We start from the raw sequence: 55,609 nt of genomic DNA on the forward strand, positions 1-55,609 counted from the left end.
GACGCCGAATACGACGCCTTGTGCGAATTGGGAGATATGTGGAATGGCGCAAACACCTGAGGCCGCGCTTGAACTGCCAATCGGCGTTGCGGCCGAGATCGACCGCCAGCGGCGCGAGGCCTTTGCCTGGGGCCGACAGGACTGCGCCCTTGGCTTGGTCAGCGGATCGGTGCGGGCCATCACGGGTGTCGATCTGGCGGTCGGTTATCGCGGCAAGTATCGCGGCCCCGCAGCGGCGCTGCGCATCCTGCGCGATGAGGGTTGCGAGACGCTGGCCGATTTCGCCGCGACCAAGCTGCCCGAGATCGGCCCGGCCATGGCCCGGATCGGAGATGTGGGCGTGATCGAGGCCGATGGCCCGCTGGGTCAGGCGTTTTGCATTGTCGATGCCACCGGCCTGATCGTGATGACAGAAGCCGGGCACGGGCGCAGGCCGCGTGCCGACATGATCCGCGCATTCCGGGTCGGAGAATAGCCTTGAAGAAAATCGCGATTATCGCCGCCGCGCTCGCGCTGGTGGCCGGTCCCGCTCATGCCGGGCCTGTGGCCGCTGCTGTCGCATGGGTAGGCAAAGTCCTCGCCGCGAACACGCTTATGGGCATCGCGGCCAGAATGGTCGTCAGCGCGGGCCTGTCCCTGCTGTCGCAGGCGCTAATGAAAAAGCCGTCGCAGCCCGGATCGGACGTCCAGTTCGACATCAAGCTGGGCGACGAACACCCGCTGACCTTCGTGGTCGGCGACTATGTGACGGCCGGCAAGCGCAAGTACCTCGGCTCATGGGGCACGAATACCCGGTTTATCACCGAGGTGATCGAGGTGTCGGCCCTGCCGCAGGGTTTGTCGGGCCTTTGGGTGGATGATGAGCCGGGCGTATTCGTCACGGGGCGGCGGGGCTATGTCCCGGCCTCGGCCAGCCCGTCCAACATCGGCAATATCACCGAAGGCGCGACCGTGCCGGGCGGCGCGCTCGACCTGGGCACGCCGCTGGACAACTACCGCGACAATGCCGACAGCACCGAACCCCGGATCTGGGTCAAGTGGATCAATGGGACGCAAACCGCCGCCGATCCGCTGCTGACATGGGCATTCGGCGGCGACCCGGATTACCCGTGGACCGCCGCCATGATCGGCACGGGGAAAAGCTATGCCATCGTCACGACGCAGTATGACCATGACACCCTGCTCAACTATCCCACCTATCTGTTCCAGCCTGCGCCGCTGGCGGTCTATGACCCGCGTCTCGACAGCACCAATGGCGGCAGCGGTCCGCAACGCTGGAACAACCCGGCAACATGGCAGCCAAGCCGCAACCCGGCCGTCATCGCCTATAACATCGCCCGCGGCATCTACTATGGCGGCGAATGGGTGTTCGGCGGCCGGAACCTGCCCGCGTGGCGGTTGCCGGTGGCGGAATGGATCGCTGCGGCGAACGAGTGCGATGCATCCGAACCGCTGGCCGGTGGCGGCTCCGAGCCGGCCTATCGTTGTGGTGCGGAAATCAGCGTGGACATGGCTGCGGCCGATGTGCTCGAAGAAATCGGCCGCGCCGGCAACATGCGGTTTGCCGAGGTCGGCGGCCAGTTGAAGCCCGTTGTCGGGCTGCCCGGTGCGGCGGTCTATTCCTTTACCGACGACGAGATCATCATCACCGAGGGGCAGAGCTTCCGGCCGTTTGTGCCGGTGTCGGAAACCTTCAACGCGATCAGCGCCACCTATCCCGAGCCGGCCGAGAAATGGGCGACCAAGGACAGCCCGGAATATATCGACACCGATGCTACGGCGGACGATGGCGACCGCTACCTGCCGACCTCGATCAGCTACCCGGCCGCCCCCTTTGCGCAGCAGGTGCAGCGGCTGCAACGGTCGATGCTGCAGGATTACCGCCGCATGCGTCGGCACCAGTTCCACCTGCCGCCGGAAGCCTATTCGCTGGAACCGGGCGTGGACATGGTGTCGTGGACCAGCCAGCGCAACGGCTACATCTCCAAGCTGTTCGTGGTGGAATCGGTCGCCAAGACGCCGGGCATGAATGTGCTGGTCAGTCTGCGCGAGGTCGATCCGAGCGATTACGACTGGTCGTCAGATTTCGAAATGCCCGTCGTCATCACCCCGCCCAAGGGACCGTCGCCCTATGTCCAGAATGTGCCCGGGCTGACGTTCACTGCGGCCAGCATCCGTGACGGCGCCGGGCAGCCGCGCCGGCCCGCCATCCTTGCCGCGTGCAGCAGCGACCAGACCGGCGTCACGGATATCCAGATACAGGCCCGCGTTGCGGGCGAAGATATCACCATCGACACGATCCGCCCCTATGTGGCGCCACATAGCTGGTACCTGCGGGACGTGCTGCCCGACACGCTCTATCAGTGCCGCGCGCGGCTCATGTCGCGGCTCACGCCGAAATCGCCGTGGTCCACATGGCACGACGTGGCGACGCTGGATATCACCCTGACCATCGAGGACATGGCCGACGATATCCTTGAGGAAATGAAGGATGTCGCGCGCCGGGCTGGCGTGACGCCGGTGGAAAGCCTGCCGGCCAGCGGTGAGCCGAACCAGATCGTCATGCTGGTGCCTGACGGCGTCCTGTATCGCTGGGACGAGGATGCCGGGGAGTGGACGACCGCGATCTATGCGGGCATCCCTGACGGTGCGATTGATCCTGCAAAGTTTGCTCAGGGCATCGAGCCGGTCACCATCATAACCGATCCACCACTGCCGACCACCAAGTCCACGGAACTGATTTTCTACGTTCCCGAGGGCAAACAATATCGCTGGAACGGTACTGCCTACATATCCTCGATTCCTGTCGTTGATCTCGACGGCCAGTTGATTGGCGATCAGCTTGAGGATAGCGCCGTTACGCCCGCTAAGCTTGCGGTCATTCCGGGTCATAACCTTGTAACCGATCCTAAAATGTTGATCCAAGCAGAATGGTTTTTGCAGAATTCCGTTGCTGCTTGGACGTATTCGCCCGGTAAGTGGTCACTCAATCTTGCTGCAATTGTGTCCACCCCTAACTTGCGCAACAGGGTTGGCGGCGTTCCTATTGGTGCCGGGCTGCGCTATCGTTCGTCGTTCACTGTCACAAATACAACCGCAACACAGTGCAACGTGCGGACGGGGTTCTTTTGGTACGATGAAAACGGCGCGTACATAAACGCAACTTGGGGAGCATATCAGGTTGTAAACGGCTCAACGCCGGTTGTGATCAGCGCCGACCTGAACGCATTAACCGGCGCTAAGTTTGCTGCGGCTGCCATTCAGTTCAACACATCCGGGGCGGCGAACGATGGTATCGTTGAGGTTTCGCAACCTGAAATGATACACATCAATTCGTCCGACACGATTGCCGATAGTGCCATTACCACTGCTAAGATCGTCAACGATGCGATTAATGCCGCCAAGATTGCCAATAATGCCGTCGAAGCGGCGAAGATCGCGGCGGGCGCGGTAACCGAAACGAAGATTTCGGACAACGCGATCACCACTCCGAAAGTTGTCGCGGGCGCAATTGAGACGAGCAAAATCGCGGCGGGCGCGGTCGCGGCGGATAAGATCGCGGCCAATGCCGTCGAGGCAGCCAAGATCGCGGCGGGGGCAGTCACAACGGCCAAGCTGGATGCGCTGGCGGTCACCGCCGAGAAGGTTGCGGCCGGCGCAATCGAAACCAACAAGCTGGCCGCCAACTCTGTAACCGCAGCCAAGATACTGGCCGGCGCAATCGAGACGGCCAAGCTCGCGGCCAATGCTGTCACGGCTGACAAGATCCTTGCTGGTGCGATCACCACCATCAAGCTCGATGCCCTCGCCGTCACGGCCGACAAGCTGGCCGTGAACGCGGTGACGGCCGACAAGATCGCGGCCAATGCCATTACGGTGGGCAAGATCGCGGCGGGCGCGGTCGGCGCCGATCAGATTGCCGCCAACGCCATCGCGGCGCGTCATCTGATGGTGGCCGACTTCACCAACTTGGTACCCAACGCGGACATCTCCGACGCGCCGTCCTGGACTATCCCGGCTGCCTGGAGTCGCGGAAACTCAGGCCCGTACGTGCGCTCGGGGTATTGGCTGTATATTGACGTTGCGACGGGGGAAACCGGGAACAGCCCGACGGTTATTTCGCAGCGGTTCTCGGTTGAGGTCGGAAGCGAGTATCTGGGGCGCTTCCAAGCCCGGACAAATGGTCCGACGCAAACTGGGCATGTCAACGTCAACGTCCAGTGGTTTGATAATTCCGATACGTCACTCGGTTTTGGGTCGATCCACAACGCTTCTGTAACGAATATCGTGACCGATTACTCGGCAATTTTAACGCCCCCCGCAAATGCGGTGCGCGCCGAATTCCGCATGACGGTAAACCGGACAAATAGCGATGGACGGATTTACATAGCATCGCCGGAAATTCGCCGTCGGAATGGCGGGGAACTGATCGTTGAAGGGGCGATTACCACTAACAAGCTCGCTGCGGGTTCAGTGACTGCCGACGCAATCGCTGCCGGGGCCATCGTGGCATCTGCTATTGCCACGGGCGCAGTGACGGCTGCTAAAATCGCTGCGAGCGCGATCACAACCATCAAGCTTGCGGCTGGTGCTGTCACCGCCGATAAAATCACCGTCGCAAACCTGTCGGCTCTTGGTATCACGGTCGGGTCGGCTGACATAGCAACCGCCGCCATCACCAGTGCAAAGATCGCTGACTTGTCGGTCGGGACGATCAAGATCGCAAACAACGCAATTTCGACCTATCGCCAAGCGTATACCGCCGGAAACATTACAATCGGGGCAAACCAAAGTGGTGTGATCCAAACGCTCACGGTCACGCCGGGGCGTTCCGGTCCATTGAAAATTGACTTTCAGTTTTTGCGGGCCGGTGCCGCAACCGGGTTCGACGTCCGGTTGGTTAAAAACGGCAATGTAATGATATCGGATGACCTCGCGCCGGGGCGGTTAATTAGCAATCGCTACGTTTTAAGTTTTGTCGATGTAGCCGCTGCAGCGGGCGTTTCCGCGACATATACGGTTGAGGTTGTGGTTGCTGCTGGTGGCGGCAACTTTATAGCAAGTCAAAGGTTCCTTGGTGCGCTGGATATTATAAAATGATTTGGCGCCCGCTCATAATCTGCTAACTTAATCCACAAGGAAGGAAACCGACCAATGCAATACAGAATTACCAACAAGAAGAACCAAACAGCCACGCTCGAAGCGGATCGTTATGAAATCGATGGGTCAGGAACCCGGTTTTATGGCGAGAACGACGAAGTTATCGCGTCGTTCTACGATGGGGAAATTATCTCCGTTGCGCCGGCCGCGCTGCAATTCGATTCGGGCGATGAATCGTAAAGCGCGGCGTCGTGCCGCTAGCATCTCAAAGAGGAAACCCAAGATTATGAACGCAGTAGCATTGCGCGCCGCGCTGGAAGAGTCGAAAGCGGAAAACGAGTATCTGCGCCAAAGAAACCTGAACCTGCGGATCGCGATTGAAAACCTGTCGCAGCAGGTGGCGGATCTGACGCCGAACGAGGAAGCCGCAGAAGGCGAAGCCGAGGCGGCCCCCGCTCAGTAAGGCTGCCGGAAGGCCGATGCAGACAGCCCGCCTCGCGCGGGCTTTTTTCATGACCAAACGGAGAGACGATGACAGACCCGGATTACCGGCGCGATCTGGCGCGCATTGAAACCAAGCTGGATCGCGTGGAGACGGCCATTGTCAGCCTTGCTCGCATGGAAGAGCGGATGGTTACACTGTTCAACCGCATGGACCGATATGATGGTGAACTACGTGACGTCCTTAAGCGCGTGGCCGAGATTGAGCGGCTGACTATCGGGCGTGGCCATTTCTTTCGGTGGCTGGACCGCGGGGGGGCGGCGCTGGTGGCCCTAATTGTCGCCTATGTCTTCAATCAGTGGGTGGGGAAGGGCTGAGCTCAATGCCCAACTCCTTCGCCAACCCCTCCAGCGCCGCCACCGTCGGGTCGTAGGCCCCTTTGGCCTTCGGAAACCTGGCCTTCCGTGCGCGATAGAACCGCAGCCACTTCGGCAGTTCTTCCAGTGGATAGGTGGCTGACCAGATTTCGCCGGTCAGCGTGAAGGTCGTGTCGTCATGAGTGGTTTTCATGGCGGCGTTTTGCGGCACCCAGCCATGGGCTGCAAGACCGCCCGGATGATGACGGCCCCCAGAGTGTGCGTGATGTTCGGGAACTGGGGGCCGGCCTGCCCAATAGGATCCGGTGTCGGCAGACTTGGGTAATATAGGTGATGCCGCGTAAGCGTCAATTTTCCCTACCGCTTTGCGGTGTTCAGTTGGCGAACGCATCAATCAGGTTGAGGACAGCCAGCACCTTTCGGGTCTCGCTGTCGACACGATAGATCCGGTCGTCATCGCGGTAGTAATTCCAACCATGGCGAGCTTCCAGATCGTAGCGACGGGGGTCTCGCACGACGATATAGTCTTTCGTGCGAAGGATGTCTCCCACCCGGTTCCCATAGCGGGCCACGTGCTTGCGCGCTTGCCCCGGCGGGACACATGGCGGGTTCTTTTTGGCAAGCCCCGGTGGGCAGTCGGCGATATATCTCGCTTGTGGTCGAGGCTTGCGGTGATCGCCCCTGTGTTCATCGTGGCGTGCTTGGTGACCCTTTCCATTCCCTCTACCGGGATCGGAGAATGCAGGCGCCGCGCCAAGGGTGCCTGCAATGACAGCGATTGCTGCCAGTGTGGGTGCGAGCTTCATGTCTATGCTCCTTAAGATCGTCGCAGATGGATACGCCGATCCGACGACCAAGTTGCATCACGATTGATTGCTAGGCGGGCTGTTGCCATTTCATGATCGGTTTTCGGCTGGCCTCTGCTTGCACCTTGATGATCTCCGCGAGTGCGCGCGCATCGCGGGTACCGACCCCCGTAGGCCCTGACGAAATGTAGGAACGCCTCCAAACATAACCGCATCCGCCCCGCCTTCGTGCGGGGTTTTTTCATGGAGAAACGTATGTACCCAGCAGGGTTCAAGGGCCGCGCCAAGCGGCTCACTGTTATTGATATTGCCCGCGTCGGGCGGCTGATCGGCACCGGAGAGGATGAAATCCGAGCCGTCATCGAGGTCGAAACTTCCGGCGGCGGATTCGACAACAAAGGTCGGCCGAAGATGCTGTTCGAGCCGCATGTGTTCTGGCGTGAGCTGGGCCCCGGCCAAAAGCGCACCACAGCCGAGGCAACAGGTCTCGCCTATCAAAGGTGGGGTAGCGCGCCGTATCCCAAGGACAGCTATCCGCGCCTGGCATTGGCCATGAAGATCGATGCCGCAGCCGCGCTGCGCTCGGCGAGCTGGGGCTTGGGTCAGGTCCTGGGCTTCAACCACAAGGCTGCGGGCTATGCCTCGGCCGGCGATATGGTCGAGGCATTCTGCGACAGCGAGACCGCGCATCTGGAGGCGATGATCAGTTTCATCATCTCCGAAGACCTCGATGACGAATTGCGCCGGCATGATTGGTCAGCTTTCGCCCGTGGCTACAACGGTGCCGGTTACGCCACTCATGGCTACCACACCAAGCTCGCGGCCGCTTTCAAGCGCTGGCAGGCGATCCCAGACGCGCTGGCACCGGCCTGCCCGAAGATCGGTCTTGGTTCGCGCAACGATGCGGTGCGCCACGCGCAGGCTCGTCTGACCGCGCTTGGGTTCGACACCAAGGGCACGGACGGGATTTTCGGCGCGAACACCCGTGCCGCCACCATCGCTTTCCAGAAATCCGCCGGCCTCGCACCGGACGGCATTATCGGCCCGATCAGCTGGGCCGCGCTTCTCAAGGAGAACTGATTTATGCAAGCCATCATCGACGCGGCAATGCCGCACTTTCTTGAACTGCTCGGCCTGGCGCTGACCGGTATCATCGGCTGGGCCGCGTCCAAGGCCCGCCAGAAATGGGGCATCGAGATCGAGGCGCGCTATCGCGAGGCGCTGCATTCGGCGCTGATGACGGGTGCGCTGCTGGCGGTCAAGCACGAGCTGACGGGGCGGGCGGCTATCGATCTGATCCTGCGCTACATCAGGCATAGCGTGCCCGACGCGATCATGGGCCTGGACGCCCGGCCGGATGTTCTGACCGATCTTGCCAAGGCCAAGCTGGAACAGGCGGCCGCCGAGAAGGCAAGGGACGTGACCAGTGTTGCGGTGGATAAGCTGGCCGAGGCGCTGCGCAAGGCCGGCGCACCAGCCTAAACGATAAAAGCCGGGCTAGTGCCCGGCTCTTTAGATCATACGCTGACCTGATAATCATCAACTAGACAACCAATATTTGTTAACCAACAGAACAATACTTGTTAACTGGCAGATCAACTAATGTGCGACAGATCAGCGCGGTAGATGTCTATTTGGTTAGGTCCACAGTGGGTGACAGCAAGGGTGCTCAAGCCCTGATGCAGCCTCCTGAGCTTACACGGTTACGACATTGCCGCTCTGGTTTGGTGTGATCAGCTTGGACAGATCAAAACCTTGGGTTCGTGCAGCCGTCAGGTACATTTCTTTTATCTCATCCGGCAGATGATGATTCCGGGCTAGCAGCCACAGATTTTTACGATCCGGTGTGCCGACAAGCGAAACCGAATAATCGTCCGCGAGGGCAAGAATCCAGTAGTCACCTTTGGTGAACGGTATCCAGCGAAGGTATTCGGGCAGGAACGTGACCGTTAGCTTAGCGTTGGATTGGTCAGTCGGTATGGCTTGGCCAAGCGCCCGTACCGGCTTCCCGTCCTCGTCGATGCAGCGGTTATCTACTTGGATCGAGCCATCATCATCCAGGCTGTAAGTCGCTGTGATGTCTTCTGCTCCCTCGTCTTCCCATCTGAGGGGAAGGCGGCAGATCTCGAACCATGTTCCAAGATATCTGTCGAGATCGACATGCGGGATAGTGATGACTTCGCTGGCGGGGTTCATCAGGCATTCCTTTTGGGGTTTTGCACCTTCGAAACCCATTCTGCGCAGATTTGTTCCGCCCAGCCCTGCTCCGGTTCACCCTCGGAGCGGGGCCTTTTTGCGTTTAAGGCGTCGAGTTATGCGGGCTACCATGTCCAGGCTGACGATTCGGAGGCCAGCCCTTGTGCAATCAGTATGTCCCGCCCGCGAACTTCGATGAATTCCGCCAGATCTACGACTATGAAGCCGAGAACCTGACCGGCAACGAACCGTGGTTTGATGAGGCTTTCCCAGACCGGACACTACCGATCGTGCGCCGGGACGAGGCGGGGATGCAGTTGGTCAAGGCGCGCTGGGGCATGCCGTCGCCCCCGAAGTATCTGAGCAAGTCCGGCCGGGATAGCGGCGTCACCAACATCCGCAACGCCGGCAGCCCGCACTGGCGCCGCTGGCTGGGGCCGGAGCATCGCTGCTTGGTCCCGGTCAAGCGGTTCGCAGAACCGGGGCCGGACGGTCGCCCGGTCTGGTTCGAAAGTGCGGACGGCCGTCCCATGATGTTCGCCGGGATCTGTGTCGACGGCTGGGTCAGCATCCGCAAGGTCCGCGACGGCGAGACTGAGGATGATCTGTTCGGCTTTCTCACGACCGAACCCAATGCCGAGGTGGGTGCGATCCACCCCAAGGCCATGCCGGTGATCCTTCGCACGCGCGAGGAATGGGACGCATGGCTGACACTGCCTTGGCATGAGGTGCGACACATGCAGCAGCCGCTACCGGACGGGGCGCTAAAGCAAACCGGTTGAAGATGCGAGCCGGCTACAGAATGCGGATGTCATCGCGACTTATCTAATTGGTGGCGTGAAACGTTGATGCTTTATCGTTTCGTTAATCCTGATATAGGTAATAGCCTGTTCACGAAATGCCTTATGCTGGAGACGAATTCCGTACAGCTCATACCGCTCCGGCCAAATGTGCTTCGCAACGCAAAGAATTTGATCCGCCGCGCGAACAACATTCACAGTGGCTAAGTGACGTGCAGCGCCGTCTCCAAGATGAGAAAAGTAGACAGTACCGTTCTCTTCGCCCGGCTTGAAATCCATTGTTGTCATCAATTCGATAGCATCCGAGTTCGGATGCCCCCCGGTATCGATCATCTCATCGTATAAGCTAATAATAGCCTCGAAGAGCCTTTTATCGCGCATTTGCATCGCGGCTCTGGCTGCGCCAAAGCCGTTCCTACGGAAATTATCGCGGCTCTTCGGGTTGGTGCCCCTTTCAGACCATATTTTCAACCAGCCGCTATCATGCATAAAGAGGTGCGCGTATAGCATCGACTCTAGCGAAAGTCGGAGGAGCGAAGGTATCTGCGATGCATTTCCAGCCTTCGATAAAACTGCCGCTGTCCGCCAAGTACTAAAAGCAAAATTAACTAACCCAACGGACCGGTAGCCCTTCGCATGATCTAGATTTCCTATAAACAGTGAAAGGGTCGCGTCAGCAGAGGCAACTGCGAGAACCGTCGGCCCCCTTTCTAGGTTGTCGCGGATCATTTGAGTATAGCTGTCGAGATCAATAATATTTGCCATTCGATACCGATAACATTTCAAACGTAGGCCCACTAGCAGTAGCTGGATATGCAGTGGTTCTACCACGTTACCCAAAATCGCGCTCTTCGTCCCGCATTATCCGCGCTCGAAAAACCCCGGATGCGGCCGATTGACGCCGAACCGAATGGTGCCCTGTCCGAACCGCTGGTTGATGAAATCGGCCGCAGCCGAGGCGCGCTCGCCTTGCGTGCGCTCGGCCGGGGCCACCGGCAGCAGTAAGTCTCCGGTGCGCGAGGTCAGATAGTCGACGTCGCCCAGGTGCACGCCGATGGCCGCCAAGCGGCCGCCCCGGATTTCGGGCCAAGCCCGGCGCCATAGAGCCCGATTGATCCGCATGAACTCCAGCGTGTCCTGCGTCGGAGCGCAGCGTATCGAACGCGCCCAAGGAAAGCGTCCCATGGGCGAAAGGTGAAGGGCAAAGCTGCCCGCGACCCGGCCGTCGCGCCTGAGCCGGGCCGCCGCCTTTTCGATTAGCCAGCGCGACACCAGATAGGCTTCGGCCGGCGCGCGGAACTCGGGCGCCAGCACCTTCGAATTTCCGAAGCCGCCGCGCTGGGTCTTGACCAGCGGGATCGGCTCGCCTTGCAGCGCCCTGACGAAACGCTCCCCCTCGACCGATCTCCAGATCGCCCGCGCATGCCGCGGATCGAGGCGGCAGAGCGACACTATGTCACGCACGCCGGCACGCTCCAGACGCTCGCGCATCGAGCGCGAGATGCCCGGCAGATCGTCCAGCGCCAGATGGGCGATCCGGTCGGGCATGTTGCCCCGGTCGAGGTGCTGGCAGCCGTTCGGCTTTTCCAGCTTGCCGGCGATCTTGGCCAGCAGGTGATTGGGCCCCATCCCGGCGCTAAACCGCAGGCATTCTCCCACTTCCTGCGCCACCGCGTCCTTGAGCCGTGCGACCAAGGCCCGGGCGCTGTCGATCTCGGTTTCCTCGCCGGACAGCACAATCTGGAATTCGTCCACCGACCGGATGCGCTCCAGCTCAGCATGGCGATCCAGCACGGCCGCGACGCGCAGGTTGAACCGCACATAGAGCCGGTGCCGCGAGGGCAGGAACACGATGCCGGGGCATAGCTGCCGAGCCTCTGGGACGCTGGTACCGGTCTTTACGCCGAAGGCCTTGGCCTCATAGCTGGCCGCGACACAACACCCCTTTTCATTCTCCATGGCGGTGATCGCCACCGGCCGGCCCCGAATCGAGGGGTTCAACTGTTGCTCGACAGACGCGAAGAAGCTGTTCATGTCGATGTATAGCGTGCGTAGCGGTCCCATTACCCCAGATCCTGCGGATGTTCATCGGCCCTCTGATGTTCTATAAATGTTCTTGTTCGGCAAGAGGGCGAAATGGACAGGAAGCAACAGCTCAGCAACGTCAGCTTCGGGGGTGCGTGGTCAGAGCAGATCGCCGATGACGAGGCGCTTGCGCTGGCCATGGCCCGCCTAGACGGGGCGGTGATCGATACGCTGGTCGAGGATCTGCGCGGGGATGGTGAGCTGGAGGCCGCCTTTACCCGCGCCGCCGCCGCGCACCCGAAAGGCTATATGCTCCTGAGGGCGTGGACGCGCGCGCTTGCCATGCCGAACGCCGGCCTGCGGTCCGCCGAGTTGAAGCGAATCGCTGCTGCCTTGCGGGCTGGCATTGGCGTGAGGCTTCCGAAACCGTGACAGATGCTGCGAAGTTCGGGAGATCGACCAGGGCCGATGGAGAGGTCAGATTAAAAATTCATACCATTCAAGAAGACCATAAGTTCTCGGGTTTTCTCCACGGCGTCACCGCAAAAACGGAGGAAAACTTTTTCTCGGTCTCTGTCCCGTCGGCTCAAATCGAAATCCTTGGTAAGCCGGACCACATGGCGGGAAAGAATTTCTTCATGGATCAATAAGTCAGCCTTTGAGCTATGCAGCTGAAGGCGGAGGACGCGTAACCAGCCTGCATCTATGTGTCGCCATACACTTACCTGCGTTGTGCCGACTCTCAATGCTAGTTTGGGATGATTTTCGAGTATCAGTTCCAACCCTCGCGCTGCTTCTAATACAGCGGGGCCACCCGTTACCAACTTGACGATATTGTCCCTATGTGCCGGTTCCATCATTTTGCCATCTCGCCGGTTGACTTCCATATTTTCGATGCATTGCAAGAATTGTCTAGGGCGGATCATCAGAGATTGAGAACGCCGCTGAAATTCTGGCCAGTTCGCGAGAGCAGGGGCTACATACGCGAGAACACCTATGAGTTTCTCCGCAACCAAACAATGCGGGTTGGAGCGCCCAGAGTGCCCCCACATGGTTTCCCCTTGGGGGCACCCCTACACTTACCGAATTGTTAAATAAGGTAAATTTAGGGGGTTTGGTAGGCCCGGAGGGACTCGAACCCCCAACCAAGGCGTTATGAGCGCCCTGCTCTGACCATTGAGCTACAGGCCCCGAACGGCGCCACCATTGGCCGAGCCGGCTCGTTTCGTCAAGGACAAGATCGCCCTTGGCCGGGAAAGTTGCGGGGGCGCGGCCGTCATAAGCCCTATGATCTGCACGGCTGCCATGTGGATTGGCAACCGCGCAGCCTTCCTGGACAGAGGCTACGCAAAGCTCCCCAAGACCCGACCGGCACGGGAACCAAGCGCTTCGGTGTCGCGTTCTCTTGGCTCAATAGCCAAGAGGATTTCCCCCCATGTCCGACCTGCTTGTCATTGCCTTCGACGACGAGGCCACCGGCTTCGAACTGCGCACCGAATTGGTCAAGATGCAGAAGGAGTATCTGATCCAGCTTGAGGATGCCGTAGTCGTCACCCGCCCCACGGCCGACAATATCCAGTTGCATCAGGCCGTAAACCTGACGACCGCGGGTGCGCTTGGCGGCGGGTTCTGGGGTACGTTGGTGGGGCTGATCTTCCTCAATCCGCTGATCGGGGCCGCAGTGGGTGCCGGCGCAGGCGCCATTGCCGGCAGGTTTTCGGATATCGGCATCAACGACGATTTCATGCGCGAACTTGGCCAGTCCATTCCGCCGGGCGGTTCGGCCGTATGCATCCTTGTCCGCAAGATGACCGCCGACAAGGTGCTCGCACGGGTGGAAAGCTTCCGCATCCGGGGGCGTGTGCTGCAAACATCGCTGCCCGAGGCCGAGGAAGAGCGGCTGCGTCAGGCTTTTGCCGGCGGAGAGTTGGGCTCGGCGCTTGGCATGCCGCAGGTGGATCAACCCGCATCTGGCACCGCTTCGGCGGAAATTTCCGCATCTACAGTTACATCCGCGCCCTCAACGCAGGCCTGACGCTTGACGCAGGGGGCATGGGCGTGACAGGACGCGCCCATGCCCCGCCGCATGGACACACTCGACGAACCCGAGGCGCCGATGCCACGCCGCCGCCGCAGCATGCGCTGGCGGCCGCTGCTGCGACCGCTGCTGTGGCTGTGGTCCTGGCTTCGCTGGATCGGGTTGCGAATTCTGGCGCTGATGTTCGTGCTGGTCTTTCTGTTTTCCTTTATCAACCCGCCGACAACCTGGACCATCATTCAGGGCCAGCGCGAATTCCCCGGCCGGCCGGCGCATGAATGGGTCAAGCTGGACCAGATAGCGCCCAATGCGGTGCGCGCCGTGGTCGCGGCCGAGGACGCCAATTTCTGCAACCACTGGGGTTTCGACATGGTCGAGATCCGCCGGGTCATCGCCTCGGGCTCGGCGCGCGGGGCCTCGACCATCACGCAGCAGACGGCGAAGAACGTCTTTCTGTGGCAGGGTCGCAGTTGGCCACGCAAGGTGATGGAGACCGTCTATACCCCGATGATCGAGGCGCTGTGGTCCAAGCGGCGCATCGTCGAGGTCTATCTGAACATCGCCGAGTTCGGCCGGGGCGTCTTTGGCATCAAGGCGGCGTCGGAATATTACTTCAAGACCACGCCCGACAAGCTGACCCTGCGGAAGGCTGCTGCGCTGGCCTCGATCCTGCCCGCGCCGCGCACGCGCAACCCGCAGACCGATTCGGCCCGGACCCGCTCGATCATCAGCGGGGCCGAGACGATCCGGGCGGATGGCCGCGACTCCTGCCTCAGGCTCGGGCGCTGATCCGCCCTGCCCCGCCATGGCGGTTGAAACCGCGGCGCGGCGGGCGTATCAACCATAAGCCCGAGAACGAACCGGTTTTCCCCTTATGAATACTCCCTCGCCCAGCTCCACGATTCGCCTTTACCACGTCGCCCTGTCGCCCTTTTGCCGCAAGGTCCGGCTGGTGCTGGCCGAAAAGCGGATCGAGGTCGAACTGGTCGAAGATCGCTTCTGGGAGCCCGGCTCGGAAATCATGCGGCGCAATCCGGCGGGGAAACTGCCGGTGCTGCGCATGGACGGACGGCTTTTGGCCGAAAGTCAGGCGATCTGCGAATATCTGGACGAGATCCAGCCGCAACCCGCGCTGATGCCGGCGTTGCCGGCCGAGCGTTACGAGGTGCGCCGCCTTTGCGCCTGGTTCGACGACAAGTTCAACGCCGAGGTGACAAGGCCGGTGATGAACGAGCGGGTGTGGAAAAAGGTCATGCGCCTTGGCTATCCGGATTCGCGCACGGTCAAAAGCGGGCTGTCGGCGATCCGCTATCATCTCGATTATATGAAAAGCCTGCTGGAACATCGCCGGTGGCTTGCGGGCGACGTGATGACGCTGGCCGATTTCACGGCCGCCGCACATCTGTCCTGCCTCGATTATATCTCGGACGTGGACTGGACCTATTCGACCGAGGTTCAGGAATGGTACGCCAAGATCAAGTCGCGCCCCGCCTTCCGCAGCCTTCTTGCCGATCACCTGCCGGGCGTGCATCCGGCGCCGCATTATGCGCTGCTCGACTTCTAGATTGTCCGATCCGGCGGAAATCCGGTCGCGACTGGAACAGCAGGCAGGGGCCGAGGGATTCTCGGCCCTTGGCATCTGCGCCCTCGACGCCAACCCGCAACTGCCCGAGCGGCTGGCCCAGTTTCTGGAAAAGGGCCGGCACGGCCAGATGGGCTGGATGGCCGAGCGGACGCATTGGCGCGCCTCGCCCGCAGATCTGTGGCCCGAGGCGCGCTCGGTCATCATGCTGGCCGAGCTTTACACCCCCGAGCATGACCCGACCGAGATCATCCGCCACAAGGATCGCGGCGCAGTCAGCGTCTACGCGCAGGGCAAGGACTACCACGATCTGGTCAAGAAACGGCTCAAGCGGCTTGGCGGCTGGCTGGTCGGGCTGACAGGTTGCGAGATCAAGGTCTTTGTCGATACCGCCCCGGTGATGGAGAAACCGCTGGCTCAGGCGGCAGGGCTGGGCTGGCAGGGCAAGCATACCAACCTGCTGTCGCGCGAACTGGGAAGCTGGTTTTTCCTGGGCGCGATATTCACGACGCTGGACCTGCCCAAGGATGGGGCCGAACGCTCGCATTGCGGATCGTGCCGGGCCTGCCTAGACGCCTGCCCGACCGGGGCTTTCCCCGCGCCCTATCAGTTGGATGCGCGACGGTGCATTTCCTATCTGACCATCGAACACAAGGGCCCGGTCGATCCCGAGTTGCGGCCGATGCTAGGCAACCGCATCTATGGCTGCGACGATTGCCTTGCCGCCTGCCCGTGGAACAAATTCGCGCAGTCGGCGACCGAAATGCGCTATCACGGGCCGCATGGTGGCCCGGCGCTGGCAGAGTTGGCGGTCCTGGACGATGCCGCATTCCGCGAGCGTTTTTCAGGCAGCCCGATCAAGCGCATCGGACGCGACCGCATGGTGCGCAATGTGCTTTACGCAATCGGCAATTCGGGGCTTGCACATCTGCGCCCGGTCGCCGAATCCTTGGCGGATGACCCCGACCCTGCGGTCGCCGATGCGGCACGCTGGGCATGCGAGCGATTGCGATGATCCACACCCCACCAAGCCCGCTGCGCGGCATCTTGCTAAAATGCCTCAGCGTGCTGGTGTTCACCATCATGGCTTCGATCGTCAAGGCAACCGCCGACGGGGGGCTTGGCGTGCCGCCGGGGCAACAGGTGTTTTTCCGTTCGCTGTTCGCCATTCCGGTCATTCTGGTCTGGCTGGCGTTTCGGCACGAACTGGGTATCGGCCTGCGGACTTTTCGGCCCATGGGGCATTTCTATCGCGGCATCATCGGCACCGCCGCCATGGGGCTGGGTTTCTGGGCGCTGGCCTTGCTGCCTTTCCCCGAGGTCACGGCCCTGGGCTATGCCGCACCGCTGCTGACCGTGATCTTTGCCGCCATGTTCCTTGGCGAAGACGTACGGCTGTTTCGCCTGTCCATGGTGATGCTGGGCTTGCTCGGCGTCGTCATCGTGCTGTCTCCGCGCCTGACCTTTGGCGGTGAAATGGGCTATAAGGAAAGCTTGGGCGCGATGGTCACGCTGTCGGGCGCAGCCTGCGCGGCGCTGGCGCAGATATTCGTGCGCAAGCTGGTGCAAGAGGAACGCACCTCGGCCATCGTCTTCTGGTTCTCGGTGACATCGACGTTGCTTGGCCTGTTGACCCTGCCCTTTGGCTGGGTGCTGCCCGACGCCCCGACCACCGCACTGCTGGTCACGATCGGGCTATTGGGCGGGCTGGGGCAGATCCTGCTGACCTCGGCCTATCGCTATGCCGACGCGTCGCTGGTGGCACCCTTTGAATATGCCTCGATGCTGCTGGCACTGCTGATCGGCTGGTTCATTTTCGACGAGGCACCAACGGTGGTCATGTTGATCGGCGCAACGCTGGTTATCACCGCCGGCATCCTGATCATCTGGCGCGAACGGCAACTCGGGTTGGAGCGCAACCGCCAGCGCAAGGCCATGACCCCGCAGGGCTAGGGCCGACCGGCAAAGCCAAAGGCGACATAGTCGCGCAAATACACTTTTTTCGCAGCGGCACGCAGTTCCTGATCGTTCAGGAAATCCGGGATGGCCGCGGGATTTGGGAAATCCGCAGGCGTCTTGATCCCAACCCCTTGGGCAAACCATGGCAGGTCGCGGGGCAAATCCGCCTCGCGCAGCACCATGTCGGGCGCGCCAAAACGGGCAAATCCCGCCAACACCTCGGACTGACTGGCCCAGCCGGGATAGGTCGGCAGCGTCGTCTGCCCGTTCAGGTTGCGGCGCAAAAAGTCCAGAAAGGCCGCAAACAGTTCGGCCTTGCGGCCCTGATCCAGCGCGGCCAGCCCTTCTTCGGACGGCAAGGGCACGCGATGGATCTGGCGCATCAGATCGCGCAACTCGGCCTGCTGCCTGCCCCGAAGCAGCGCTTCAAACGCATCCCACGCGCGCAGCAACGGGTGGCGCAAGACGGTAAAGCTGCGATGGCCGACATGCTGGCGCTTCCATTGGCGCAGGCTGTTTTGGTTGAAATCGCCCGCGACCTCGCCCATGCGCCGCAGCCAGTCCGACACCGCGCCGGTCGGACCGCCCTTGATGGGCATGAAGATCATTCCACTGCCCACCTCGGCCCCCAGGAACGAAGGCACGGCCGGCCCCTTGCGCGGTTCGAAATTCGGGATGCGGCGCAACATGAACGGGTCCAGACGGGCAAGCTCCGCCTGCATGTCGTCGAAGTTCTCGACCTTTTCGGACAGTTCGCGCGGGTTCTGCGGCACCTGATCGCTGGCAGGCTCGACCCGTTCCAGATCGGTGCGGCCCAGCCAATGCAGCAGGCCGGTCATCACCGCGGCATCGCGCAGATCCTCGTATCCCAGCCAGAACGCGGCCTGACCGGTTACTTGCAAGCGGTGCATGATCTTGAACTGGAATTCCTCGATCTCTCCGGTCACCCGGCAGAATTCGGCGCCATCGAAACGCACCGCGGCCGGAATCGCGGTTTCGGTTTCGTTCAGCTTCCACTGGTTGGTGGCACGCGCCAGTTCGGTCGAGACATAGCTGTCCACCGGATTGCGGGTCAGGATGATCTTGGCGCAGGCCCGGTCCGCCATGATGGCATCAAAGACGCGCGGGTCATGGTCGTGGAAATAGCGAAACCCCGACAAATGGTTCGGCTTGTCGAAAAGGGCGGCCAGCAGCCGGTGCGGATCGGCCTCGCGTTCGGCCATGGTGATGCCCTTGAGCTCATCCTTGTCGGGCCAGCCCATCATGTAGGGGTTGAACGCCTCACCAAAGCAGGTGACGCGCTTGACGGCATTCAGCGTCGCCTCCAGCAGGTTCGAGCCGGTGCGCATCTCGGCGAAGATGACGAAACTGCGGAAAGGCTGGGTCATGGTGCAGGGTTTCCTTGGGCAGTCGGCGGTTCGGGATTGGTGGCGGGGAAATCCCCCATCAGTTGCGGGCGTAGCCCCGCATTGCGCAGCCTTTGCAGAAAGCGCCCCATGCCGGCAATCTCGCGCATGGGCGGCAGATCGTTGGCAGTATCGGGATTGCCGCCCAAACGGTGCAGGATCGCCCCCAGCACGGCCGAGGGTCGGGCGCAGAAATCGGCCAGGTCCCAGATCTGCGTCTGCGCCTTGAGCCAGACCGAGTTCAGCACCTCCATCTGCGCAAGTTCGGTGCGTTGAAGAATGGCCGCAACACGACGAATATCGTCAAAAGGCATGTCGGAATGCAGCAGCGGCACCACCCACGCCCCGGTGATGACAAAGATGCGCGCATTCGGATCGGTGGCGAGAAACCAGTTCATATCCTGTTCGTCGCGCGGGCTGAACTGCCAGACCTGCATCCGTCGGGTGATGCGGATCAGGTTGGCCAGAAAGCCGCGTTGGTCAAGATCACGCAGCACCGCACTGTCTGAAAGCGCGCCCGGCCCGATCGGCTGGCGGCCGGCGAATTCCACGCCATGCACGGCAAAGACATGCCCATGCACATCGGCGTCGATTCGACTGGCGAGCCAAGGCTCAAACCCGGGAAACAGGTCGGTAAAGCCTTGAAACAGCGCATAGGGGGCCGAGGTCTTGCCGTTCTCGCGGTCTTTCAGCGGAAAGCGGCTTTGCATGTAAAGCCCCGGACGGCCAAGCCGGCGCCGGGTCACCGCATGGCTGATGATGCGGTCCACCCGCCCGGGGCGCGGCTCGGCAGCCGAGGGTTTGTTGCTGCAAGAATAAGGAAAATGCTGATAAAGGCCGCGCGCGCCGCGCCAGATCTTGCGCGCGACAAAGCAGCGCGATTGCTGCAACAGCTCGCGATGATCGTCGTAAAAGATATAGGGTTTGCCCTGATCGTCGAACTTGGCCAGCGTCAGCGAGCGGCTTTCGATATGCGTGGAATGCCGCCGGGCAAGCGTCTGGAAATAGCTTTCATCCGGGATCCAGACCCGGTTGAAATAGCGGTCGAACTCTTGCCGGCGCGGATCGTTCAGGATCGCATGCAGCGTCGCCCGCGTCAGGCACCACCATTGCGAACCCAGATGCGGCACCAAACCCTGCGGAATGCGGCGGCTTACCTGCAGCCGGCGCTGCAGCTCGACATAGCGGTCGAAAAGCTTGCGCTGCCGCCGGAACGAGAACGGAAAACGCAGGGTAAAGCGTTCCTCGTTCAGCCCTCCCACGGTCCAGCCGACATCCTCGGCCGTCACGCTTTCGATGAAATCACGCCCCGGGTGCAAAGCAAGATAAGCGCAGATATCCCGCACCGGCCGCAACGGCAGGCAAGCACCCGAGACGACCAGAACATGCGTCACATCCTTAAAGCCCGCCAGCAGCAGGCCGGCCGCGTCCTGCGTGGCGCGCACCAGACTGAAGCTGCCCCATTCGCAGTCATGGCGCGGGCTGAACAGCACCTGCGGCAGTTCCGCAAGCTCGGCTCGCATTGCCTCAATCGCATCTGCCGGGGTCTTGGCGTCGATATGGACCGACACCGCAGCGCCACCCTGCGCCCAGACCCGCGCCACGCCGGCGGCGATGCGCAGCTCCTCGTGGCACAGCATGACCACGCCCAGCCTGACCGGCGCGGCGCTCATGCCCAGTTCCCCTTGGAGATCAGGCCCAGATCCTCAAGCTGGCGCCAATCCTGCAATTCGCAGGATTCCTCGCACCAGAAATCCGGGTCGTCCCGCAACCCGGCGTGATAGGCGAGGTATTCCTGGCTGTTGGCGTAATGCTGACGACGGGTCAGTTCCTCGGCGGATTTCTCGACAAAGGTGGACAGGAATTTGGCGTGCAAAAGACAGCCCGAGGCCTTTTCCCCGCCGTTCTCGTCATAGACCCGGTTCAGCGAGCGTGGCAGCAGCATATGGGTCGAACTGAGATAGGCTTGACCGCGTCGCCATCGGACCAGCGGAATCTTGTTCAGCGCCGGCGCACTTTCGGGGTCGTCCGCGAAAAACGCCCGCGCGCGCGGCCCCCCCTGAATCCAAAGATTGCCATATTCGCCATTCTTGCGGATGACATAATTGGCCGGATCGAACCAGCGCGCCACCTGAAACGGGTCCTGCCCGGCGCGATAGGGCTGCGCAGTCAGCGAACCCTTGGGATACATGTCCAGCAACATGGCCGAGAAGGATCGGATATTGCTGGCGTCCAGCCAATCGGTCAGCGCCTGCAAGGGCCTTGTGTCGTGATGCGGATAGATCAGGAATTCGTCGCAATCCACCGTCAGGCACCAATGTCCTGCGCCATACCGGCGCAACAACCAGTTCAGCCAGTCGAGCCCAAAGAGCGCATCCTTATAGCTGGCATGGGTCAGCCAGACCGAGACATCGGGCTGATTGGCCAGATATTCGCATCCGCCATCATCCGAGCCATTATCGACCACCAGAAAATGCCGGATACCCATCGCCCGGTAATAATCCAGAAACCACGGCAGACGCAGCGCCTCGTTACGGATGGCGGTGAACAGCAGGATATCGCCCGGTTGGATTTGGGCGGTACGGTCCCACAGCGGACGCAGCCGCCGGCGACACCGAAACGCGCGCCATAACAGCCATTGACGGCGGGCGCGGAGTCTAAGCTTTTGCCGAAGAATCCTGAACAGGCGCGGCACGGACCATCTTACCTTTTGCCGCTGTTACATAACCTTAACGCGCATGTGGCGCAATGATTGGGCTCAACCCGGCGTAGAAAAGTGCAAAATGCCCGTCCCAATCGGGCACCGGCCAGGGCGGCAGCCGCACTGGCGGTGCAGCAGCCAGACGCGCAACTTCCGCCGCCCAGTCGCCCGCAGCGTCCGGGGACAGCCAGGTCGCGTAGTCGCCCAACATCTCACGCGCCGCAGGCGAAGGGGCGGCGAGGACGGGAATGCCCCGCCCCGCCGCCTCGGTCAGCGGCAGGCCGAAACCTTCGGCCCGGCTGGGCATCAACAGGCCATGGCTGCGGCCGATCAGTTCGGCCACCGCACCGTCGTCAAGATCGGACAGCTCGCGCACCGGACCATCGGGCGGCAGCCGGTCAAGCCGGGCAAAGACCTCGCGATTCTCCCAGCCACGGCGCCCGATGATGAAAAGCTGCGGCGGATCGGGCCGCAGGGTCAATTGCTGCCATGCGTCCAGAAGAAGGGCGTGGTTCTTGCGCGGCTCGATGGTGCCCAACGTAACGAAGAAAGGGCGCGAGAGATCCAGATCCGCGGGCAGTCCGGCTGCATCTGGCGCAGCCAGCCGGGTGCCGATCGGAGCCGCAATGACCGGGGTCGCATCCGGCAGGTTCAGCCGGTCGCGCCAGCGCAGCACATCGGCACGGGTCGCCCCCGAGACGGTCAGGACCAACTCGGCCTGCCCCAGCGCCGCGATGAAACGAGCGCGGAACTTGTCATCCTGCCCGGCGCGGGTGAATTCGGGATGGTCCAGCGGAATCGTGTCGTGGATCAGCACAGCGCGGGGCAAGGGGCGCAGGTTTTGCAGCAACTCCCGTTGCAGATTGGCGTGGCCGACATTCAGATAGACCGCCTGCCCCAGATACGCTTGCGCGACAGGGCCAAGGCCGTGCCCGTCACGCCCGGCGCGCGCCAGCGCCATGCGACGCAGCGCGGCCTCGGCCCGCGCGGGCAAGCTATAGCGTCCCCGCAAACGATCCAGAAAATCGGGCGGCGGCAGGTCATCCAGCTTGCCGCCCAACCAGCGCAAAATAGCTGCCCCGGCCAGCGGCGGCAGCAGCAACTGACCCCGCCGCACCCGGCAAAGCAGCAGATGCGGGCGGGTTTGCAGATGAGCCAGCCATTCGGCCTCGACCCGGTCTATACCCGTCGCCGGGCCGCCGCCAAGCCGCGAGATCAGCCGTGAGACGTCCAGCAGAACAGCCGCGTCAGGCCCCATATCCGCCGTTCTGGTGCCAGCGCCAGGCATCGCCAATCATCTGCGGCAGGGTTGAACGGGTGGGGTTCCAGCCAAGCACCGACACCGCCTTTTCACTGCCCGAGACCAGCTTGACCGCATCGCCACCGCGTCGCGGTCCCTCGGTCAACGGCACAGGCCGATTGGTCACATGGTGGGAATGGTCGATCACCTCGCGCACCGAGAAGCCGTTGCCGGTGCCAAGGCAAAAGACCTCGTGCCCGCCAGCCGCCACCTTGCCGTCCAGCAGGTATTTCAGCCCCAGCACATGCGCATCGACCAGGTCCATCACATGCACATAATCGCGGATACAGGTGCCGTCCGGCGTGGGATAATCCGTGCCGTGAATGGTCAGCGCCGCGCGCTTGCCGTCGATGGCGTCAAGGATCAGCGGGATCAGATGCGTTTCGGGTTGGTGGAACTCGCCCACCTCGGCATCCGGGTCCGCGCCGGCCACGTTGAAATAGCGGAAGATTACCGACTTCAACCCGTCCGAGGCCCCGAAATCCTTGAGCATATCCTCGATCGCGCGCTTGCTGGCGCCATAGGCGTTCAGCGGCGTCTGTGCGGTCATCTCGTCCAACACCACCCCATCGTGGTCGCCGTAAGTGGCGCAGGTCGAGCTGAACACGAAGTTCCGCACACCCGCCGCCAGCGTCGCCTCGATCAGGCTGAGCGAGGCGCTGACATTGCCGCGCCAGTATTTGCCCGGCTCGCGCATCGCCTCGCCCACCTGGCTGAGTGCGGCGAAATGCATCACGGCGACGGGCTTATGCCGGGCGAACACCTCGTCCAGCCGCGCACGGTCCAGCAGATCGCCCTGTTCGAAGGGGCCGAATTTCACCGCCTGCTGCCAGCCGGTGCACAGGTTGTCATAGGTGACGGGCTCAAAACCCGCCGCGCGCAATGCCTTGCAGGCGTGCGAGCCGATATAGCCCGCGCCGCCAGTTACCAGAACCTTGTCTGTCATATCCCGTTATTCCGCCGCCTTGCGCATTGCCAGGACGTCGGACAGGTAATCCGCGAATTCGTCCTTGAGTTCGTCACGCGCCAGACCGAAGGCCACGGTCGCCTGCAGGAAGCCGGCCTTGGAGCCGCAGTCGAACCGCTGGCCGCGGAAACGCAGGCCGTAAACGTCCCGCCCTTCGGCGATCTCGTCGGCGATGGCGTCGGTCAGTTGGATCTCGCCGCCCGAGCCTTGCTTGAGCTTGTTGAGACTGCCCAGCACTGTCGGCGCCAGAATGTAACGGCCGATGACCGCAAGGTTCGAAGGCGGGTTTTCCTTGGGCTTTTCAATCATGCCTTTGGCACGGACGATGGCGCCCATGTCCTCGGCCACGTCCAGGACGCCGTAAGCCTTGGTCTTTTCGACGGGGACTTCCATCGTGGCGACCATGCTGCCGCCGGTTTCCTGATAGGCTTCGATCATCTGCTGAAGACAGGGTGGTTCGCCCATGATCACGTCGTCGGTCAGGATGACGGCAAAGGGCTCATCGCCAACAAGACGACGCGCGCACCACACCGCATGGCCAAGGCCCAACGCCTTATGCTGGCGGATATAGGCGATGGCGCCCGAGTCCATGTTGGTCGAGCGCAGGATATCCAGCAGTTCGGTCTTGCCGGCCTTTTTCAGATTCGATTCCAGCTCGTGGGCATGGTCGAAATAATCCTCGAGCGCACCCTTGCCGCGCGAGGTGACAAAGATGAATTCCTCGATCCCCGCCGCACGCGCCTCGTCGATGGCATACTGGATCAGCGGGCGATCCACCAAGGTCATGATCTCCTTGGGAATGCTTTTCGTGGCGGGTAGAAAGCGGGTGCCCAGTCCAGCCACGGGGAAGATGGCCTTGGTGACTTTGCGAGTCATGAATTTCGGTCTCCTGATTCCTGCGCCGACACGGGGCGTGTATCTCTTTCAGCGCCTGCGCAACAAGCGTCTGGTCAGCACAGTCGTTCCCTAAAAATAGCAAATCGATTCAATTTTTGCACTATACGGCGTTTTTTCGCTGGGTCACCTCCGTCATCCAGGCAAATTTCCCCGCTCGCGCAAAATGCGCGCATTCTTGCTCAGAAATATGACAGGCGGATCACCGGGGCGGGATGGCGCCCAAAGTCCACCACATTGTTCCCACCAGCCACCCGGAGCAAGGGTCCGCCGATGCGGTAGAAAACCGGGCGTCAGCAGCAATAACGTCACCGTCTGGCCCTGTGCCACGACCTGCGCCGCACGGGCGCGCAAAGCGCGCGCCTGCCAATACCAGCCCGCCAGAAACAGCGGCTCACCGGCCATCGCCATCCGCGGCATGGGCCGCAACGGCGGCGGCGGGGGGCGAGACCATGGGGCCGGCGGCGCTGGCGACGGTCCCTGCCCCTCAGCCAAGCCCCGCTCAAGCGTCGCAAGGATCGGCGCGATGGCAAAGGGGTCAAGCCGTCCGGCCACCATATGCCGCAACAGCCGTCGCCGCTGGCTGTCGCGCAGGCCGCCGATGTCGCCCCCATGCCGCGCGGCAAAGATCGCGGCCGACCGGCCGATGGCGGTCAGGTCACGCGGCACCCCTCCTTTGCCACGGCCGGGGCCGGGGGCGATACCGTGGATCACCTGCGCCGAGGGAACCACTGCGGTCAGCCCCTGCGGAAAGCGCGCAGCCATGCGCATGTTCACGTCGCTTTCGTCCAGATAATAGGGGAATGCCGGATCAAAGCCGCCGATGGCCAACAGCGCCTCGCGCCGAAAACCGCAATTCGTGCCGATAGTACTGACCGGACAGCCGTTTTCGGGCGACAGCAACGTGGTCTTTGCGATATCCAGCGGCTCGGTGGCACCCGAAGGGGTGATCCGCTCGGCCCGCACCTGCCAGCGCAACCCGTCCGGGCCGCGGGTAAAGCCGGTGGCTGCGACAACGCGCGGATCGGCAAGGGGACGGGCCAGCGCCTCGGCCCAGCCCGACTCGGCCAACGCGTCATCGTCGATGAACAGCACCACCTCGCCGGCTGCCAGCGCCAGTCCTTCGTTGCGCGCGGCGGAAATATTGGCGTGGTCAAAGGCCAACCGTTTCAGTGGCAGGTCCGGGCGCATGCCCGAAGAGGCCGGATCGGCGACCAGCACCACCTCGAAATCGGGATGGGTCTGGCCCGCCAGCGCGGTCAGACAGCGCGCAAGTGCCTGTGGCCGGTGGCGCGAGATGACGACGATACTTGCCGAAGGCATATGACTTGTCGAAGGCTCATGGCCCTCGGGCATCAGGCGATGCCCATCCGCTGCATCATCGCCTCCAGCTTGGGCACATCCGAGGGGTTGTTCAGTTCCCAGAACTCACGGCCCTTCGCCTCGACCTCGACGCAAAGGATGCGCCGACCGCGTTCCAGAAAGCGCAACTGTTCAAGGCCCTCCAGCACCTCCAGCCGGCCTTCTCCCCACGCCGGATATTCCGCCAGCGCCTGGGGGCGATAGGCATAGACGCCGACATGATGGTATACGGGGGTCGGGTCGCTGGGACCGAAATCAGCCCCGGCATAGGGGATGACCTCCTTGGAGAAATAAAGCGCACGGCCGTCATGGCCGAAAACAGCGGTGGTGCCACCCACGCGCCCCGCCACCCGGTCGGCGATCAGTTCAGAACGCATGGCACCAGAACAGCGCAGCACCGGCGTCGCCACATCGGCCCCCGGATCGGCGCGCAGGCCGGCGATCAGTTCCTCGACGAACCAGGCGGGGGTCAACGGCGCGTCCCCTTGCAGGTTCACCACGATCTGGGGCGACAGTCCCAGCCGTTCCACCGCCTCGGCACAGCGCTCGGTGCCGTTGCGGGCCGTGGTCGAGGTCATGGCGACCTCGGCCCCGAACCCCTCGGCATGGGCGCGGATGCTGTCGTCATCCGTGGCGACGATTACACGGTCAACGCCCTGAACGGCACGCGCCGCCTCCCAACTGCGGCGGATCAGCGAAAGCCCCTCGCCGGTCGCGCCACGCAGTTCGACCAGCGGCTTGCCGGGATAGCGCGTCGAGGCATGCCGCGCCGGAATGACGATAACGACGGACATGCGATCAGTCCTTGACCAGCAGCACGCCCGGGGCAAAGGCGATAAAGAACGGATTGTCGAACCCCGGCTTGCCATATTTCAACGGTGTGTGGTCGTCGAAGCGCACCACTTCGCCGCCTGCTCCGCGCAGCACCGCATCGCCGGCTGCGGTGTCCCATTCCATCGTGCGGCCCAGACGCGGGTAAAGATCGGCCTCGCCCGTGGCGACAAGGCAGAATTTCAGCGAGGAACCAGCCGAGGTCATGTCCCGCACCCCATAGCGGCCGATATACTCGTCGGTTGCGGCATCCCGGTGCGATTTCGAGGCGACCACCATCAGCGCCCGGTTGTCGGGGGTCGAGTTGACGCCGATGGGCGTGACCTCGCCCGGCTTTTCACCGAAGGGAGCCTTTTCCTCGACCGAGCCGCCCTGCGCGGTGGTATAGAACAGCCGCCCCTTGGCCGGGGCATAGACCACGCCAAAGCGGGGCACACCGTTTTCCACATAGGCGATGTTGACGGTAAAATCGCCGCGACGCTGCACGAATTCCTTGGTGCCGTCCAGCGGATCGACGATCAGGAAGGTTGAAAGGCTCTGGCCATGGGTTTCGGCCTGCTCTTCGGTCACCAGCGCAATGTCGGGAAAGGCCGCGCGCAACCCGGCCGAGATCAACGCATCCGCGGCCTCATCGGCCTCGGTCACGGGCGAAGAATCGGATTTCGCCCGCACCTCGAAATCGTCGCTGCCATAGATCTTCATGATCTCGTCGCCGGCCTGCAAGGCAAGGCGTCGCATTTCCGCAATCATTTGATCGAATTGCATGGTTTTTCCTTTCCGACCCGTAGCCTCGGGGATGCGGTGCCGATTGAATACGGCTGTCGGCTTCCTTATGATGCGGCGGACCGCGCAGGGCAAGCATCCCTCACGGACCGCAACAGAAACCCAAGGCAGGAAACCGACCGGCCGATGTTCACCCAGCGCCGCAGCCGCAACATGGTCGAGGCCGCGTTCACCACGCTGTCGCTGATCTATCATGTCACGGTGAATAACCTGCGCAAGGGGCAGCGCAATGCCGTGGTCGGGCTACTCATGACGGTCGTGCAGGCCGTCGCGATGGTTCTGGGCTTTTATCTGTTGTTTGCCATGATGGGGGTGCGGCGCGCGCCAATCCGGGGCGACTACATCCTTTACATCATGTCCGGGATATTCATGTTCATGGCCCATTCGCAGGCCATGGGCGCGGTGGCCGGTGCCGGCAATCCCAGCAACCAGATGATGAAGCACGGGCCTATGAACACCGCGGTGATGATCTCGGCCGCAGCGCTTGCTTCGCTTTACCGACAGACCTTTTCCAGCATCGTGGTGTTGTCGGGTTATCATTTCCTGATTGAGCCCATCCATATCGACAACCCGCTGGCCTGCTATGCGATGCTGCTGCTTGCCTGGTTTTCGGGCTGCTGCATCGGGCTGATATTCCTGTCGATGCGTCCGTGGTGGCCGCAGGCCGCGCAGGTGCTGACCCAGCTTTACCAGCGCCTCAACATGGTGTTTTCCGGCAAGATGTTCGTGGCCAACATGATGCCTACCATGATGCTGCATATGTTTTCCTGGAACCCGCTGTTTCATATCATCGACCAGACGCGGGGCTTCGCCTTCATCAACTATTCTCCGCGAAATTCGTCCTTGGAATATCCGATCTATGCCACGCTGACATTGCTGATGATCGGGCTTATGGCGGAATTCGTGACCCGCAAGGCCGTTTCGCTCAGTTGGTCGGCCGCACGTTGAGCCGGCGCCACGTCTTGCCCCCGCCGCGCTTTGGCACCGGCTTTTGCGCGGCCTTGCGCGGACCTCCAGGCCGCGGGCGCCGAGAGCATATTTTCTGCTGCTCGGCCAGCTTGCAGCCCGCCAGACCCCTTCCTATATAGGCCCATGAAGCGCGAAGGGCCCCTGAACAGGTCCCTTCGGTCAATCCAGGGATCGGGCTTCGGGGGCCGCTCAAGGACCCAAGGCCCAGAATATCGCCGCAAGAAAGGTTATTGCATGTCCAAAGTCATCGGCATCGACCTCGGAACCACCAACAGCTGCGTCGCCATCATGGACGGCAGCCAGCCCAAGGTTATCGAGAATTCGGAAGGCGCGCGTACCACGCCCTCGATCGTTGCCTTCACCGACAGCGAGCGTCTGGTCGGCCAGCCGGCAAAGCGCCAGGCGGTGACCAACCCCTCCAACACCGTCTTCGCCGTAAAGCGCCTGATCGGCCGTCGCACCACCGACGCGGAAGTCGAGAAGGACAAGCACCTTGTCCCCTACTCCATCGTCGATGGCGGCAATGGCGACGCTTGGGTCGAGGTGCATGGCGACAAATATTCGCCCAGCCAGATTTCCGCCTTCATCCTGCAGAAGATGAAGGAAACCGCCGAATCATACCTGGGCGAGTCGGTCACCCAGGCCGTCATCACGGTGCCCGCCTATTTCAACGACGCCCAGCGTCAGGCCACCAAGGACGCCGGCAAGATCGCGGGTCTTGAAGTCCTGCGCATCATCAACGAGCCGACCGCGGCTGCGTTGGCCTATGGCCTCGACAAGAAAGATTCCAAGACCATCGCCGTCTATGACCTTGGCGGTGGCACCTTCGACATCACCATTCTGGAAATCGACGACGGGCTTTTCGAAGTCAAATCCACCAACGGGGACACGTTCCTTGGCGGTGAGGACTTCGACATGCGCATCGTGAACTATCTCGCCGATGAGTTCAAAAAAGAGCATGGCGTCGATCTGACCAAGGACAAGATGGCCCTTCAGCGCCTGAAAGAGGCGGCCGAGAAAGCCAAGATCGAGCTGTCCAGCTCTAGCCAGACCGAGATCAACCAGCCGTTCATCTCGATGGACAAGGATTCGGGCACCCCGCTGCACATGGTCATGAAGCTGACCCGCGCCAAGCTGGAAAGCCTGGTCGGCGACCTGATCAAGCGCACGATGAAGCCGGTTCAGGACGCGTTGAAAGACGCGGGCATGTCCAAGGGCGACATCGACGAGATCGTGCTGGTCGGCGGCATGACCCGTATGCCGAAAGTGGTCGAGGAAGTGACCGCCTTCTTCGGCAAAGAGCCGCACAAGGGTGTGAACCCCGATGAGGTCGTGGCGCTTGGCGCCGCCATCCAGGCCGGCGTGCTGCAAGGCGACGTCAAGGATGTGGTCCTGCTGGACGTGACCCCGCTGTCTCTGGGCATCGAGACGCTGGGCGGCGTGTTCACCCGCCTGATCGACCGCAACACCACGATCCCGACCAAGAAATCGCAGATCTTCTCGACCGCCGAGGACAACCAGAACGCCGTGACCATCCGGGTCTTCCAAGGCGAACGCGAGATGGCCGCGGACAACAAGCTGCTGGGCCAGTTCAACCTGGAAAACATCCCACCGGCACCGCGCGGCATGCCGCAGATCGAGGTGACCTTCGACATCGACGCGAACGGCATCGTCAGCGTCAGCGCCAAGGACAAGGGCACCGGCAAAGAGCAAAAGATCACCATCCAGGCATCGGGCGGTCTTTCGGACGATGAAATCGACCGGATGGTCAAGGATGCCGAGGCGAATGCCGAAGCCGACAAACACCGCAAGGAACTGGTCGAGGCCAAGAACCAGGCCGAAAGCCTGATCCACTCCACCAAGAAATCGCTGGAAGAGCATGGCGACAAGGTGGACGGCTCGACCGTCGAAGTGATCGAACTGGCCATCGGCGCGCTGGAGGAATCCCTCAAATCCGAGGATGCCGGCAAGATCAAGGGCGGCATCCAGAACCTGATGGATGCCTCGATGAAGCTGGGCGAGGCCATCTACAAGGCCAGCCAGGCTGAAGCCGGCGCGGGCGAAACCGATCGCGAGGCAGGCCCGCGCGACGTGGATGACGAGATCGTCGATGCCGACTTCGAGGATCTCGGCGAAGACAAGCGCAAGTAAGCGCGATGTGAACCCATCGGCCGGCCCGCTGCAGACCCGCACGGGCCGGCCATTTCTTGAAAGACCCCGGACGCAAACAACATGGCGAAACGTGATTATTACGAGGTTCTGGGCGTTGCACGGGGCGCCTCGGCCGATGAAATCAAAAAAGCCTACCGCACCAAGGCAAAGCAGCTTCACCCGGACCGCAACAAGGATTGCAAGGTTTCCGAAGCCGCGTTCAAAGAAGTGAACGAGGCTTACGAATGCCTTAAGGACGACCAGAAGAAGTCCGCCTATGACCGCTTCGGCCATGCCGCTTTCGAGAACGGCGGCGGCTTTGGCCGTGGGAACGGTCAGGGCCACGGTGATTTCGGGTCGGCCTTTGCCGACGTGTTCGAGGATCTGTTCGGCGATATGATGGGCCGCCGCGGTGGTGGGGGCGGCCGCTCGCGCGCCAGCCGCGGTCAGGATCTGCGCTATAACCTGCGCGTATCGCTGGAAGAGGCTTATAACGGCGTTCAAAAGACCATCAACGTGCCCGGCTCGGTCGCTTGCGCCGCCTGCAATGGCACAGGTGCCGAAGGCGCGGTCGAGCCCGCCACCTGCCCCACCTGTTCGGGCATGGGCAAGGTTCGTGCGACCCAGGGTTTCTTCACCGTCGAACGCACCTGCCCGACCTGTAACGGCCATGGTCAGATCGTCAAGAATCCCTGCTCGGAATGCAGCGGCGCGGGCCGCATCCAGAAAGAGCGCACGCTGTCAGTGAACATCCCGGCCGGAGTCGAATCCGGCACCCGCATTCGTCTGGCGGGCGAGGGCGATGCCGGAATGCGCGGCGGACCAGCCGGAGATCTCTACATCTTCATCGAGGTCAAGGAACATCCGATCTTTATCCGCGACGGCCGCATGCTGGCCTGCCAGGTGCCCGTCAGCATGGCCACCGCAGCTTTGGGTGGCGAGATCGAGGTGCCGACCATCGACGGCGGCCGCTCGCGCGTCAAGGTCCCTGCCGGCACCCAATCGGGCAAACAGTTGCGGCTGCGCGGCAAGGGCATGCCGCCTTTGCGTCATGGGCCCGGACTGAACGGCGAAGCTGGTGACATGCTGATCGAGCTCGCCGTCGAAACGCCGGTGAACTTGACCGCCCGCCAAAGGGAACTCTTGCGCGAATTCGAAGCCATCAACGCCGACAACAACCCCCAAACCCAAGGGTTTTTTCATAAAATCAAGGGGTTTTGGGATGAGATGAAAGGTTGATCGGGCGTTAACCGCCTATTCATGCTTCCATGCCAGTCTGACGGTATGGAACCGAATCGTGCCTTTCAAGAAGCGCCGCTGCCGTTGTTTTCCGCGGCATCGGATGCTGTGCAAATCTCAGGGGACGAGGCAACGCGCTCGGGAATGCCTCTTCCCGCCCCGCATGGCCGCCTACCCAGTTACATCGCCGACCACCGCGCCCGACTGCGGGAACGCTTCATGCAGGGTGGGGCGACGGCCATGCCGGATTACGAATTGCTTGAACTGGTGCTGTTCCGCGCCATTCCGCGTCAGGATGTAAAGCCATTGGCGCGTCGGCTTCTGGATCGCTTTGGCGATTTTAACCGGGTGCTCTCGGCCCAGCCAACTCGGCTGGCCGAGGTTTCTGGCGTCGGACCTGCCGTCATGCAGGAGCTGAAGATCGTCGAAGCCGCGGCCCAACGACTGGCACGCTCGCGCGTTATGCACCGTCCGGTGCTGACCAGTTGGGATGCGCTTCTGGACTATTGCCACACTGCGATGGCGCACCGCGACACCGAACAGTTCCGCGTGCTCTATCTGGACCGCAAAAATGTGCTGATCGCTGACGAGGAACAGGCCAACGGCACCGTCGACCACGTCCCGGTCTATCCGCGCGAGATCCTGCGCCGTGCGCTGGAACTAACCGCCAGCGCGCTGATTTTGGTGCATAATCATCCTTCTGGCGATCCGACTCCCTCACAAGCCGATATCAACATGACGAACCGCATCGTCGCGGCAGCCGAAGTGATGGGAATCGCCCTCCATGACCATCTGATCATCGGTAAATCAAGCGAACTCAGCTTTCGCAGCCAAGGGCTGCTTTAGCGCAAACACTAGAAAAAGTGGGTCTTCCTGCGCAACCAAAATCCCACACCTGCGGCGATTTGCGGCGGCGCAGCACACCGGGGCCGCTGGACTGACGCGGATTTGATCGCTAGAACCGCGCGGCGAGGGCTGTGCTACTAATGCGGCCCGTTCCGTCGTATCGCCCCGATTCCGGGGCATAAATGGAGATCAGACCCGTGTCCCACGCAGACGAACACGCAGGCGATCACGGCACTACCCGGAGGGACTTCCTCTATTACGCGACAGCCGGTGCCGGCACCGTCGCGGCCGGGGCCGCCGCCTGGACGCTTGTCAACCAGATGAATCCCTCGGCCGATGTGCAGGCGCTTGCCTCGATCCAGGTCGATGTCGGCGGCGTCGAAACCGGCACCCAGCTGACCGTGAAATGGCTGGGCAAGCCCGTGTTCATCCGCCGCCGCACCGAGGAGGAAATCCAGGCTGGCCGCGCGGTCGACCTGGATCAGTTGATCGATCGAAACGCCGAAAACGCCAACAAGCCTGACGCGCTCGCGACGGACGAAAACCGCTCGATGGACGAGGCGGGCGAATGGCTGGTCATGATCGGCGTTTGCACCCATCTGGGTTGCGTGCCGATCGGCGACGGCGCAGGCGATTTCGGCGGCTGGTTCTGCCCCTGCCACGGTTCGCATTACGACACATCCGGTCGTATCCGCAGGGGTCCGGCACCGGAGAACCTGCACATCCCGGTCGCCGAATTCGTCGACGAAACCACCATCAAGCTGGGCTGAGGAGGCACACATGGCCGGTATTCCCCACGACCATTACGAGCCCAAGACGGATTTCGAGCGTTGGCTGCATCGCCGCCTGCCCATCGTCAGCCTTCTTTATGACACCCTGATGATCCCGACCCCCAAGAACCTGAATTGGTGGTGGATCTGGGGTATCGTGCTGGCTTTCTGTCTGGTTCTACAGATCGCGACCGGCATTGTGCTGGTCATGCATTACACGCCGCATGTCGATATGGCTTTCGCCTCGGTCGAACATATCATGCGCGACGTGAACGGCGGCTATATGCTGCGTTATCTGCATGCGAACGGCGCTTCGCTGTTCTTCCTTGCCGTCTATATCCATATCTTCCGCGGCCTCTATTACGGGTCCTACAAGGCTCCGCGCGAGGTGACATGGATCATCGGCATGCTCATCTATCTGATGATGATGGGCACTGCGTTCATGGGCTATGTTTTGCCCTGGGGTCAGATGTCCTTCTGGGGCGCCACCGTGATTACGGGCCTGTTCGGCGCAATCCCGGGCGTGGGCGAGTCGATCCAGATCTGGCTGCTGGGTGGTCCGGCGGTGGACAACCCGACGCTCAACCGATTCTTCTCGCTGCATTATCTGCTGCCCTTCGTCATTGCGGCGCTTGTGGTCGTCCATATCTGGGCCTTCCACACCACCGGCAACAACAACCCAACCGGTGTTGAAGTCCGTCGCACCTCGAAAGAAGAGGCCCAAAAGGACACCCTGCCCTTCTGGCCCTATTTCGTGATCAAGGATCTGTTCGCGCTGGCTGTGGTGCTGGTCATCTTCTTCGCCATCGTCGGCTTCATGCCCAACTACCTGGGGCACCCCGACAACTATACCGAGGCGAACCCGCTGGTGACGCCCGCGCACATCGTGCCCGAATGGTATTTCCTGCCCTTCTACGCCATCTTGCGCGCATTCACCGCCGATGTTTGGTTGGTGATGCTGGTCAACTGGCTATCGTTCGGCATCATCGACGCCAAATTCTTCGGCGTTCTGGCGATGTTCGGCGCGATTATTGTTATGGCACTTGTGCCGTGGCTTGACACTTCGCGCGTGCGCTCGGGTCAGTACCGTCCGCTGTTCAAGTGGTGGTATTGGCTGCTGGTCGTGAACTTTGTGGTTCTGACTTGGGTGGGTGCAATGCCGGCCGAGGGGATCTATCCCTATATCGCGCTGGCCGGTGCAGCCTATTGGTTCGGCTATTTCCTCGTGATCCTTCCGCTGCTGGGTATCATCGAGAAGCCGGATCCGATGCCGCAGACCATCGAGGAAGACTTTAACGCCCAGCATGGGCTCCAAACCCATCCTGCCAAGTAAGGAGAGGCAACAATGACCTTGAGAAACGCATCGCTCACGGCTGTTGCGGCCCTGACCGTTGCCCTGGCAGGCGGCGCAGTGGCACAGGACGCAAGCACTGCACCGGGTACAACGGCCCCCGCAGGCTCGAGTTATCAGACGAACCAGACCGCCACCCCGGCAGCCAACGCTCCGACCCCTGAAGCCACGGCCGAGCCGGCGGCAAATGAGGTCGAAGCCGAGTCCGCCGAGCCCACACAAATCCCCGTAGCCGAGGAACCGGCTGCGGAGGCTGTCTCGGATGAGCCGGCGGAAGAACCGGCCGCTGACGAGCCTGCAGCAGAAGAAGCGCAAGCAACCACGGAAGAGACGGCGACCGACGAAACGGTTGTCGAGGAAACTGTGGCGGAAGAACCCGCAACAGAGCCTGTTGAAGACGGCGCTGTAGAAGAGGTCGCTGCCGAGGAAACTCCGGCCGAGGCCGAAGCTGCCGCCGAAGAACCGGCTGCCGAGGAAGCGGAAGCAACCACGGAAGAAGCCCCCGCCGAGGAGGCCGCGGCCGAGGAAGCTCCGGCAGATGAAGCCGAAAGCGACGAAGCGGTGGAGGAAGAACCTGCAGCCGAGGAGACCGGTGAGGCTGCTGCAGCCGAGGAGGCGGGTGACAGCCACGCCGCCGCGCATATCGAAGACATCTCGTTCAGCTTCGAGGGTCCCTTCGGTAAGTTCGACCAGCATCAGTTGCAGCGCGGGCTGCAGGTCTATACCGAGGTTTGCTCGGCCTGCCACGGCCTGCGTTATGTGCCGCTTCGCACCCTCGCCGACAAAGGCGGCCCGCAGCTGCCCGAGGACCAGGTCCGCGCCTATGCCGAGAACTTCGACATCACCGACGCGGAAACCGGCGAGGATCGCCCACGTGTTCCGACCGACCACTTCCCCACCGTCTTGGGCGAAGGCTTGGGGCCGGACCTCTCGCTGATGGCCAAGGCGCGCGCTGCGTTCCACGGTCCTTACGGCACCGGCATTTCGCAGCTGTTCCGTGGCACCGGTGGCCCGGAATACATTCATGCGATCCTGACAGGCTATAACGGCGAGGAAAAGGAGGAGGCGGGCACTGTTCTTTACCATAACGCCGCCTTCGCCGGGAACTGGATCCAGATGGCCCCCCCGCTTTTCGACGAGCAGGTGACCTATGAGGATGGTACCGAAGCAACGGTTGATCAGATGGCCCGCGACGTCGCGGCCTTCCTCATGTGGACTGCGGAGCCGAAAATGATGGATCGCAAGCAGGTCGGCTTTGTCTCGGTGATCTTCCTGGTTGTGCTTTCTGTGCTGCTCTACCTGACCAACAAGAGGTTGTGGCATTCGGTTAAGCATCCGCGCAAACCGGAGTGATCGCTTTGCCCTGATCTTGGAAACGCGCCCTACGGGGCGCGTTTTCATTTCCGCCGCGCGTTTCCGGCGGCTCGATATGGACAAGCCGGTCCAGCCCGGATCAGATGAAACATGGCGGCATTGACGAGGGGCTGAACATGGCAATCTACAATCTCGGCTCGATCAATATAGATCACGTCTACCGTCTATCCGCCCTCCCCAGGCCCGGCGAAACGCTGCACGCGCAATCCTATACGCAAGGTTTGGGCGGCAAAGGTGCGAACCAGTCCGTCGCCGCCGCCCGTGCGGGGGCCAATGTCGTGCATCTGGGTGCCATGGGCATGGGCGACGACTGGGTGTTGGGGCGACTTGCCGCTGCGGGCGTGCAGACCTCGGCCATCGCTCGGCTGCCGGATATCGCCACCGGCCACGCAATCATTCTGGTCGACGCCACGGGCGAAAACTCGATTGTGCTGTATGGCGGCGCCAATTTGGCCTTGCCAACTGATTTGACCAACCGCATCGAATTCGGCCCGGATGATTTCCTGTTGATGCAGAATGAAACCAGCCTGCAGGCCGAAACTGCAGCCCGCGCGCGCGAGGCCGGCGCACGCGTGATCTATTCCGCAGCCCCCTTCAGCATTGCAGCCCTGCGCGAGGTTCTGTCGCATGTCTCAATTCTGGCAGTCAACGACGTCGAAGCCCGCGACACCTTTGCCGCCTTGGGCGAAGACCTGCCGGTTGACGGCCTGCTGATCACACGCGGCGCAGATGGGGCCGAGTTCCGCGATAAGCGCAGCGGACGGATCTGGCGCCAACCGGCATATACTGTGCAGGCGGTAGACACGACCGGGGCCGGAGATTGCTTTACCGGCTGGTTCACTGCTGGACTGTCGCGGGGCGAAGATATCCCCAGCGCCCTGCGCCACGCCGCGGCGGCCGCAGCACTGCAAGTGACGCGCAAGGGTGCAGGGGACGCCATGCCCGACCGCGATGAAGTGCTCACCTTTCTGAACGCCTGCGGCTGAGAGCTTGCCCGCAGGCCCGCATCTGCCTATCTGGAACCTATGAGAGTTCCATTCCTGAACCGCCCGGCCACTGTCGCCGTCCTGCGCCTGCAAGGCGCCATCGGAGTTGCCATCCGCGGCGGCCCCGCCCTGTCCGACGCGGCCTTGGCGCCCCTGCTGGAGCGCGCCTTCAAGCGGCGCAAACCCGTGGCAGTCGCCTTGGCGCTGAACTCTCCCGGCGGCTCGCCGGTGCAGTCCAGCCTGATCGGCGCCCGCATCCGGCGCCTGGCCGAGGAATACGACATTCCCGTCCATGCCTTTGTCGAGGATGTGGCGGCCTCGGGCGGCTACTGGCTTGCCAGCGCAGCGGACTTCATCTGGGCCGACGACAGTTCGTTGCTGGGCTCAATCGGAGTGATTTCGTCGGGCTTCGGCTTTGCCGAACTGATCCAGCGACACGGGATCGAGCGTCGCGTGCATACTGCCGGACGCTCAAAATCAATGCTGGATCCATTCCGCCCCGAAACCCCCGAGGATATCGAGCGGGTAAACCGCCTGCTCGGCCCGATCCACGACGCTTTCAAGGAACAGGTGCGTGCGCGGCGCGGCGCGCGGCTGCCCAGCGATCGCGACCTGTTCACCGGCGAAATCTGGACCGGACGCGAAGCAGTCGAGCTGGGACTGGCCGACGGCATCGCCCATATGGTGCCGAAAATGCGCGAACTTTACGGCAAAGAGGTCCGCTTCCTGACCTATGGCCAGCGCGTGCCATGGTTCCGCCGCTTTGGCCTGTCCGCCGACGATTTCATCGACAGTATCGAGGAACGCGCCGCCTTCGCACGTTTCGGGGCCGGCCGCGGATGATAAAGACCGTCCTGCTGTGCCTGCTCATCATCATCGCGCTGGCGCTGGCCGCCGGCCCGGGGGTGCGTCGTGTAATCGCGAAACTGCTGGGGATCAGGCTGAAATGACCGCGCTTGTCACCGGGGGGGCCCGCCGCCTGGGCCGGGCCATCACGCTGTATCTGGCGCGGCGCGGGCTGGACGTCGCGATCCACTATCAGTCCGCGGACACCGAGGCCCAGGCTACCGCCGCCGAGGCCCGCGCCTTGGGCGTGCGGGCCGAGATATTCGGGGCCGACCTGCTGGATCTGGATCAGAGCGAGGCGCTGATCGACCGCGCCCATGCCGCGCTTGGACCGCTGAGCCTGCTGGTGAACAATGCGTCGATCTTTGAATACGACAATATCGCCACGGCGACGCGCGAAAGCTGGGACCGGCATATGGGATCGAACCTGCGCGCGCCATTCAGCCTGACGCAGGCCTTCGCCCGTCAGGCCCCCCCCGCAGACCGCAGCGGCGGGGAACCGGTGGCACGCAGCCTGGTCGTCAACATGATCGACCAGCGGGTGTTGAAACCGACGCCAGAGTTCATGACCTATTCGCTGGCAAAAGCCGGGCTGTGGTGGCTGACGCGCACTTCGGCGCAAGCCTTGGCACCCGATATCCGAGTGAACGCCATCGGCCCCGGCCCGACCCTGCAAGGCATTCGGCAGTCCGACAGCCATTTCAACAATCAACGCGCAGCAACCATTCTGCAACGCGGAGCTGGACCCGTGGATGTCTGTGCCGCGCTTGGCTATTTGATGGACGCGCCCTCGGTTACGGGCCAGTTGATCTGCGTGGACGGCGGCCAGCATCTGGCGTGGCGCACACCCGATGTGCTGGGCGTCGAATAGAGCAAAAAACCGCCGATCTGCGGCAAGTTGTCCACTTTGCCCGAGGCGTTCACACAATCTTCACGATTCTGGCAAGAAATTCAGTGGATTGCAGAGAGGAGAAAAAATATTTTGGAAAATCAGCACTTTATAATACTGCCCGAAATTTGGGCAGATCAACGAAACCCCAAGAAACGCTAATTGAACGTGTGATACTCCCAAGCTGATTCACAGAGTTATCCACAGATTCCGTGGACAGGATTCAACTTGAACTTTCCCGCACGAACTTGCAGCCGCGCCCCAGAATCGTTTGGTTAGCAATATGACCGATTCCCCCCCAGAAATGCGTGCCGCCAAAACCGGCCATGCGCTGATCCAGGACTATCTAAGGACGCTCGACGGTTCGCCGGGTGTCTACCGGATGCTGGATGCGCAGGGGGCGGTGCTTTACGTCGGCAAGGCGCGCAACCTCAGGGCTCGGGTTTCGAACTATGCGCGCGGCGCGGGGCATTCGGCACGGATCGCACGGATGATCCGCGAAACCTGCTCGATGATGTTCCTGACCACGCGCACCGAGACCGAGGCGCTGCTGCTGGAACAGAACCTCATCAAGCAGCTCAAGCCGCGCTACAACGTGCTTTTGCGCGACGACAAGTCGTTCCCGAATATTCTGGTGGCCAAGTCGCACCCTTTTGCCCAGATCAAGAAGCATCGTGGCGCCAAGGCGGAAAAGGGCGATTATTACGGCCCCTTTGCCAGTGCCGGGGCGGTGAACCGGACCTTGAACCAGCTTCAGCGGGTGTTCCTGCTGCGCTCTTGCACCGATGCGACGTTCAGCAGCCGGACGCGGCCCTGCCTGCTTTACCAGATCAAGCGGTGCAGCGCACCTTGCGTCGGCCGGATCGGGCTTGATGACTACAACGCGCTGGTGGCCGATGCCGAGCTGTTCCTGCAAGGCAAGTCCACCGCGATTCAGGCCCAGTTGGCACGCGAAATGACCGTGGCCAGCGAGGCGATGGAATACGAACGCGCCGCCGCCTTGCGCGACCGCATCAAGGCGCTGACCGCCGTGCAGTCGGTGCAGGCGATCAACCCGCGCGGCGTGGCCGAGGCGGATGTGATCGCCCTGCATATGGAGGCCGGGCAAGCCTGCGTGCAGGTGTTTTTCATCCGTGGCAACCAAAGTTGGGGGAACCGGGACTTCTACCCGAAACTCAACGGCGTCGAGTCCGCCGACGAGGTGATGCAGGCGTTCCTGGCGCAATTCTATGATGGCAAGGTGCCGCCACGGCTGATCCTGCTGTCGCATGGGATCGAAGACCCGGACCTGATGACCGATGCGCTGTCGGAAAAGGCTGGCCGCAAGGTTGTCTTGGGCATCCCCCGGCGCGGCGAAAAAGCCGAACTGGTGGAAAACGCCCTGCGCAATGCCCGCGAAAGCCTTGCCCGCCGCATGTCGGAAAGCGCTGCCCAACTGCGACTGCTGGAGGGGCTGACCGAGGCCTTCGACCTGCCCGCCCCGCCGCAGCGCATCGAGATCTATGACAACAGCCATATCCAGGGCACCAATGCGGTTGGCGGCATGGTGGTGGCCGGACCCGAGGGCTGGATCAAAAGCCAGTATCGCAAGTTCAATATCAAGGGCACCGAAATCACCCCGGGCGACGATTTCGGCATGATGAAAGAGGTGCTGACCCGCCGCTTTTCACGCCTGCTCAAAGAGGACCCCGACCGTCAGACCGACAGTTGGCCCGATCTTTTGCTGATCGACGGCGGGGCGGGGCAGGTTTCGGCGGTGCATGAGATCATGGCCGATCTGGGGGTCGAGGATATTCCGATGATCGGCGTCGCCAAGGGCGAGGACCGCGACCACGGGAAAGAGGAATTCCACCGCCCCGGCCAGCGTCCCTTTGCCCTGCGTATGAACGATCCGGTACTGTATTTCATCCAGCGCCTGCGGGACGAGGCGCATCGCTGGGCAATCGGGACGCATCGCGCCAAGCGGGCCAAGGCCACGATGGCCAACCCGCTGGACGAGATCGCTGGCATCGGCGCAGCGCGCAAGCGCGCTCTGCTGGCGCATTTCGGCAGCGCCAAGGCGGTCAGCCGCGCTGGTCTGGCCGATCTGGTCGCGGTCGAGGGGATCAGCGAATCCATGGCGCAAAAGATCGTGGATCACTTTCACAAGGGCTGACAGGGGGCCAGCATGGAAGACACTGTCCGACAGTTCTTTACCCGCTACGAACGCCTGTTTGGGCAGGCGCTGGCTGGTCAGGCGGACATGCAGGACATTGCCGCCCTCTATGCGCCCGAATTCGTCGCAGCCTCTCCGGCGGGGGTAAGGGCGGGTCGCAACGACGACCAGCTAAAGCAAGCCATGGCGCAGGGGTATGAGCATTATCGCGCCATCGGCACCAAAGCGATGACGATCCGTGAGATCCGCCTTTCGCCCATGGACGCGCTGCACTGCGTGGCCCATGTCAGTTGGAGGGCGGTTTATGATCGCGGCGAGGCCCCCGACGTGCAGATCGAGTTCGAGGTGCATTACCTCGTCCAGATTCTTGACGGCACGCCCAAGGTCTTTGGCTGGGTATCGGGCGATGAACAGGCGCTGCTGAAACAGCACGGCATCATCGCCGATTGACCCGAGAGCCCGTCAGACCAGACTAGCGGCAGCGAGCCGGGTTCACCCCCACCGCACGCAGCCCCCAATCGGTCATCTGCGTGACAAGCTGCTGGCCGGCCGCGTCAAAGGCCGGGATCAGGTCGGCTGTCCGCGTCGTCGGCGCCTCGGCCGTCGCGGTGAACCGCCCGCGCGAAACGACGCGCGCATCCATCTCGTTCACCATCTGCGCATTGACGGACAGCCTGATGATCGCGCCCTGCCCCACAACCTCGGCATTGAAGTCATTGATTTCACTGATGAGCGCGTAATCGCCCGAGGTGCCCAATGGTGCCCTGCCGACATGGGTAAAGGCGTCGTAAACGCCAAAGCCGCGCACCAGCAAGGTCTGCAAAGTCACCGGCACCGTGTCGCCCCAGCGCGCGTCGGGCAGGTATTGCGTCTGCAACTCGTTTGGGCGGATCATGATGCGGTCGGTATCCAGCGTGCCGCGCGTTTTGGGCGGCTCGATTACCAGCTCCGCCCGCCGGCCCTGCCCGCATTGCCGCGGCACATCCGAGGGCGGGCGCAGTTCAAACACGTCGCGGTCAGGCTCTCCCTTCAGCGCGCTCAGTGCGGCGCAGCCCGGCAGGGTCATGGTCAGGACAAGAAGGGCGACGGTAAGGCGCATCATGGACTCCTTCAACGGCGAAACTCGGGCGCACGCGGCCCCGAGAAGATTTGCGACGGGTTACGCCTCAGCGCCGTGACCAGATCGTTCACATTGCCGACCAGCGTCCGCAAGTCGCTGGCCATGCGGGTGAATTGCGGCAGCCCGTCACGGGTGAAAGCCTGCACCGGGCCGCGCGCGCTGTCCAGCATCCCGCGCAGGCTGGCAAAGGCGGCGTCAGCGCTGTCGGCGGCATCGCGTAGCCGACCAGTGATCTCGGGCAGGTCGGCCGCGACGCGATCAATGGCCTCGTTCGCCTTGCCCAGCGTCACGCGCAGATCGGCCACCACCGGCTCAACATTGCTGTTGATAACCCGGTCGGCACCGTCAAAAGCCCGCTCGGCCGAGGCAAGCGTCCGCTGCCCGACCTCAAGCGCCGCATCAAGGCTATCCAGACTTTGATCCGCCCGCGTGGTCAGCCGGGACAGATCCTCTTGCAGGGTGGCGGCTGTCTGGTCCAGGCGCTGCGTCAGCGAGGTCAGGTCGCCCGAAACATAGGTGCGGACCTCGTCCAGCAGGGCTGTGCCCGATTCCAAAGTCGTATCGACCTTGGCCGCGCTTTCGGTGAACTTGGCCAGCGCGGTATCGGCATTGCCAAGCGTCGTCTCGGCCGCGGCGCTGAGACCGTCCAGCCGTTCACCGAAAGCCGAGATATCCGTGGCCGCCGAGGCGATGGACTCGGTCGCTGTCGTCACATCGGCCAGCGCCTTGTCCAGATTGGCACTGGATCGTTCCACATTATCCAGAATGTTGCTGACCCGACTTTGGTTTTCGTCGCCCAAAAGCTGGGTCAGTTGCTCGGCCACGGTATTGAGGCGCGAAACCATCTCGGGGCCCTGATCGGACAGGGTTTGCAGGGCGGAGCGGTTGGCCGCGATGACCGGGACCGAATCCGGGTCCACCTCGCGCAGCAGCGGCGCATCAGACCGCCCTGCGGTGATCGCCACTGCGGTCACACCCGTGACGCCCTGTATCTCGATCGAGGCACGGGAATCGGTGCGCACTGGCGTATCTTCGGCCACTTCGACGCGCACGCGGACAGCGCCGTTCACGCTCTGCGACAGCTGCATGTTCACGACCCTGCCGACGGAAAGCCCGGCGAAAGTGACCTCAGACGACACGCTCAGCCCCGACACCTCCGGGAAATAGATGTCGTAATAAGCAAACTGCCGGTCCAGTTCGAGCTTGGCGAACCACATCAGAAACAACAGCAGGCCCAGGAAGCCGGCGATGGTAAAGGCTCCGATCAGGACATAGTTTGCCTTGGTCTCCATGGGCTTACTCCTTTGCGCGGCCGGTGGTCAGGGCGGCGCGGGCGCGCGGGCCGTGGAAATATTCATGCACCCAAGGGTGATCGACCTGAAGCATCTCGGCCATGGTGCCGCTGACCAGCACCTTTTTTTCCGCCAGCACCGCGATACGGTCGCAACAGGCATGCAGCGTATCCAGGTCATGCGTGACCAGAAAGACCGACAGGTCCAGCGCGTCACGCAACTCGACGATCAGCCGGTCAAAGGCATCGGCGCCAATGGGGTCCAGCCCTGCCGTCGGTTCGTCCAGAAACACGATCTCGGGGTCCAGCGCCAGGGCACGGGCAAGGCCGGCACGCTTTTTCATGCCGCCCGACAGGTCCGAGGGGTATTTGTCGTTCGCATTCCACGGCAATCCGGCCATCGAAACCTTGAGTTCCGCCAGCCCCTGCCGCGTCTCGGGCGACAGCCCGGGCACGGCACGCAACGGCACCTCGACATTCTCTCGCACGGTCAGCGAGGAAAACAGCGCCCCGCTTTGGAACATGACGCCCCAGCGCCGCTCCAACGCCTCGCGCGCGGGACCGGCAAGCCCGCCCACGTCCTGCCCGAAAACCCGCACAGTTCCGGCAGCCGGGCGGTTCAGCCCGACGATGGTCCGCAGCAGCACCGATTTCCCGGTGCCAGAGCCACCAACCACACCCAGAATCTCGCCCCGCCGCAGATCGAGGTCCAGCCCGTCATGCACGACATGCCGTCCGAACTGGGTGCGCAGCCCCCTGACCTCGACGATATTGGCGCTCATATCCCCACCTCAGCGAAGAAGATCGAGAACAGCGCATCGACGACGATCACGGCGAAAATCGCGTTGACCACGGCGCGCGAAGTCTCGGCGCCCAGCGATTCCGCATCCTTGCCAACCTTCATCCCGGCATGGCACCCGATGATACCGATGATCAGCGCGAAAACCGGCGCCTTGGACAGGCCGACGATGACATGATCGACGCTGGTATCCGCAAGCAGCCGGTAGCGAAACAGCGAGGGCGAGATGCCCAGTTCGATCCACGACATCAGCGCACCGCCGACCAGCCCGGAGATATTCGCAACCAGCCCCAGAATCGGCAGCGTAATCACCAAAGCCAGCACGCGCGGCAGGATAAGCACCATGTCGGGGTCCAGCCCCAAGGTGCGCATGGCGTCGATTTCCTCGTTCATCTTCATCGAGCCGATCGAGGCGGTCAGCGCCGAAGCGGTGCGACCCGCAACGATAATCGCCGTCAGCAATATGCCCAATTCACGCAGGATCGAAATGGCGATCAGGTCGATGACAAAGATCTCGGCCCCGAACTGCTTGAGTTGCGCCGCGCCCTGAAAGGCCAGGACGACACCGATCAGAAAGGACATCAGCGCCACGATCGGCACGGCGCGCAGCCCGGTTTCATGACAATGCCAGATCAAAGAGGTAAAACGGAAATCGCGCGGATGCCGAATTCCGCGCACGAGCGCAGCCAGAAAACGGCCCAGATATTCAGCGATCTCGCGCAAGAACACCACTGCGGCGACCACGCGGCGGCCGGTCTGTTCCAGCATCAGCCGCCAGCCTGCCCGTCCAGCGGTTTCCGTGTCGGGCTGTGGCAGTGCCTGCCGCACATTGTCGAGCAACCGCGCATGCGCGGTGGTCAGCCCCTCAAGACCCGCGCCCTCGCGTTCACGCCCGACCAGATACCATGCGGCGGCGGTATCAAGGCGTTTCAGCCCCGACAACTCCAGCCGATGCGCTGTCCCGGCCTCGGGCGGCAATTGGCCCAGCGTCCAGACGGTGAACTCGCCCTCCAGCCGCATCACACCGTCCGAAGCGGTGGCGCCAAGCTTGGGATCGGCAGAAAGGCTGGCCATGATCATCCTGATCGCAAAAGATAAATCGGATTCATTCAGTGATTGCGGGATTTTGTCAAATCCGCAGGGTATTTCCCTTGGCTTGCTGTGGCCAATCCGCCCCGCACCCACCACCGGTTTGCCTTAACATCCGGCTTTGCCAAGAGAATTTTCAGCGTTTTTTAAAGTCGCCCATATTGACTAAAATGTCTAACCTAGATTAATTGGCCGCGTTCCGTTTCTTCTTATTGAAGTGGTGACGACCTCTTCAATCGCTGGCCTTAACTATGCTGCAGATCGGTATCGCGTGCGACCGGCAGGAAGAAACACGCACGGCATGAATCGGGGTTCCCGCGACTCACGATCCATGTCGGGGAAGGCTCCTCGGGATCTGAATGAACCAGTGTCATTTTAACGATAATCCCGAGGACAACCGCCCCGCGCAATTCAACCCTGTGCCAGACCGCGCATCATCCTGACCGGCTCGGTCCGCGCCAGACGCAGAATATGTGCCATATAGGGCTGTTGCAGATCCTCGGTCCGCAGCGCCGCGTAAAGCCGGCGCAACATGCCGTGGCGACCCAAGGGCAGCAGCGCCAGTTCGGGATTGCGGGCCTGCGCGCGCAGCACCCAGTCGGGCATCACTGCCACGCCGCGCCCCGAAGCGATCAGCATCAGCGCGATAGCCGTCTGCTCGACCTGCCGGACATGGGCCGGCTCTACCCCCGCCGGGTCGAGGAATTGTGAAAATACGTCCAGACGCGGGCGTTCCATCGGATAGGTAATCAGCGTCTCGCCCGCCAGATCGGCGGGTTCGGCATAGCCCTTGGCGGCCAGCGGATGGCCGGCCGCGACCACCATGGTCGGGGCATAGTCGAACAGCGGCTGAAAAGTAATGCCGGCAATATCTTCCGGGTCGGACGAGATCACCATGTCCACTTGTCCTCGCTGCAACGCCGGCAGCGCCTTCAGCGCCAAGCTGGATCGGATGTCCAGATCGACCTCGGGCCAGGCGCGGCGGAACTGATCCAGCACGGGCAAGAGCCAGTCGAAGCAATGATGGCATTCCATCGCCATGTGCAAACGCCCGGCGCGGCCCAATTCGACGGCCCGGAACTCGGCCTCGGCGGCCTCGATCAGCGGCAATACCCGTTCAGCCGTGCGCAAAAGCCGCATCCCTGCCGCCGACAGCCGCAAGGGCTTGGTGCGGCGCAGGAACAGTTCGACTCCCGCCTGCTCCTCCAGCGCCTTGATCTGATGCGACAGCGCCGATTGCGTCAGGTGCAACACCTCGGCCGCGCGGGCAAGTCCCCCTTGCTCATGAATGGCGCGCAGGCTGCGCAGATGACGTAGTTCAAGGTGCATCTTGATCGGTGCTCATGATAATCTTGAAGATTATGAATTTGTCTCACGTCACGGCGCATGTCACAAGACCCGCGACATAAGGATAAATGCCATGCCCACGCCCGCGACCTCTCCGGCCGTCAGTTTCGAATTTTTTCCGCCCCGGAACCTCGATCAGTCGTTCCGCTTGTGGGAAACCGCGCGTGCGCTGGCACCGCTGGGCCCGGATTTCGTTTCGGTCACCTATGGCGCAGGCGGCACCACCCGGCAATTGACGCATGAGGCGGTGACCGCCCTGGCCAGCCATTACGGGTTGAACGTGGCCGCGCATTTGACCTGCGTGGATGCCACGCGCGAAGAAACGCTGCAGATCGTTCAGGACTATGCGGCCGCCGGTGTGCATGAGATCGTGGCGCTGCGTGGCGATGCGCCGCAGGGGCAGGATCGCTTTGCCCCCCACCCCGAAGGCTTTGCCAATTCGGCCGAACTGATCGCCGCCATCGCGGCACGCGGCGACATGACCATCCGCTGCGGCGCCTATCCCGAACCGCACCCCGGAAGCCCCGATACCGCCGCCGATGTCGCCTGGCTGAAGCGCAAGGTGGATGCCGGCGCAGCCTCTGCGATAACGCAGTTCTTCTTTGACGCCGAAACCTATTTCCGCTTTCGGGATTCTTGTGTCGCCGCCGGAATCGACGCGCCGATCATTCCCGGCATTCTGCCGATCCAAAGCTGGGCCGGCACGCGCCGCTTTGCCGAACGTTGCGGCACCTCGGTTCCCAAATGGGCCGAGGACGCCTTTGCCGCTACCGGCAAGGAAGGCGAGGCCACGCTGGCACTGGATATCTGTGTCAAGCTGTGCGAGCGGCTGGTCAAAGGCGGCGTGGACAGGCTGCACTTCTATACGCTGAACAAGCCCGAATTGGTGCTGAAGGTCTGCGCTGCACTGGGGATTGAGCCGAAAGGCGAGTTTTCCCGCGTGGCCTGAGCGGGCCACACCAAGGCAGAAAAGCAGATCAGCCATCCGGCTGTTCCCCCGCGCTGGCCACCGTGTCGGGCTGCCCGCCAGCGGCCAGCGGGACCGCTTCGGCCCCCGCCGCATTCGACGCCGGCGATTTCACCTGAATCCGCCGGCGACGTGGGCGCGGCGGGGCCGCGTCGGCCAGCGCCCCGGTCAGCAGCGCAGGGCCCGTATAGGGGCGCGGCACGGTTGGATGCAGGCCCTCGGACGGATCGGCCCCGGCCAGCCGCGGCGCGCGCGCCAGAAAAGCCTTGCCCCAGTTGCGCCATGAACCGACCGAAGGCGCGGTGGAATCGCAGGAAAAATGCGCGCGCCAATCGGACGGCAGTGGCAGGCCGAATTGCTCGGCCCGCGACATCATCCAGACCAGCGGGATATTGGCCAAGGGCCGCGCATATTCCAGCCCCGAAAGCTGGCCGCCCACATCCGGATGGCAGCCCCGAAACCACATCTGCTCGACCCGGCCGGGGGCCGAGGCGCTGTCCCAGATCATCGGTTGGAACGCCGCCCGCGTCTCGTCCAGCGCCAGCGCCTGCACGCCATGTTCAACCTCGGCACCCAGATGTGCGTCGTGAAAGCGAAAGCGCGGCTCGGTCAGCATCCACAGCAGCGGCAGCCTGATCCCCAGCGCCATCACGGTATCGAACACGCCGATCATGCGGATCGGCACCGTGGGATGGCATATCGCCGGATCAAGGCGCCCCACCAGCCGGTCGCGGCCGCTGCGGTAAAGCTGCCAAGCCTGCTGCACATTGCGGCGCGACGCACGGGCATGGGTCAGCAACCCCACGCGCCCGATCATGCCCGCAAGCGAGCGCACGGCAAAAGCGCCGCGGGAATAGCCGAACAGGAACAAGGGATTGCCCGGCCGCCATTCGCGCGCAAGCCAGGCATAGGCATCGCATATATGCCGCTCCAACGTCGAACCCATCGCCAGTTCGGGCAGCGTGCGCCATGCCTCCCATTGCTGGCCGGGGGCGTAATGCACCCGGACCGGCGCCGGTCGCGCCCCGTATTCACCCGACAGCAGAGCGTAGATGCGGGCGATAGAGGACCTTCGCCCCTCGGTCAGCGAGGCGAAAGTTCCATCCATCAGGACAACCTGACATATCGGCGGGCGGGTCGATTCCATGATCAGACGCTAGCACGGAAAAACGAAGCGTCGATTAATGCCTACTCAAGTGCATTCACGGTCATGTGTGCCATCAACCCAAACCCGTTGAAGCGGGTGTTGGTGACGGTCGAATAGGCACCTGCACCGTGAAAGATGACATAGTCGCCTTCCTGGATATCGGCCGGCAGGGGCAGCTCGCCCGGCAGCCTGTCCACCGAATCGCAAGTGGGCCCAAAGATGACGCGGGGCATTTGTTCCCCCTCACGCGGGGTGCCCTCGGGCGTCAGCACCTGAAGCCGGTCGAGGTTGCCGACGATGGGCAGCTCGAACAGCCCGCCATAGACGCCGTCGTTAAGGAATACGTTCACCCCATCGCGCACCGCCTTGACCCGGGTGATCAATGAAAAGGCGTCGGCGCAAAGACCCCGGCCCGGCTCGCAGACAAGCTGCGGCGCGTCGGCGCCAAAGGCTTCGTCGGTGATGCGGCGGATCAGTTCAAAGATCGCGGTCAGATCGGGTTCCACGCCCGTCACGCGATGCGAGGGAAAACCACCGCCCACATTCAGCCGCCGCGCCTTGACGCCTGCCATGTCGCATATCTCGGCTGCGGTGGTGATATAGCTTTCCCAAGCATGCGGATCGGTGCATTGCGTGCCCGGATGGAAGGTCAGCGACGGGATATAGCCGCGATCCGCCACAGCGCGCAGCAGTTCTGCCGCCAGTTCCGGCGTCGCACCGAATTTAGAGCCGAAATCATAGGCCGCACCCAGCACCGGCAGCTTGAACCGGGGCGAAATCTCGCAGTTCCCGGACGGGACACGGGCAAAAATCTTTTCCAGTTCCGAGCGGCTGTCTACCGACCATGCCTTGATCCCTGCCTCGACCGCATGGGTGATTTCAGCCTGCGAGCGCACGGGGTTGTGGTAATGACGCGCCGCATCCGGGGTCAAACGGCCGATCAGGTCGATTTCAAAGGGCGAGGCCACGTCGAACCCCTTGATTCCGGCGGCCGAAAGCGTGCGGATGACCGCCTCGTCCGGGTTCGACTTGACCGCATAGGTGACAAGGCCGGGAAAGTCGCGCAGGAAACGCTGCGCCGAGGCGCGCAGGACCGAGGGCGCAAAGACCATCACCGGGTTTTCCGGCGCCAGCCTGCGAATGATCTCGGCGGGATTGCTCCAGACGGTCTTGGGGCCGCGGCCCTCGGTCAGTCCCATCGGCATGTCCTTCCTGTGCGCGTTTGGGTGAAAATCAAGTCTGCGCCCTATGGGTTCCGATTGCTGCAATGAAAAGGGTGGAAATGGGCCGAGGCTTCGTTAATATGACGAAAGTTTCGGCAGATTGACAGGTGCGCGGGTGGATGAACTTGATCGTGGGATTCTGGCTCATCTGGCGCAGGACGCCCGCATGTCCGTAGCGGTTCTGGCGCGCCGCCTCAAGGTGGCGCGTTCCACCGTGCAGGCGCGGCTGGAGCGGCTGGAAACCTCGGGCGCGATTGCAGGTTACACGCTGCGGCTGGGTGATTCCGCGCGCGAGCATCGCATCCGCGCCACCTGCCTTCTGACCATCGAGCCGCGCGCGCAGGCGGCGATTCTGGCCCGGCTGCGCAGCCTGCCCGAGGTCGAGCGGATCCATACCACCAGCGGGCGCGTCGATCTTTTGCTGCAACTGGCCGCGATATCGACCAGCCAGCTTGACGATGTGCTGGATCAGATCGGCGGATTGACCGGCGTTCGGTCAAGCGAGAGCCTGATTCACCTGTCAACCAAGCTGGACCGCGCCACCTGATCGTGTCCGGCGCGCAACAATGTGACGATTGTGTCGCCATATTTACGCCGGTCGATCTGCACCAGCCCCGAAACGGGGGGCGGTGCGGCCGATTCTTCCCACACCACCACACCGCCGGGGGCGATCCAGCCGCCCGCCAAGGCCGATTCCAACGCGCGACCACCCAACCCCTTGCCATAGGGTGGGTCCAGAAACACCAGATCAAAGGGCGCGGCGCGATTTTCCCCCAGCCGGGTGGCGTCCTTTCGCCAGACATCGGTGACACCCATGGCGCGGGCCTTTTCGATATTGGCCCGCAGCAACGTCCGCGCCGCCACGCCGTCATCGACAAAGGCCACCCGGACCGCGCCGCGCGACAGCGCCTCCAGCCCCAGCGCGCCGGTGCCGGCGAACAGATCCAGCACCCGCGCACCGGGAACCGGATTGCCATGCGTGCCATTGACCAGCAGGTTAAAGATCGATTCGCGCACCCGGTCGGTGGTCGGGCGCAGATGCGCGGCCGCGTCCCCTTCGCCGACCTCGGCCAGTTTCAGCCCGCGCAAAGCGCCGCCGACGATTCTCATGTCCCGCACCTCATCCCAACAGCACCTTCAGGTCAGTAGCCTCTGTCACAGCCTCGGGGCTGGGCGACTTGCCCCCTTCGATCAGGCGCTTTCCGATCATATAGGCGCGGGCGTCGTTCAGCGCATCCACGGCAATCAGCCGCCCGTCGCGGAAATACCAGACCGATCCGCCACTGGCTGCGGGCCGCGTCACCACCCGGTCATAACCCTGGTTCAACCCGGCGATCTGCAACTTGGCATCGAACTGATCCGACCAGAACCATGGTTTCGGAACATAAGGGGTGGCGGTCCCCAGCATGTTTGCCGCCACCGTCTCGGCCATGTCGATGGCATTGCCGACGCTTTCCAGCCTCAGACGCCTCCTGCCCTTTTCAGCACCCAGCGGAAAGCTGGCGCAATCACCCGCCGCCCAGATCGCCGGGTCCGAGGTGCAACCGAACGCGTCCACCGCGATACCGTTGTCGATGGCCAGTTCCGCCGCCTCGGCCAGCGCGGTTTCGGGCGTGATCCCGATGCCGCAGATTACCGGATCGGCGGGCAAATGGCGGCCGTCGGCCAGTTCGACACCATCGGCGACGGTCGCTCCGGTAATGCGGGCAATGCCGGTGCCCTCGATGATCTGGACGCCGTGTGAGCTGTGCAGTTCCCGGATCATGTCGGCGGTCTCGGGCGCGGCGACGCGGCCCAGAATGCGCGGCGCGGCCTCGACCAGCGTGACCTCCAGCCCCAGTTTGCGGGCCACCGCCGCCGCCTCCAGTCCGATATAGCCGCCGCCGATCACGACAAGGCGGCGCCCGGCAATCAGCGCCGGTTTCAGACCGGCGATATCGGCAAGATTGCGCACCACATGCACGCCGGGCAGGTCGCCGCCCAGCGCCCCCGGCAGACGGCGGGGCGTGGCACCCAGCGTCAACGCCAGCGCGTCATAGGGGTATTCGCCGCGCTCTGTCACCACCGCGCGGCGCTCACGGTCGATCCGCGTCGCGCGCTGGTCCAAGGCCAGGGTAATGCGCTGTTCCTCCCACCATTCGGCGCCGCGCAGTGTCAGGCGGTCCAGCCCCATCTGGCCCAGCAGATAGGCCTTGGACAGCGGCGGACGCTGATAGGGGGGGGCCGGCTCATCGCCGATCACGGTGATCGCGCCCTCGTGCCCCAACATGCGCAGTTTCGCCGCCAGAGAGGCCGCCGCCTGTCCCGCGCCAAGGATCACGATGTTCATTCTTCGCCCTCGCTGGTTTGCCCGCGGCGCGCAGCCTATAGTCGCCCCCGGAACGATGCAATTCACGGAGGAACCGCGCATGTCCATCGCAAAAGGCGACAAATTGCCCGAAGGCAAGCTGCTGAAACCGGGCGCCAACGGCCCCGAAGACCTTGCTGCCGCCGATCTGGCCAAGGGGCGCGTGGCGATCTTTGCCGTGCCGGGCGCCTATACCCCGACCTGCACGAACGCCCATATGCCCAGCTTTGTGAAGAATGCCGACAAGTTTCGCGAAAAAGGCGTGTCGCGCGTGGTCTGCATTACCGTGAATGATCCCTTTGTCGCCGGAAACTGGGCCAAGGACACCGGCGCGACCGACGCCGGCATCGAGGTTCTGGCCGATGCCGATGGCAGCTTTACCAAGGCATTGGGAATGAACATCGAGGGTGCAGGTTGGATCAACGGCCGGTCGAAACGCTATGCCATGCTGGTCGATGACGGCACCGTCAGCGAAATTCAGGTCGAGGAATCGCCCGGCGCATGCTCGATTTCCTCGGGCGATTCGCTGCTGGATCTGGTCTGAGGCTTCAGGCGGAACAGCGCCGTGAACTGCTGTGCGGCGTCAAGGTCGCCGCGCAGCCCGATCAGCCCGGCCGAGGCCATGGCCACGGGCCCCGGGCCATAGACCGCCGCGGCCAGCGCATTGCCGCTTCCCTCCAGAACGAAATCCGCAGCCGGCGTCCGGACCGCCCGCACTTGCGGCATGCCCCGGGCGGACAACGCAACCTCGAACCCCTCTTTCCCCGATACGAATCCGCCGGTCAGGGTCAGCTCCCCCGCCCGGCTGCTGTCCACGGTGGCCGAGATCGAAATCATCAGCGCGGAAATGCTGATAAACTTGCTGGGATCGTGCCCCGGCATGATCAGCGCCCAGCGGCACAGCTCACGCAGCACAGGATACAGCGCGCGACCGGCATCGGTCAGCGCGTATAGCCCCAGCACATCGTCATGCGTCACCACCCCCGCCTGCACCAATTGGTTCAGGCGCTGGGTCAGCACGCTCGCCGTTACGCCGGGCAGCCCGGCGCGGATCATCTGGAACCGCTTGGGCACAAACATCAATTCGCGCACCACAAGCAGCGCCCAGCGGTCGCCGATGAAATTCAGCGCATGGGCGCCAAGACAGCCCTCTTCATAGCGCGTTCGCGGAGTTTTGCCGGTGCTAGTCATGTTTTCGTATTATCAGTTGCTTTTTAATACTGCAACTGCCAACCTGCGATTCATCGACGCATTTGGCGCCACAAGAGGAGGAAGAAAGATGACCTATTATTCCGGCTTCCTGCTGGCCGTTCCGACCGGCAACAAGCAGGCGTATATCGACATGGCCCAGGCAGCCTGGCCGATGTTCAAGCGTTACGGCGCCTTGCGCATGGTCGAGACCTGGGGCGTCGACGTGCCCCATGGCAAGGTCAACGACTTCTACATGTCGACCCAGGCCAAGGACGACGAAACCATCGTGTTTTCCTGGGTCGAATGGCCCGACAAGGAAACCGCCGACGCAAGCTATGAAAAGATGATGTCGGATCCCGAAATGCAGAAACCGCCGGAAATGCCCTTTGACGGGATGCGGATGATGTGGGGCGGATTCGAGCCCATCGTGGATGTGAAAGCCTGACGGAGAGCACCATGTATCACGGCAAACCCTGCTGGTTCGAACTGTCCGCCGCAAAGGATGGGCTCGACAAGGCCGACGCCTTTTATGGCAAGGTTTTCGGCTGGACGACCGCCGATTCCGGGATGGAGGGCTTTACCTATCATCTGGCCAGCCATGGCGGCGAGATGATCGCCGGGCTAATGGAAATGCCCTACGACTGCACCGATGTACCGCCGTTCTGGATGGTTTATTTCGACGTGGACGATGCCGACGCCACAGCGGCCAAGATCGGCACGCTGGGCGGCAAGGTCTTCCGCGAGCCAGCCGATATTCCGGGCACTGGGCGCTTTGCCGTGGTCTCGGACCCGCAGGGCGCGGCTTTCGGCATCCTGCAACCGGCACCGATGGACCCACAGCCCCCGGTCGAAGCCGGCGCATGGAACCAAGGCAAGGAAAGCCACGGCAACTGGATCGAGTTGATGTCCACCGACCCCGGCGCGGCTTTCGATTTCTACGCCGAGTTGTTCGGCTGGACGAAATCCACCGCAATGGACATGGGCGAGATGGGCACCTACCAGCTGTTTTCCTGGCGTGGCGGCGACATCGGCGGCATGATGGGGCTGGGCAACGCGCCCGTTCCCTGCTGGCTGCCCTATTTCGGCGTAAACGGCGTCGATGCCGCCATCACCCGTATCCGCGACGGCGGGGGAGAGGTCCTGCATGGCCCGATGGAAGTGCCCGGCTCGGCCTTTATCGCGGTGGCCCGCGACCCGCAGGGCGCGCATTTCGCCATCGTCGGGCCCAAAGACGAAACGCCATGATCCGCGCCTCGCTCATTGTACTTGTCCTCTGGGCCGCCCCCGCTGCGGCCCAGGAGGTGACGCCGGACAATATCCCGCGTGGCCAGTCGGATTATCACGCCGCCAGCGCCGGCGCTTATCGCCTGGACCCCGCGCATACGGCCGTGCTGGTCCGTGTGCCGCATATGGGCTTTTCGGTCAGCGTGTTTCGCTTTGGCGAGGTCTCGGGCAGGCTGGACTGGAACCCGGACGATCCGGCCCAGAGCAGACTTGAGGCCGAGGTGGCAATCGCCTCGATCACTACGCCGGTCGAGGGCTTTGCCCAGACCCTGACCGGCCCGGATTATCTGGACAGCGCAAAGAACCCCACGGCGCGCTTTACGGCCGACAGCTTCACAGCGGACAGCCTGACCGGGGGCAAGGTCTCGGGTCCGCTTACGCTACTGGGCCATACCCACCCTGCCACGTTCGAGGTCACGCTGATCGGCGCAGGCAAGGGCTATACCGGCGATGAGGCCGGCAATCCGGTCATCCGCGACCTGATCGGGTTGCATGCCGAAACCCGGATCGACCCGCAGGCATATGGCATGAACGCGTTTTTCACCGATCCGATCACCATCGAGATCGATGCCGAATTCGCCCGGCAGGAGTAGACCATGACGATTTCCATCACGACCTATGACTGGGTTCCCGATACGGCGGTGGGATATGTGCGCGAC

The 55,609-nt window shown here is 62.6% G+C and carries 58 protein-coding genes and 1 tRNA gene (1 of these 59 running past the window's edge); 34 read left to right on the top strand and 25 right to left on the bottom strand.

The window, feature by feature from the left end; translation table 11 throughout:
- Positions 1-43 precede the first annotated feature (43 nt).
- The 5 genes from JWJ88_RS08635 (at position 44) to JWJ88_RS08655 (ending at position 5,919) form a co-directional block, all read left to right on the top strand.
- The gene (locus tag JWJ88_RS08635; RefSeq protein WP_205293703.1) at positions 44-475 is read left to right on the top strand and encodes a DUF6950 family protein; all 432 of its coding nucleotides are present in this window, start codon (positions 44-46) and stop codon (positions 473-475) included.
- Between the two features lie 2 nt (positions 476-477).
- Positions 478-5,100: a phage tail protein gene (locus JWJ88_RS08640; RefSeq protein WP_205293704.1), complete on the top strand. Its 4,623-nt coding sequence runs from the start codon at positions 478-480 to the stop codon at positions 5,098-5,100.
- A 54-nt stretch (positions 5,101-5,154) separates the two neighbouring features.
- Positions 5,155-5,340: a hypothetical protein gene (locus tag JWJ88_RS08645; protein WP_205293705.1), complete on the top strand. Its 186-nt coding sequence runs from the start codon at positions 5,155-5,157 to the stop codon at positions 5,338-5,340.
- A 46-nt stretch (positions 5,341-5,386) separates the two neighbouring features.
- Positions 5,387-5,563: a hypothetical protein gene (locus JWJ88_RS08650; protein WP_205293706.1), complete on the top strand. Its 177-nt coding sequence runs from the start codon at positions 5,387-5,389 to the stop codon at positions 5,561-5,563.
- 68 nt (positions 5,564-5,631) lie between these two features.
- Positions 5,632-5,919 carry a hypothetical protein gene (locus JWJ88_RS08655; RefSeq protein WP_205293707.1) on the top strand — a complete coding sequence of 96 codons (288 nt, stop codon included), beginning with the start codon at positions 5,632-5,634 and terminating at the stop codon, positions 5,917-5,919.
- Here the strand turns inward: JWJ88_RS08655 and JWJ88_RS08660 are convergent.
- Both JWJ88_RS08660 and JWJ88_RS08665 read right to left on the bottom strand, forming a co-directional pair.
- Entirely contained in the window at positions 5,894-6,112 is a 219-nt protein-coding gene (locus tag JWJ88_RS08660) for a hypothetical protein (RefSeq protein ID WP_205293708.1), read from the bottom strand. The two genes, JWJ88_RS08655 and JWJ88_RS08660, sit on opposite strands and share 26 nt — an antisense overlap.
- A gap of 181 nt (positions 6,113-6,293) precedes the next feature.
- Entirely contained in the window at positions 6,294-6,725 is a 432-nt protein-coding gene (locus JWJ88_RS08665) for a hypothetical protein (protein ID WP_205293709.1), read from the bottom strand.
- Between the two features lie 243 nt (positions 6,726-6,968).
- Here JWJ88_RS08665 and JWJ88_RS08670 point away from each other — a divergent pair, with 243 nt between their 5' ends.
- Entirely contained in the window at positions 6,969-7,805 is an 837-nt protein-coding gene (locus JWJ88_RS08670) for an N-acetylmuramidase domain-containing protein (protein WP_240200137.1), read from the top strand.
- Between the two features lie 3 nt (positions 7,806-7,808).
- A complete protein-coding gene (locus tag JWJ88_RS08675) occupies positions 7,809-8,207 on the top strand; it encodes a hypothetical protein (RefSeq protein WP_205293710.1) in 399 nt (132 codons plus the stop codon).
- Between the two features lie 213 nt (positions 8,208-8,420).
- Here JWJ88_RS08675 and JWJ88_RS08680 read toward each other — a convergent pair whose 3' ends face one another.
- Complete coding sequence (locus JWJ88_RS08680; protein ID WP_205293711.1) at positions 8,421-8,921, bottom strand: lipocalin family protein; 501 nt, start codon at positions 8,919-8,921, stop codon at positions 8,421-8,423.
- 161 nt (positions 8,922-9,082) lie between these two features.
- Between JWJ88_RS08680 and JWJ88_RS08685 the strand changes: the two genes are divergently transcribed.
- On the top strand, positions 9,083-9,703 hold the full coding sequence (locus JWJ88_RS08685) for an SOS response-associated peptidase (protein WP_205293712.1): 621 nt from the start codon (positions 9,083-9,085) through the stop codon (positions 9,701-9,703).
- A gap of 39 nt (positions 9,704-9,742) precedes the next feature.
- Here JWJ88_RS08685 and JWJ88_RS08690 read toward each other — a convergent pair whose 3' ends face one another.
- Positions 9,743-10,486: a hypothetical protein gene (locus tag JWJ88_RS08690; protein WP_205293713.1), complete on the bottom strand. Its 744-nt coding sequence runs from the start codon at positions 10,484-10,486 to the stop codon at positions 9,743-9,745.
- Positions 10,487-10,582: 96 nt separating this feature from the next.
- Positions 10,583-11,785 carry a DNA polymerase Y family protein gene (locus JWJ88_RS08695; RefSeq protein ID WP_205293714.1) on the bottom strand — a complete coding sequence of 401 codons (1,203 nt, stop codon included), beginning with the start codon at positions 11,783-11,785 and terminating at the stop codon, positions 10,583-10,585.
- A 72-nt stretch (positions 11,786-11,857) separates the two neighbouring features.
- Here JWJ88_RS08695 and JWJ88_RS08700 point away from each other — a divergent pair, with 72 nt between their 5' ends.
- The gene (locus tag JWJ88_RS08700) at positions 11,858-12,178 is read left to right on the top strand and encodes a hypothetical protein (protein WP_205293715.1); all 321 of its coding nucleotides are present in this window, start codon (positions 11,858-11,860) and stop codon (positions 12,176-12,178) included.
- Between the two features lie 683 nt (positions 12,179-12,861).
- Here the strand turns inward: JWJ88_RS08700 and JWJ88_RS08705 are convergent.
- Positions 12,862-12,937: transfer RNA gene (locus JWJ88_RS08705), tRNA-Ile, on the bottom strand.
- 244 nt (positions 12,938-13,181) lie between these two features.
- Here JWJ88_RS08705 and JWJ88_RS08710 point away from each other — a divergent pair.
- From JWJ88_RS08710 to JWJ88_RS08730, 5 genes are all read left to right on the top strand, one after another.
- Positions 13,182-13,781 (top strand): DUF1269 domain-containing protein, encoded by a 600-nt coding sequence (locus JWJ88_RS08710; protein ID WP_205293716.1) that lies wholly within the window; start codon positions 13,182-13,184, stop codon positions 13,779-13,781.
- A gap of 39 nt (positions 13,782-13,820) precedes the next feature.
- Positions 13,821-14,573 (top strand): monofunctional biosynthetic peptidoglycan transglycosylase, encoded by a 753-nt coding sequence (gene mtgA / locus JWJ88_RS08715; protein WP_205293717.1) that lies wholly within the window; start codon positions 13,821-13,823, stop codon positions 14,571-14,573.
- Between the two features lie 85 nt (positions 14,574-14,658).
- Positions 14,659-15,348, top strand: coding sequence for an FtsZ-binding protein FzlA (gene fzlA, locus JWJ88_RS08720; protein ID WP_205293718.1), 690 nt, complete (start codon positions 14,659-14,661; stop codon positions 15,346-15,348).
- Positions 15,329-16,381 (top strand): tRNA epoxyqueuosine(34) reductase QueG, encoded by a 1,053-nt coding sequence (gene queG, locus JWJ88_RS08725; protein ID WP_205293719.1) that lies wholly within the window; start codon positions 15,329-15,331, stop codon positions 16,379-16,381. Before fzlA ends, queG begins: the two co-directional genes overlap by 20 nt.
- Positions 16,378-17,319 carry a DMT family transporter gene (locus JWJ88_RS08730; protein WP_205293720.1) on the top strand — a complete coding sequence of 314 codons (942 nt, stop codon included), beginning with the start codon at positions 16,378-16,380 and terminating at the stop codon, positions 17,317-17,319. The genes queG and JWJ88_RS08730 overlap by 4 nt, the downstream gene beginning before the upstream one ends.
- Here JWJ88_RS08730 and JWJ88_RS08735 read toward each other — a convergent pair.
- From JWJ88_RS08735 to cysQ, 9 genes are all read right to left on the bottom strand, one after another.
- Entirely contained in the window at positions 17,316-18,713 is a 1,398-nt protein-coding gene (locus JWJ88_RS08735) for a hypothetical protein (protein WP_205293721.1), read from the bottom strand. The two genes, JWJ88_RS08730 and JWJ88_RS08735, sit on opposite strands and share 4 nt — an antisense overlap.
- Positions 18,710-20,404, bottom strand: a complete 1,695-nt coding sequence (locus JWJ88_RS08740) for a DUF5927 domain-containing protein (RefSeq protein ID WP_205293722.1) — start codon at positions 20,402-20,404, stop codon at positions 18,710-18,712. Before JWJ88_RS08740 ends, JWJ88_RS08735 begins: the two co-directional genes overlap by 4 nt.
- Entirely contained in the window at positions 20,401-21,426 is a 1,026-nt protein-coding gene (locus tag JWJ88_RS08745; RefSeq protein ID WP_205293723.1) for a glycosyltransferase family 2 protein, read from the bottom strand. Before JWJ88_RS08745 ends, JWJ88_RS08740 begins: the two co-directional genes overlap by 4 nt.
- Positions 21,427-21,460: 34 nt before the next feature.
- A complete protein-coding gene (locus tag JWJ88_RS08750; RefSeq protein ID WP_240200138.1) occupies positions 21,461-22,720 on the bottom strand; it encodes a glycosyltransferase family 4 protein in 1,260 nt (419 codons plus the stop codon).
- Positions 22,680-23,678, bottom strand: coding sequence for a UDP-glucose 4-epimerase GalE (gene galE / locus JWJ88_RS08755; protein ID WP_205293724.1), 999 nt, complete (start codon positions 23,676-23,678; stop codon positions 22,680-22,682). The genes JWJ88_RS08750 and galE overlap by 41 nt, the downstream gene beginning before the upstream one ends.
- A gap of 6 nt (positions 23,679-23,684) precedes the next feature.
- Positions 23,685-24,575, bottom strand: a complete 891-nt coding sequence (locus tag JWJ88_RS08760) for a UTP--glucose-1-phosphate uridylyltransferase (RefSeq protein ID WP_205293725.1) — start codon at positions 24,573-24,575, stop codon at positions 23,685-23,687.
- A gap of 153 nt (positions 24,576-24,728) precedes the next feature.
- Complete coding sequence (locus JWJ88_RS08765) at positions 24,729-25,949, bottom strand: glycosyltransferase family 2 protein (protein ID WP_205293726.1); 1,221 nt, start codon at positions 25,947-25,949, stop codon at positions 24,729-24,731.
- Positions 25,949-26,749: a 3-deoxy-manno-octulosonate cytidylyltransferase gene (locus tag JWJ88_RS08770; RefSeq protein ID WP_205293727.1), complete on the bottom strand. Its 801-nt coding sequence runs from the start codon at positions 26,747-26,749 to the stop codon at positions 25,949-25,951. The genes JWJ88_RS08765 and JWJ88_RS08770 overlap by 1 nt, the downstream gene beginning before the upstream one ends.
- 4 nt (positions 26,750-26,753) lie before the next feature.
- The gene (gene cysQ / locus JWJ88_RS08775; RefSeq protein ID WP_205293728.1) at positions 26,754-27,551 is read right to left on the bottom strand and encodes a 3'(2'),5'-bisphosphate nucleotidase CysQ; all 798 of its coding nucleotides are present in this window, start codon (positions 27,549-27,551) and stop codon (positions 26,754-26,756) included.
- 144 nt (positions 27,552-27,695) lie between these two features.
- On the opposite strand from cysQ, the gene JWJ88_RS08780 reads away from it, so the two are divergent.
- The 12 genes from JWJ88_RS08780 to JWJ88_RS08835 all read left to right on the top strand — a co-directional run bounded on the left by JWJ88_RS08780 (position 27,696) and on the right by JWJ88_RS08835 (position 41,595).
- Entirely contained in the window at positions 27,696-28,517 is an 822-nt protein-coding gene (locus JWJ88_RS08780) for an ABC transporter permease (RefSeq protein ID WP_205293729.1), read from the top strand.
- 255 nt (positions 28,518-28,772) lie between these two features.
- Positions 28,773-30,689: a molecular chaperone DnaK gene (dnaK, locus tag JWJ88_RS08785; RefSeq protein WP_205293730.1), complete on the top strand. Its 1,917-nt coding sequence runs from the start codon at positions 28,773-28,775 to the stop codon at positions 30,687-30,689.
- Between the two features lie 81 nt (positions 30,690-30,770).
- The gene (gene dnaJ / locus JWJ88_RS08790; protein WP_205293731.1) at positions 30,771-31,928 is read left to right on the top strand and encodes a molecular chaperone DnaJ; all 1,158 of its coding nucleotides are present in this window, start codon (positions 30,771-30,773) and stop codon (positions 31,926-31,928) included.
- Positions 31,929-31,973: 45 nt separating this feature from the next.
- Complete coding sequence (gene radC, locus JWJ88_RS08795; protein WP_205293732.1) at positions 31,974-32,774, top strand: RadC family protein; 801 nt, start codon at positions 31,974-31,976, stop codon at positions 32,772-32,774.
- 182 nt (positions 32,775-32,956) lie between these two features.
- Entirely contained in the window at positions 32,957-33,544 is a 588-nt protein-coding gene (gene petA, locus JWJ88_RS08800; RefSeq protein ID WP_407673844.1) for a ubiquinol-cytochrome c reductase iron-sulfur subunit, read from the top strand.
- A gap of 10 nt (positions 33,545-33,554) precedes the next feature.
- Positions 33,555-34,877 carry a cytochrome b gene (gene petB, locus JWJ88_RS08805; protein ID WP_205293734.1) on the top strand — a complete coding sequence of 441 codons (1,323 nt, stop codon included), beginning with the start codon at positions 33,555-33,557 and terminating at the stop codon, positions 34,875-34,877.
- Positions 34,878-34,889: 12 nt separating this feature from the next.
- A complete protein-coding gene (locus JWJ88_RS22055; protein ID WP_205293735.1) occupies positions 34,890-36,248 on the top strand; it encodes a cytochrome c1 in 1,359 nt (452 codons plus the stop codon).
- Positions 36,249-36,385: 137 nt separating this feature from the next.
- On the top strand, positions 36,386-37,255 hold the full coding sequence (locus JWJ88_RS08815) for a ribokinase (protein WP_205293736.1): 870 nt from the start codon (positions 36,386-36,388) through the stop codon (positions 37,253-37,255).
- A 39-nt stretch (positions 37,256-37,294) separates the two neighbouring features.
- Positions 37,295-38,098, top strand: a complete 804-nt coding sequence (locus JWJ88_RS08820) for a S49 family peptidase (protein ID WP_205293737.1) — start codon at positions 37,295-37,297, stop codon at positions 38,096-38,098.
- A 103-nt stretch (positions 38,099-38,201) separates the two neighbouring features.
- Positions 38,202-38,972, top strand: coding sequence for an SDR family oxidoreductase (locus JWJ88_RS08825; protein WP_205293738.1), 771 nt, complete (start codon positions 38,202-38,204; stop codon positions 38,970-38,972).
- 301 nt (positions 38,973-39,273) lie between these two features.
- Positions 39,274-41,145 carry an excinuclease ABC subunit UvrC gene (uvrC, locus tag JWJ88_RS08830; RefSeq protein ID WP_205293739.1) on the top strand — a complete coding sequence of 624 codons (1,872 nt, stop codon included), beginning with the start codon at positions 39,274-39,276 and terminating at the stop codon, positions 41,143-41,145.
- Positions 41,146-41,157: 12 nt separating this feature from the next.
- Positions 41,158-41,595: a nuclear transport factor 2 family protein gene (locus JWJ88_RS08835; RefSeq protein ID WP_205293740.1), complete on the top strand. Its 438-nt coding sequence runs from the start codon at positions 41,158-41,160 to the stop codon at positions 41,593-41,595.
- Between the two features lie 22 nt (positions 41,596-41,617).
- On the opposite strand, the gene JWJ88_RS08840 is transcribed toward JWJ88_RS08835, so the two are convergent.
- The 4 genes from JWJ88_RS08840 to JWJ88_RS08855 are packed head-to-tail and all read right to left on the bottom strand — an operon-like array spanning position 41,618 to position 45,429.
- Positions 41,618-42,247, bottom strand: coding sequence for an ABC-type transport auxiliary lipoprotein family protein (locus tag JWJ88_RS08840; protein ID WP_240200139.1), 630 nt, complete (start codon positions 42,245-42,247; stop codon positions 41,618-41,620).
- 8 nt (positions 42,248-42,255) lie between these two features.
- Positions 42,256-43,557 carry an MCE family protein gene (locus tag JWJ88_RS08845; protein ID WP_205293741.1) on the bottom strand — a complete coding sequence of 434 codons (1,302 nt, stop codon included), beginning with the start codon at positions 43,555-43,557 and terminating at the stop codon, positions 42,256-42,258.
- Between the two features lie 4 nt (positions 43,558-43,561).
- A complete protein-coding gene (locus tag JWJ88_RS08850; protein WP_205293742.1) occupies positions 43,562-44,338 on the bottom strand; it encodes an ABC transporter ATP-binding protein in 777 nt (258 codons plus the stop codon).
- A complete protein-coding gene (locus tag JWJ88_RS08855) occupies positions 44,335-45,429 on the bottom strand; it encodes an MlaE family ABC transporter permease (protein WP_205293743.1) in 1,095 nt (364 codons plus the stop codon). The genes JWJ88_RS08850 and JWJ88_RS08855 overlap by 4 nt, the downstream gene beginning before the upstream one ends.
- On the opposite strand from JWJ88_RS08855, the gene JWJ88_RS21980 reads away from it, so the two are divergent.
- Complete coding sequence (locus tag JWJ88_RS21980; RefSeq protein WP_256439699.1) at positions 45,428-45,556, top strand: hypothetical protein; 129 nt, start codon at positions 45,428-45,430, stop codon at positions 45,554-45,556. The two genes, JWJ88_RS08855 and JWJ88_RS21980, sit on opposite strands and share 2 nt — an antisense overlap.
- A gap of 299 nt (positions 45,557-45,855) precedes the next feature.
- Here the strand turns inward: JWJ88_RS21980 and JWJ88_RS08860 are convergent, their stop codons facing one another.
- A complete protein-coding gene (locus tag JWJ88_RS08860) occupies positions 45,856-46,773 on the bottom strand; it encodes a LysR family transcriptional regulator (protein WP_205293744.1) in 918 nt (305 codons plus the stop codon).
- A gap of 91 nt (positions 46,774-46,864) precedes the next feature.
- Here JWJ88_RS08860 and metF point away from each other — a divergent pair, with 91 nt between their 5' ends.
- Positions 46,865-47,740, top strand: a complete 876-nt coding sequence (gene metF / locus JWJ88_RS08865) for a methylenetetrahydrofolate reductase [NAD(P)H] (protein WP_205293745.1) — start codon at positions 46,865-46,867, stop codon at positions 47,738-47,740.
- A 28-nt stretch (positions 47,741-47,768) separates the two neighbouring features.
- Here the strand turns inward: metF and JWJ88_RS08870 are convergent, their stop codons facing one another.
- The gene (locus JWJ88_RS08870; protein ID WP_240200140.1) at positions 47,769-48,866 is read right to left on the bottom strand and encodes a DUF2235 domain-containing protein; all 1,098 of its coding nucleotides are present in this window, start codon (positions 48,864-48,866) and stop codon (positions 47,769-47,771) included.
- A gap of 80 nt (positions 48,867-48,946) precedes the next feature.
- On the bottom strand, positions 48,947-50,104 hold the full coding sequence (locus tag JWJ88_RS08875; protein WP_205293747.1) for a type III PLP-dependent enzyme: 1,158 nt from the start codon (positions 50,102-50,104) through the stop codon (positions 48,947-48,949).
- A 139-nt stretch (positions 50,105-50,243) separates the two neighbouring features.
- Between JWJ88_RS08875 and JWJ88_RS08880 the strand changes: the two genes are divergently transcribed.
- Positions 50,244-50,675 (top strand): Lrp/AsnC family transcriptional regulator, encoded by a 432-nt coding sequence (locus tag JWJ88_RS08880; protein ID WP_011748606.1) that lies wholly within the window; start codon positions 50,244-50,246, stop codon positions 50,673-50,675.
- On the opposite strand, the gene rsmD is transcribed toward JWJ88_RS08880, so the two are convergent.
- Both rsmD and JWJ88_RS08890 read right to left on the bottom strand, forming a co-directional pair.
- Positions 50,642-51,238 (bottom strand): 16S rRNA (guanine(966)-N(2))-methyltransferase RsmD, encoded by a 597-nt coding sequence (gene rsmD, locus JWJ88_RS08885; protein ID WP_205293748.1) that lies wholly within the window; start codon positions 51,236-51,238, stop codon positions 50,642-50,644. The genes JWJ88_RS08880 and rsmD overlap by 34 nt on opposite strands.
- A gap of 10 nt (positions 51,239-51,248) precedes the next feature.
- Positions 51,249-52,457: an NAD(P)/FAD-dependent oxidoreductase gene (locus JWJ88_RS08890; protein WP_205293749.1), complete on the bottom strand. Its 1,209-nt coding sequence runs from the start codon at positions 52,455-52,457 to the stop codon at positions 51,249-51,251.
- 79 nt (positions 52,458-52,536) lie between these two features.
- Between JWJ88_RS08890 and JWJ88_RS08895 the strand changes: the two genes are divergently transcribed.
- Positions 52,537-53,019, top strand: coding sequence for a peroxiredoxin (locus tag JWJ88_RS08895; protein ID WP_205293750.1), 483 nt, complete (start codon positions 52,537-52,539; stop codon positions 53,017-53,019).
- Here JWJ88_RS08895 and JWJ88_RS08900 read toward each other — a convergent pair.
- Positions 52,953-53,666, bottom strand: a complete 714-nt coding sequence (locus JWJ88_RS08900; RefSeq protein WP_205293751.1) for a winged helix-turn-helix transcriptional regulator — start codon at positions 53,664-53,666, stop codon at positions 52,953-52,955. The two genes, JWJ88_RS08895 and JWJ88_RS08900, sit on opposite strands and share 67 nt — an antisense overlap.
- Positions 53,667-53,754: 88 nt before the next feature.
- Here JWJ88_RS08900 and JWJ88_RS08905 point away from each other — a divergent pair, with 88 nt between their 5' ends.
- The 4 genes in view from JWJ88_RS08905 to JWJ88_RS08920 are tightly spaced (at most 11 nt apart) and all read left to right on the top strand, a layout consistent with a single transcriptional unit that may run on beyond the window.
- Positions 53,755-54,111, top strand: a complete 357-nt coding sequence (locus tag JWJ88_RS08905; RefSeq protein WP_205293752.1) for a DUF1428 domain-containing protein — start codon at positions 53,755-53,757, stop codon at positions 54,109-54,111.
- An 11-nt stretch (positions 54,112-54,122) separates the two neighbouring features.
- On the top strand, positions 54,123-54,911 hold the full coding sequence (locus tag JWJ88_RS08910) for a VOC family protein (protein ID WP_205293753.1): 789 nt from the start codon (positions 54,123-54,125) through the stop codon (positions 54,909-54,911).
- Entirely contained in the window at positions 54,908-55,543 is a 636-nt protein-coding gene (locus JWJ88_RS08915; protein ID WP_205293754.1) for a YceI family protein, read from the top strand. Before JWJ88_RS08910 ends, JWJ88_RS08915 begins: the two co-directional genes overlap by 4 nt.
- A gap of 3 nt (positions 55,544-55,546) precedes the next feature.
- A protein-coding gene (locus tag JWJ88_RS08920; RefSeq protein WP_205293755.1) for a glutathione S-transferase family protein crosses the window boundary here: on the top strand, positions 55,547-55,609 show its 5' portion. 570 nt of this gene lie beyond the right edge of the window; the window shows 63 of its 633 coding nt (coding positions 1-63); its start codon is at positions 55,547-55,549; its stop codon lies beyond the right edge, outside the window.

It is taken from the genome of Paracoccus methylovorus (assembly GCF_016919705.1).
Taxonomy (GTDB): domain Bacteria; phylum Pseudomonadota; class Alphaproteobacteria; order Rhodobacterales; family Rhodobacteraceae; genus Paracoccus; species Paracoccus methylovorus.

Coding starts and splice junctions, on each gene's coding strand:
- JWJ88_RS08905 (WP_205293752.1), top strand. CDS start 53,755: ATGACCTATTATTCCGGCTTCCTGCTGGCCGTTCCGACCGGCAACAAG.
- JWJ88_RS08695 (WP_205293714.1), bottom strand. CDS start 11,785: ATGGGACCGCTACGCACGCTATACATCGACATGAACAGCTTCTTCGCG.
- galE (WP_205293724.1), bottom strand. CDS start 23,678: ATGACAGACAAGGTTCTGGTAACTGGCGGCGCGGGCTATATCGGCTCG.
- JWJ88_RS08710 (WP_205293716.1), top strand. CDS start 13,182: ATGTCCGACCTGCTTGTCATTGCCTTCGACGACGAGGCCACCGGCTTC.
- queG (WP_205293719.1), top strand. CDS start 15,329: ATGCGCTGCTCGACTTCTAGATTGTCCGATCCGGCGGAAATCCGGTCG.
- JWJ88_RS08900 (WP_205293751.1), bottom strand. CDS start 53,666: ATGACTAGCACCGGCAAAACTCCGCGAACGCGCTATGAAGAGGGCTGT.
- JWJ88_RS08860 (WP_205293744.1), bottom strand. CDS start 46,773: ATGCACCTTGAACTACGTCATCTGCGCAGCCTGCGCGCCATTCATGAG.
- JWJ88_RS08660 (WP_205293708.1), bottom strand. CDS start 6,112: ATGAAAACCACTCATGACGACACGACCTTCACGCTGACCGGCGAAATC.
- cysQ (WP_205293728.1), bottom strand. CDS start 27,551: ATGCAATTCGATCAAATGATTGCGGAAATGCGACGCCTTGCCTTGCAG.
- JWJ88_RS08650 (WP_205293706.1), top strand. CDS start 5,387: ATGAACGCAGTAGCATTGCGCGCCGCGCTGGAAGAGTCGAAAGCGGAA.
- JWJ88_RS08670 (WP_240200137.1), top strand. CDS start 6,969: ATGGAGAAACGTATGTACCCAGCAGGGTTCAAGGGCCGCGCCAAGCGG.
- JWJ88_RS08690 (WP_205293713.1), bottom strand. CDS start 10,486: ATGGCAAATATTATTGATCTCGACAGCTATACTCAAATGATCCGCGAC.
- JWJ88_RS08910 (WP_205293753.1), top strand. CDS start 54,123: ATGTATCACGGCAAACCCTGCTGGTTCGAACTGTCCGCCGCAAAGGAT.
- JWJ88_RS08780 (WP_205293729.1), top strand. CDS start 27,696: ATGTTCACCCAGCGCCGCAGCCGCAACATGGTCGAGGCCGCGTTCACC.
- JWJ88_RS08675 (WP_205293710.1), top strand. CDS start 7,809: ATGCAAGCCATCATCGACGCGGCAATGCCGCACTTTCTTGAACTGCTC.
- JWJ88_RS08815 (WP_205293736.1), top strand. CDS start 36,386: ATGGCAATCTACAATCTCGGCTCGATCAATATAGATCACGTCTACCGT.
- petB (WP_205293734.1), top strand. CDS start 33,555: ATGGCCGGTATTCCCCACGACCATTACGAGCCCAAGACGGATTTCGAG.
- JWJ88_RS08890 (WP_205293749.1), bottom strand. CDS start 52,457: ATGAACATCGTGATCCTTGGCGCGGGACAGGCGGCGGCCTCTCTGGCG.
- JWJ88_RS08770 (WP_205293727.1), bottom strand. CDS start 26,749: ATGTCCGTCGTTATCGTCATTCCGGCGCGGCATGCCTCGACGCGCTAT.
- metF (WP_205293745.1), top strand. CDS start 46,865: ATGCCCACGCCCGCGACCTCTCCGGCCGTCAGTTTCGAATTTTTTCCG.
- JWJ88_RS08750 (WP_240200138.1), bottom strand. CDS start 22,720: ATGCCTGGCGCTGGCACCAGAACGGCGGATATGGGGCCTGACGCGGCT.
- JWJ88_RS08730 (WP_205293720.1), top strand. CDS start 16,378: ATGATCCACACCCCACCAAGCCCGCTGCGCGGCATCTTGCTAAAATGC.
- JWJ88_RS08825 (WP_205293738.1), top strand. CDS start 38,202: ATGACCGCGCTTGTCACCGGGGGGGCCCGCCGCCTGGGCCGGGCCATC.
- JWJ88_RS21980 (WP_256439699.1), top strand. CDS start 45,428: ATGATCATCCTGATCGCAAAAGATAAATCGGATTCATTCAGTGATTGC.
- JWJ88_RS08700 (WP_205293715.1), top strand. CDS start 11,858: ATGGACAGGAAGCAACAGCTCAGCAACGTCAGCTTCGGGGGTGCGTGG.
- radC (WP_205293732.1), top strand. CDS start 31,974: ATGGAACCGAATCGTGCCTTTCAAGAAGCGCCGCTGCCGTTGTTTTCC.
- rsmD (WP_205293748.1), bottom strand. CDS start 51,238: ATGAGAATCGTCGGCGGCGCTTTGCGCGGGCTGAAACTGGCCGAGGTC.
- JWJ88_RS08870 (WP_240200140.1), bottom strand. CDS start 48,866: ATGGATGGAACTTTCGCCTCGCTGACCGAGGGGCGAAGGTCCTCTATC.
- JWJ88_RS08875 (WP_205293747.1), bottom strand. CDS start 50,104: ATGGGACTGACCGAGGGCCGCGGCCCCAAGACCGTCTGGAGCAATCCC.
- JWJ88_RS08840 (WP_240200139.1), bottom strand. CDS start 42,247: ATGATGCGCCTTACCGTCGCCCTTCTTGTCCTGACCATGACCCTGCCG.
- JWJ88_RS08680 (WP_205293711.1), bottom strand. CDS start 8,921: ATGAACCCCGCCAGCGAAGTCATCACTATCCCGCATGTCGATCTCGAC.
- JWJ88_RS08760 (WP_205293725.1), bottom strand. CDS start 24,575: ATGACTCGCAAAGTCACCAAGGCCATCTTCCCCGTGGCTGGACTGGGC.
- JWJ88_RS08740 (WP_205293722.1), bottom strand. CDS start 20,404: ATGAGCGCCGCGCCGGTCAGGCTGGGCGTGGTCATGCTGTGCCACGAG.
- JWJ88_RS08915 (WP_205293754.1), top strand. CDS start 54,908: ATGATCCGCGCCTCGCTCATTGTACTTGTCCTCTGGGCCGCCCCCGCT.
- JWJ88_RS08665 (WP_205293709.1), bottom strand. CDS start 6,725: ATGAAGCTCGCACCCACACTGGCAGCAATCGCTGTCATTGCAGGCACC.
- mtgA (WP_205293717.1), top strand. CDS start 13,821: ATGCCCCGCCGCATGGACACACTCGACGAACCCGAGGCGCCGATGCCA.
- JWJ88_RS08635 (WP_205293703.1), top strand. CDS start 44: ATGGCGCAAACACCTGAGGCCGCGCTTGAACTGCCAATCGGCGTTGCG.
- JWJ88_RS08735 (WP_205293721.1), bottom strand. CDS start 18,713: ATGACCCAGCCTTTCCGCAGTTTCGTCATCTTCGCCGAGATGCGCACC.
- JWJ88_RS08895 (WP_205293750.1), top strand. CDS start 52,537: ATGTCCATCGCAAAAGGCGACAAATTGCCCGAAGGCAAGCTGCTGAAA.
- dnaJ (WP_205293731.1), top strand. CDS start 30,771: ATGGCGAAACGTGATTATTACGAGGTTCTGGGCGTTGCACGGGGCGCC.
- JWJ88_RS08855 (WP_205293743.1), bottom strand. CDS start 45,429: ATGGCCAGCCTTTCTGCCGATCCCAAGCTTGGCGCCACCGCTTCGGAC.
- fzlA (WP_205293718.1), top strand. CDS start 14,659: ATGAATACTCCCTCGCCCAGCTCCACGATTCGCCTTTACCACGTCGCC.
- JWJ88_RS08845 (WP_205293741.1), bottom strand. CDS start 43,557: ATGGAGACCAAGGCAAACTATGTCCTGATCGGAGCCTTTACCATCGCC.
- JWJ88_RS08835 (WP_205293740.1), top strand. CDS start 41,158: ATGGAAGACACTGTCCGACAGTTCTTTACCCGCTACGAACGCCTGTTT.
- JWJ88_RS08655 (WP_205293707.1), top strand. CDS start 5,632: ATGACAGACCCGGATTACCGGCGCGATCTGGCGCGCATTGAAACCAAG.
- JWJ88_RS08820 (WP_205293737.1), top strand. CDS start 37,295: ATGAGAGTTCCATTCCTGAACCGCCCGGCCACTGTCGCCGTCCTGCGC.
- JWJ88_RS08765 (WP_205293726.1), bottom strand. CDS start 25,949: ATGCCCGAGGGCCATGAGCCTTCGACAAGTCATATGCCTTCGGCAAGT.
- petA (WP_407673844.1), top strand. CDS start 32,957: ATGGAGATCAGACCCGTGTCCCACGCAGACGAACACGCAGGCGATCAC.
- JWJ88_RS22055 (WP_205293735.1), top strand. CDS start 34,890: ATGACCTTGAGAAACGCATCGCTCACGGCTGTTGCGGCCCTGACCGTT.
- JWJ88_RS08850 (WP_205293742.1), bottom strand. CDS start 44,338: ATGAGCGCCAATATCGTCGAGGTCAGGGGGCTGCGCACCCAGTTCGGA.
- dnaK (WP_205293730.1), top strand. CDS start 28,773: ATGTCCAAAGTCATCGGCATCGACCTCGGAACCACCAACAGCTGCGTC.
- uvrC (WP_205293739.1), top strand. CDS start 39,274: ATGACCGATTCCCCCCCAGAAATGCGTGCCGCCAAAACCGGCCATGCG.
- JWJ88_RS08645 (WP_205293705.1), top strand. CDS start 5,155: ATGCAATACAGAATTACCAACAAGAAGAACCAAACAGCCACGCTCGAA.